Annotated in this window: 47 protein-coding genes, 2 tRNA genes and 1 other RNA gene (1 of these 50 running past the window's edge); 30 read left to right on the forward strand and 20 right to left on the reverse strand. The window is 51.9% G+C overall.

What is annotated here, in order from left to right:
- Positions 1 to 864, reverse strand: partial view of a mechanosensitive ion channel family protein gene (locus tag AC4ED1_RS10990; RefSeq protein ID WP_490938507.1) — the 5' portion only. Its footprint begins 21 nt before the window's first position; 864 of the gene's 885 nt are visible here — the first part of the coding sequence; the start codon lies at positions 862 to 864; its stop codon lies off the left edge, out of view.
- Positions 865 to 879: 15 nt separating this feature from the next.
- Positions 880 to 1,419: a CvpA family protein gene (locus tag AC4ED1_RS10995; RefSeq protein WP_490938509.1), complete on the reverse strand. Its 540-nt coding sequence runs from the start codon at positions 1,417 to 1,419 to the stop codon at positions 880 to 882.
- Positions 1,420 to 1,562: 143 nt separating this feature from the next.
- On the opposite strand from AC4ED1_RS10995, the gene yyaC reads away from it, so the two are divergent.
- Together yyaC and AC4ED1_RS11005 are read left to right on the forward strand one after the other, a co-directional pair.
- Positions 1,563 to 2,153, forward strand: a complete 591-nt coding sequence (gene yyaC / locus AC4ED1_RS11000; RefSeq protein WP_490938511.1) for a spore protease YyaC — start codon at positions 1,563 to 1,565, stop codon at positions 2,151 to 2,153.
- Positions 2,154 to 2,176: 23 nt separating this feature from the next.
- Positions 2,177 to 2,437, forward strand: a complete 261-nt coding sequence (locus tag AC4ED1_RS11005) for a YkuS family protein (RefSeq protein WP_490938513.1) — start codon at positions 2,177 to 2,179, stop codon at positions 2,435 to 2,437.
- Positions 2,438 to 2,480: 43 nt separating this feature from the next.
- Here AC4ED1_RS11005 and AC4ED1_RS11010 read toward each other — a convergent pair whose 3' ends face one another.
- From AC4ED1_RS11010 to rpmH, 14 genes are all read right to left on the reverse strand, one after another.
- Positions 2,481 to 2,999: a DUF4446 family protein gene (locus AC4ED1_RS11010; RefSeq protein WP_490938515.1), complete on the reverse strand. Its 519-nt coding sequence runs from the start codon at positions 2,997 to 2,999 to the stop codon at positions 2,481 to 2,483.
- A 91-nt stretch (positions 3,000 to 3,090) separates the two neighbouring features.
- Positions 3,091 to 3,777, reverse strand: coding sequence for a DUF554 domain-containing protein (locus AC4ED1_RS11015; protein ID WP_490938517.1), 687 nt, complete (start codon positions 3,775 to 3,777; stop codon positions 3,091 to 3,093).
- A gap of 13 nt (positions 3,778 to 3,790) precedes the next feature.
- Complete coding sequence (locus AC4ED1_RS11020) at positions 3,791 to 4,927, reverse strand: aminotransferase class V-fold PLP-dependent enzyme (RefSeq protein WP_490938519.1); 1,137 nt, start codon at positions 4,925 to 4,927, stop codon at positions 3,791 to 3,793.
- Positions 4,928 to 5,069: 142 nt separating this feature from the next.
- Positions 5,070 to 5,906 (reverse strand): ParB/RepB/Spo0J family partition protein, encoded by an 837-nt coding sequence (locus AC4ED1_RS11025; protein ID WP_490938521.1) that lies wholly within the window; start codon positions 5,904 to 5,906, stop codon positions 5,070 to 5,072.
- Positions 5,903 to 6,661, reverse strand: a complete 759-nt coding sequence (locus AC4ED1_RS11030; RefSeq protein WP_490938523.1) for a ParA family protein — start codon at positions 6,659 to 6,661, stop codon at positions 5,903 to 5,905. The genes AC4ED1_RS11025 and AC4ED1_RS11030 overlap by 4 nt, the downstream gene beginning before the upstream one ends.
- A gap of 151 nt (positions 6,662 to 6,812) precedes the next feature.
- Positions 6,813 to 7,637 carry a nucleoid occlusion protein gene (gene noc, locus AC4ED1_RS11035; RefSeq protein ID WP_490938525.1) on the reverse strand — a complete coding sequence of 275 codons (825 nt, stop codon included), beginning with the start codon at positions 7,635 to 7,637 and terminating at the stop codon, positions 6,813 to 6,815.
- A 103-nt stretch (positions 7,638 to 7,740) separates the two neighbouring features.
- Positions 7,741 to 8,469 (reverse strand): 16S rRNA (guanine(527)-N(7))-methyltransferase RsmG, encoded by a 729-nt coding sequence (gene rsmG, locus AC4ED1_RS11040; RefSeq protein WP_490938527.1) that lies wholly within the window; start codon positions 8,467 to 8,469, stop codon positions 7,741 to 7,743.
- Positions 8,466 to 10,355 (reverse strand): tRNA uridine-5-carboxymethylaminomethyl(34) synthesis enzyme MnmG, encoded by a 1,890-nt coding sequence (gene mnmG / locus AC4ED1_RS11045; protein WP_490938529.1) that lies wholly within the window; start codon positions 10,353 to 10,355, stop codon positions 8,466 to 8,468. The genes rsmG and mnmG overlap by 4 nt, the downstream gene beginning before the upstream one ends.
- Before the next feature lie 14 nt (positions 10,356 to 10,369).
- Positions 10,370 to 11,749, reverse strand: a complete 1,380-nt coding sequence (mnmE, locus tag AC4ED1_RS11050) for a tRNA uridine-5-carboxymethylaminomethyl(34) synthesis GTPase MnmE (RefSeq protein ID WP_490938531.1) — start codon at positions 11,747 to 11,749, stop codon at positions 10,370 to 10,372.
- A gap of 138 nt (positions 11,750 to 11,887) precedes the next feature.
- Positions 11,888 to 12,562 carry an RNA-binding cell elongation regulator Jag/EloR gene (gene jag, locus AC4ED1_RS11055; protein WP_490938533.1) on the reverse strand — a complete coding sequence of 225 codons (675 nt, stop codon included), beginning with the start codon at positions 12,560 to 12,562 and terminating at the stop codon, positions 11,888 to 11,890.
- On the reverse strand, positions 12,559 to 13,293 hold the full coding sequence (locus AC4ED1_RS11060; RefSeq protein ID WP_490938535.1) for a YidC/Oxa1 family membrane protein insertase: 735 nt from the start codon (positions 13,291 to 13,293) through the stop codon (positions 12,559 to 12,561). Before AC4ED1_RS11060 ends, jag begins: the two co-directional genes overlap by 4 nt.
- Positions 13,290 to 13,541: a membrane protein insertion efficiency factor YidD gene (gene yidD, locus AC4ED1_RS11065; RefSeq protein WP_490938537.1), complete on the reverse strand. Its 252-nt coding sequence runs from the start codon at positions 13,539 to 13,541 to the stop codon at positions 13,290 to 13,292. The genes AC4ED1_RS11060 and yidD overlap by 4 nt, the downstream gene beginning before the upstream one ends.
- The gene (gene rnpA / locus AC4ED1_RS11070) at positions 13,538 to 13,906 is read right to left on the reverse strand and encodes a ribonuclease P protein component (protein WP_490938539.1); all 369 of its coding nucleotides are present in this window, start codon (positions 13,904 to 13,906) and stop codon (positions 13,538 to 13,540) included. Before rnpA ends, yidD begins: the two co-directional genes overlap by 4 nt.
- A gap of 81 nt (positions 13,907 to 13,987) precedes the next feature.
- Positions 13,988 to 14,125 (reverse strand): 50S ribosomal protein L34, encoded by a 138-nt coding sequence (rpmH, locus tag AC4ED1_RS11075; RefSeq protein WP_490938601.1) that lies wholly within the window; start codon positions 14,123 to 14,125, stop codon positions 13,988 to 13,990.
- A gap of 568 nt (positions 14,126 to 14,693) precedes the next feature.
- Between rpmH and dnaA the strand changes: the two genes are divergently transcribed.
- The 6 genes from dnaA to gyrA all read left to right on the forward strand — a co-directional run bounded on the left by dnaA (position 14,694) and on the right by gyrA (position 23,385).
- The gene (gene dnaA / locus AC4ED1_RS11080; RefSeq protein WP_490938541.1) at positions 14,694 to 16,061 is read left to right on the forward strand and encodes a chromosomal replication initiator protein DnaA; all 1,368 of its coding nucleotides are present in this window, start codon (positions 14,694 to 14,696) and stop codon (positions 16,059 to 16,061) included.
- 198 nt (positions 16,062 to 16,259) lie between these two features.
- Positions 16,260 to 17,396 (forward strand): DNA polymerase III subunit beta, encoded by a 1,137-nt coding sequence (gene dnaN / locus AC4ED1_RS11085; protein ID WP_490938543.1) that lies wholly within the window; start codon positions 16,260 to 16,262, stop codon positions 17,394 to 17,396.
- Positions 17,397 to 17,413: 17 nt separating this feature from the next.
- The gene (gene recF / locus AC4ED1_RS11090; RefSeq protein ID WP_490938545.1) at positions 17,414 to 18,526 is read left to right on the forward strand and encodes a DNA replication/repair protein RecF; all 1,113 of its coding nucleotides are present in this window, start codon (positions 17,414 to 17,416) and stop codon (positions 18,524 to 18,526) included.
- Between the two features lie 44 nt (positions 18,527 to 18,570).
- Positions 18,571 to 18,828 carry an extracellular matrix regulator RemB gene (gene remB, locus AC4ED1_RS11095; protein ID WP_490938547.1) on the forward strand — a complete coding sequence of 86 codons (258 nt, stop codon included), beginning with the start codon at positions 18,571 to 18,573 and terminating at the stop codon, positions 18,826 to 18,828.
- A 113-nt stretch (positions 18,829 to 18,941) separates the two neighbouring features.
- On the forward strand, positions 18,942 to 20,843 hold the full coding sequence (gyrB, locus tag AC4ED1_RS11100; RefSeq protein ID WP_490938549.1) for a DNA topoisomerase (ATP-hydrolyzing) subunit B: 1,902 nt from the start codon (positions 18,942 to 18,944) through the stop codon (positions 20,841 to 20,843).
- An 85-nt stretch (positions 20,844 to 20,928) separates the two neighbouring features.
- Complete coding sequence (gene gyrA, locus AC4ED1_RS11105) at positions 20,929 to 23,385, forward strand: DNA gyrase subunit A (RefSeq protein ID WP_490938551.1); 2,457 nt, start codon at positions 20,929 to 20,931, stop codon at positions 23,383 to 23,385.
- A 6-nt stretch (positions 23,386 to 23,391) separates the two neighbouring features.
- On the opposite strand, the gene AC4ED1_RS11110 is transcribed toward gyrA, so the two are convergent.
- Together AC4ED1_RS11110 and AC4ED1_RS11115 are read right to left on the reverse strand one after the other, a co-directional pair.
- Positions 23,392 to 24,321: a prenyltransferase gene (locus tag AC4ED1_RS11110; RefSeq protein WP_490938553.1), complete on the reverse strand. Its 930-nt coding sequence runs from the start codon at positions 24,319 to 24,321 to the stop codon at positions 23,392 to 23,394.
- On the reverse strand, positions 24,302 to 25,237 hold the full coding sequence (locus AC4ED1_RS11115) for a polyprenyl synthetase family protein (protein WP_490938555.1): 936 nt from the start codon (positions 25,235 to 25,237) through the stop codon (positions 24,302 to 24,304). Before AC4ED1_RS11115 ends, AC4ED1_RS11110 begins: the two co-directional genes overlap by 20 nt.
- Positions 25,238 to 25,426: 189 nt before the next feature.
- On the opposite strand from AC4ED1_RS11115, the gene guaB reads away from it, so the two are divergent.
- The 8 genes from guaB to AC4ED1_RS11155 all read left to right on the forward strand — a co-directional run bounded on the left by guaB (position 25,427) and on the right by AC4ED1_RS11155 (position 31,992).
- Positions 25,427 to 26,884, forward strand: coding sequence for an IMP dehydrogenase (guaB, locus tag AC4ED1_RS11120; protein WP_490938557.1), 1,458 nt, complete (start codon positions 25,427 to 25,429; stop codon positions 26,882 to 26,884).
- A 145-nt stretch (positions 26,885 to 27,029) separates the two neighbouring features.
- Positions 27,030 to 28,223, forward strand: coding sequence for a D-alanyl-D-alanine carboxypeptidase family protein (locus tag AC4ED1_RS11125; RefSeq protein ID WP_490938559.1), 1,194 nt, complete (start codon positions 27,030 to 27,032; stop codon positions 28,221 to 28,223).
- Between the two features lie 18 nt (positions 28,224 to 28,241).
- Positions 28,242 to 28,391: a DUF2621 family protein gene (locus tag AC4ED1_RS11130; RefSeq protein WP_490938561.1), complete on the forward strand. Its 150-nt coding sequence runs from the start codon at positions 28,242 to 28,244 to the stop codon at positions 28,389 to 28,391.
- 137 nt (positions 28,392 to 28,528) lie between these two features.
- Complete coding sequence (gene pdxS / locus AC4ED1_RS11135) at positions 28,529 to 29,410, forward strand: pyridoxal 5'-phosphate synthase lyase subunit PdxS (RefSeq protein ID WP_490938563.1); 882 nt, start codon at positions 28,529 to 28,531, stop codon at positions 29,408 to 29,410.
- 14 nt (positions 29,411 to 29,424) lie between these two features.
- Positions 29,425 to 30,000, forward strand: coding sequence for a pyridoxal 5'-phosphate synthase glutaminase subunit PdxT (gene pdxT, locus AC4ED1_RS11140; protein ID WP_490938565.1), 576 nt, complete (start codon positions 29,425 to 29,427; stop codon positions 29,998 to 30,000).
- A 121-nt stretch (positions 30,001 to 30,121) separates the two neighbouring features.
- On the forward strand, positions 30,122 to 31,438 hold the full coding sequence (gene serS, locus AC4ED1_RS11145) for a serine--tRNA ligase (RefSeq protein WP_490938567.1): 1,317 nt from the start codon (positions 30,122 to 30,124) through the stop codon (positions 31,436 to 31,438).
- A gap of 121 nt (positions 31,439 to 31,559) precedes the next feature.
- Positions 31,560 to 31,826, forward strand: a complete 267-nt coding sequence (locus AC4ED1_RS11150; RefSeq protein WP_490938569.1) for a hypothetical protein — start codon at positions 31,560 to 31,562, stop codon at positions 31,824 to 31,826.
- A 72-nt stretch (positions 31,827 to 31,898) separates the two neighbouring features.
- Positions 31,899 to 31,992: transfer RNA gene (locus AC4ED1_RS11155), tRNA-Ser, on the forward strand.
- Positions 31,993 to 32,119: 127 nt separating this feature from the next.
- On the opposite strand, the gene AC4ED1_RS11160 is transcribed toward AC4ED1_RS11155, so the two are convergent.
- Positions 32,120 to 32,359 (reverse strand): helix-turn-helix domain-containing protein, encoded by a 240-nt coding sequence (locus AC4ED1_RS11160; protein ID WP_490938571.1) that lies wholly within the window; start codon positions 32,357 to 32,359, stop codon positions 32,120 to 32,122.
- Positions 32,360 to 32,511: 152 nt separating this feature from the next.
- Between AC4ED1_RS11160 and AC4ED1_RS11165 the strand changes: the two genes are divergently transcribed.
- Positions 32,512 to 32,913 carry a helix-turn-helix domain-containing protein gene (locus AC4ED1_RS11165; protein WP_490938573.1) on the forward strand — a complete coding sequence of 134 codons (402 nt, stop codon included), beginning with the start codon at positions 32,512 to 32,514 and terminating at the stop codon, positions 32,911 to 32,913.
- Positions 32,914 to 32,965: 52 nt separating this feature from the next.
- A tRNA-Arg gene (locus AC4ED1_RS11170) sits at positions 32,966 to 33,044 on the forward strand.
- Here the strand turns inward: AC4ED1_RS11170 and AC4ED1_RS11175 are convergent.
- Positions 33,045 to 33,299: a hypothetical protein gene (locus AC4ED1_RS11175; RefSeq protein ID WP_490938575.1), complete on the reverse strand. Its 255-nt coding sequence runs from the start codon at positions 33,297 to 33,299 to the stop codon at positions 33,045 to 33,047. It abuts the tRNA gene before it with no gap.
- A 120-nt stretch (positions 33,300 to 33,419) separates the two neighbouring features.
- Between AC4ED1_RS11175 and tadA the strand changes: the two genes are divergently transcribed.
- The 12 genes from tadA to AC4ED1_RS11235 form a co-directional block, all read left to right on the forward strand.
- Positions 33,420 to 33,875, forward strand: a complete 456-nt coding sequence (gene tadA / locus AC4ED1_RS11180) for a tRNA adenosine(34) deaminase TadA (RefSeq protein WP_490938577.1) — start codon at positions 33,420 to 33,422, stop codon at positions 33,873 to 33,875.
- Positions 33,876 to 33,877: 2 nt separating this feature from the next.
- Positions 33,878 to 34,043, forward strand: an RNA gene (gene ffs, locus AC4ED1_RS11185) — signal recognition particle sRNA large type.
- A gap of 184 nt (positions 34,044 to 34,227) precedes the next feature.
- The gene (gene dnaX, locus AC4ED1_RS11190; RefSeq protein ID WP_490938579.1) at positions 34,228 to 35,922 is read left to right on the forward strand and encodes a DNA polymerase III subunit gamma/tau; all 1,695 of its coding nucleotides are present in this window, start codon (positions 34,228 to 34,230) and stop codon (positions 35,920 to 35,922) included.
- 11 nt (positions 35,923 to 35,933) lie between these two features.
- Positions 35,934 to 36,239: a YbaB/EbfC family nucleoid-associated protein gene (locus AC4ED1_RS11195; RefSeq protein ID WP_490938581.1), complete on the forward strand. Its 306-nt coding sequence runs from the start codon at positions 35,934 to 35,936 to the stop codon at positions 36,237 to 36,239.
- A gap of 27 nt (positions 36,240 to 36,266) precedes the next feature.
- On the forward strand, positions 36,267 to 36,869 hold the full coding sequence (gene recR, locus AC4ED1_RS11200) for a recombination mediator RecR (protein ID WP_490938603.1): 603 nt from the start codon (positions 36,267 to 36,269) through the stop codon (positions 36,867 to 36,869).
- Between the two features lie 84 nt (positions 36,870 to 36,953).
- Positions 36,954 to 37,847: a YitT family protein gene (locus AC4ED1_RS11205; protein ID WP_490938583.1), complete on the forward strand. Its 894-nt coding sequence runs from the start codon at positions 36,954 to 36,956 to the stop codon at positions 37,845 to 37,847.
- Between the two features lie 90 nt (positions 37,848 to 37,937).
- On the forward strand, positions 37,938 to 38,213 hold the full coding sequence (locus AC4ED1_RS11210) for a DUF2508 family protein (protein ID WP_490938585.1): 276 nt from the start codon (positions 37,938 to 37,940) through the stop codon (positions 38,211 to 38,213).
- Positions 38,214 to 38,497: 284 nt separating this feature from the next.
- Positions 38,498 to 39,505, forward strand: a complete 1,008-nt coding sequence (locus AC4ED1_RS11215) for a 2-oxoacid:acceptor oxidoreductase family protein (RefSeq protein WP_490938587.1) — start codon at positions 38,498 to 38,500, stop codon at positions 39,503 to 39,505.
- A gap of 31 nt (positions 39,506 to 39,536) precedes the next feature.
- Positions 39,537 to 41,837: a transketolase C-terminal domain-containing protein gene (locus AC4ED1_RS11220; protein ID WP_490938589.1), complete on the forward strand. Its 2,301-nt coding sequence runs from the start codon at positions 39,537 to 39,539 to the stop codon at positions 41,835 to 41,837.
- Positions 41,838 to 41,906: 69 nt separating this feature from the next.
- On the forward strand, positions 41,907 to 42,176 hold the full coding sequence (locus AC4ED1_RS11225; RefSeq protein WP_490938591.1) for a pro-sigmaK processing inhibitor BofA family protein: 270 nt from the start codon (positions 41,907 to 41,909) through the stop codon (positions 42,174 to 42,176).
- A gap of 104 nt (positions 42,177 to 42,280) precedes the next feature.
- The gene (locus AC4ED1_RS11230) at positions 42,281 to 42,469 is read left to right on the forward strand and encodes a sigma factor G inhibitor Gin (RefSeq protein WP_490938593.1); all 189 of its coding nucleotides are present in this window, start codon (positions 42,281 to 42,283) and stop codon (positions 42,467 to 42,469) included.
- Between the two features lie 318 nt (positions 42,470 to 42,787).
- Positions 42,788 to 44,607 (forward strand): S-layer homology domain-containing protein (locus AC4ED1_RS11235; RefSeq protein WP_490938595.1); only part of this gene is annotated, 1,820 nt, incomplete at its 3' end.

Genomic DNA, 44,607 nt, shown 5'->3' on the forward strand with positions numbered 1-44,607 from the left:
TTTCCCCGTGTTTGCAGGGAACACGACCTGTTTTGCGTATGGGATCGCGATTCCTTTTTCATCAAATGTTTGCTTGATCCGCTTTCGCAACTCCCTCGCCACGGGAATGTGTTCCGTCGGTTTGCAGTCGGCGATGACCCGGATTTTCACTTCGGTCGGACCGAATTCCTGAACGCCAAGCACCTTCGGATCTCCCACAATGGCGGATATGTCCCGTTTGGCTGCCTCCAGCAGTTCCTTCAGAATTTCGATCACCCGGTCGAGGTTCTCCTCGTAAGATACGCCCACGTCAATGACGGCCAGCGAATTCGCTTTCGAAAAATTAGTCACGTTGGCGATCTGCCCGTTCGGTATAAAATGCATCTCGCCGGTCCACGCGCGGAGCTTTGTGATCCGCAACCCGATCTCTTCCACGGTTCCCCGGAAATTGCCCGTTTGGATTTCATCTCCCACCGCAAACTGGTCTTCAAAAATGATAAAGAAACCTGTGATCATGTCTTTGACCAAACTCTGGGCACCGAAACCGATCGCCAAACCGACAATCCCGGCTCCCGCCAACAGCGTCTTGATCGGAAAATTGACCGCTTCCAGCACCGTCATTGCGACAAAGAAATACACCACGTAACGGAGAATGTTGGTGCTTACCACCGTTAACGTCCGCGTCCGACGCTCGTCCATCCGAACGGCGCGGTTTGAGAACAGGCGGACAAATGCGACGGAACCCACGCGAATGGCGATTTTGGCAACAATCAGCAAGAGGATGATTTTTACGGCTTGGTAAAGGAAAGTGTCCCAAATAGCGGGATCGCTCAGTTTTTGGGTGAACTCGTCGGATATCTGCTTCAGTTGCGTCAGCCACGTCAACCGCCCTCACCTCTCCTACTCCACAATCCAATTCATGACGGACCACACCAGAAATGAATGTCCCAGGCTCCGGTCCAGCGCTTCAAACCCCTGCAGCCACGACAAGAGCCCTAGACATTGTACCACATACGCCGCAAGTACGCTCCCCATCGCCGTTCCAATCAGCGCTCCCGCAATGCGGGATCCGGGTGATCCGCCCGGTTCTTTCAAAACGGTCTGGAACACCTGCAAAATCATCTGAATGCCAATCAAAACCGCCAACGCGCCCACTCCGACGATCAGCATGTGGTACAAATGATCCGCAGCGCCAAACTCGGGTTGGGAGAGCCCCTTCCCGGCAGGGACGGCACGCATGTGATCCCACAGCCATTTTCGAACCGCCCAGGCCCATTCCCCGTCGATCAATATGTCTCGCACAAGCGGGATCGAAAACAGCACAACGGCAATCGCGCTTCCCACACTGACGCAATCGATGAGGGACCGGTACCCCCCGCGCCGCCACCCGATCACTCCGCCCCATGACAATAATCCCACAATCAACAGATCGATCACCATTTCAGGCATCCTCCTGACACAGGTTGCACCATTTGCTGCATCTTGCGACAATACCCCCAGTTTATAAATATTTACAAGTGCACAAGTATAGAACCGCCGCTTTTTCCATAAAATGATAACAATACCCGATTGGGAGGATTTCTATGTCCACTTTTAAGATCGATCATACTTTACCCCATGCGGTCCCTTCACTCCGGAATCACCTGGCCAAGTTGCTCGCCAACCGAGTTTCCGATCAACAGTTGGTGATTGTATGTATCGGAACAGACCGCTCGACGGGAGATTCTTTAGGCCCCCTTGTCGGGAGCCGGCTTCAGACACTTTTGCCGCATAACGAGTGTCCGATTTACGGAACGTTGGATGAACCGGTGCACGCAGTGAATCTGAATGACACCCTGACCCTGATTCGACAGCTCTATGCAAAACCTTATATTATCGCCATCGACGCCTGTTTGGGCCAACTGAATTCCGTCGGGATGATTTCCGTAGGAATTGGTCCGTTAAAACCCGGTTCCGGAGTAAACAAAAATTTGCCGGAAGTCGGCGACATTCACATAACCGGAATCGTGAACGTCGGGGGGTTTATGGAATATTTCGTGCTGCAAAACACCCGTCTTTCCGTGGTGATGAAAATGGCCGAATGCATCGCGCAGCCGCTTGCCGCAACCGTCACTGCCACCGCTGTTCATGTTTCCCCGTATAGAGAGGTTCGGTTGGAATCAAACTATCTTTGATGATTCCAAAAGGAGGATATACGATGGGCCGAATTGCAATCGAACCGAATCTTTCGCCGATTCAAGAGTACCTGTCCCGGCAGGGATATCAAGTGGACATTCTCGACAGCTCGAAAATCAATCAGGGCCAAAACCATTATACCGCAATCGTTATCTCCGGCGCCGACCAAAACCTGATGGGAATCCACAATATCGCACAAAACTGCCCGGTGATCAATGCAAGCGGCCTGACGCCGCAGCAGGTGGAAGAGCGGCTCGAACAACTCCGGAATAAGCAACAATAAGAGATGTGACATTAAAAATCCCCGATCGCCGGGGATTTTTCCATTATCTGTCCATGTTTTTGTTCATGTTTTGAACGGCTATTCTTACCGCTTCTTTTTCTTCCTCGGTCATCTTGTACTCGGACTCTCCGTTTGCAATCGGCTTCGCATAAATCCTTGAATCTTCCCGTCCGTATAAGCTTGAGATGACCACGCCGTTCTTTTCCCGGTTTAAAATCGCGATTGAAAAACTCAGATCGCTTCCGATATCGTCAAACGCGTTGTAGCGAACAATCCCGATCGGCCCGATACTCGTTTGCAAGTCCCGATTGACCTTCGCCTGTGCACTTGCAACTTCTTCCACCTTCCGGTTCAAGGTCTGAAGTTGCTCCGTTTGTTTAAAAATCAATTCCTCCAGGTTGGCCTTATCCACTCCCCGCATAAGTCGCCGATACCGTTTGTGCAGTTGGTTGAGACGCACCGTATTGATGATAAAGAAGAATAGCGCCAAAACCATCAGACCGATAATGATGATGACGATGGTTTCAAGATTGTCCAGAATCCATTGCCGATAGTCGAACATGCGGGATAAACTCCTTCCCAGTCAACAAGTGCATTAACGTCGTTATTTTATCATAACCCGTGCCGCGTTTCCTATGGCTCCGAAGTCCTATCTACAACAAAAACCACTTAATGCTTCCGGCTATAAAAATCGCCGGCAGCAGATTGCCCACATGAATTTTTTTGATTTCCAGAACATTGAGCGAGATTCCCATGATCAAGACGCCGCCGGTTGCAGACATTACGGTGATGACCGGTTGCGACAAAAATTCCCGCAGCCATTCTGCCGATAACGCGATTATCCCTTGATACAATAAAACCGGAATGGCTGACAAAGCTACGCCAAGCCCCATAGTCGACGTAAAAATGACCGAGGAGAATCCGTCAAGCACTGATTTTGTGTAGAGCACGGAGTGATTGAAGTTTAAACCGCTTTCCAGCGCCCCGACGATCGCCATCGCCCCCACGCAGTAGATTAACGATGCAAAAACAAACGCTTCCGCAATTCTCCCTTGTCCCATGCGTGCCATTTTTCGTTCGGCAAACCGCCCAACCGCTTCCAGTTTGCCTTCAATATCCAGCCATTCTCCAATAATCGCTCCGCCTACAAGAGACAGTATGATCCAGAACAGATCATCTCCCGCTTTGAACGCCATTGTCGCACCGATCACAAACACTGACAGTCCCAACCCCTGCAGGATGGTTCGCTTCATTTTCTCCGGAATCCGCTGGAACACGGCTCCAAGTAATGCCCCTGCAACAATCGCTACTGCATTGACCAGTGTTCCCAAAAGCGCCATTTCTTGGCTCCTCTCAGCTTACGATTTCTTTTATTGCTCGAATAAACTCTTCAATATGTTGCTCTGTATTGAAATAACCGAGACTTGCGCGCACCAATCCGTTATCGATTGTGCCTAGCGTCTCATGGGCGAGCGGGGAACAGTGCAAGCCGCTCCGAACCGCGATTTGATAATGTGTGTCAAGAATGAACCCGATTTCGTTTGAATCGTATCCTTCCACCGCAAACGACACAATCGGGCAACGAGGTTTGCCCTTCCCGGGCCCATACAGGGTCAGTCCCTTTATCCCGGCCAGCTCCTCCATTAAAAATTGCGCCAGGTCTTTTTCATGTTTGCGAATCCGGTCCAACCCGGTCGCCTCAATAAAACCGAGCCCCGCTCCAAGTCCGGCAATTCCCACCGTATTGCGGGTTCCGCTTTCATAACGGTCCGGCCGTACCGCCGGTTGTTCGACCAACTCGGAGTAGCCTCCCGTACCCCCGTGCAGAAGAGGCTCCAGTTCCAGTTCCGGGTGAATGTATAATCCTCCGGTTCCCTGCGGACCGTACAAACTTTTATGCCCGGTAAACGCCAGAAGGTCGATCTTCATCTCATCCACGTCGATCGGATAAACGCCCGCTGTCTGCGACGCGTCCACCATGAACTTCACATTGTGCTTGCCGGCAAGTTCACCGATTTTTTCAATTGGGAGAATCTCTCCCGTCAAATTCGAGGCGTGAGTTACAACGATCAGTTTGGTCTTCGGCCCGATCGCTTTTTCCAATTCCGTTAACAGATTGTCATGGTCGGCCGGAATTCTGATATACGTGGTATCGACCCCGCTCTTTCGCAGATATTCCAGCGGACGACGTACCGAATTGTGCTCAAGGCTGGTGGTTATCACATGATCACCCGGCTTCAGAAACCCTTTCAATCCCAAATTTAACGCCTCTGTTGCATTTTGCGTAAACACGATATCGTTTGGGTTCTTGACGTGAAACAAATCAGCCAACCGACTTCTGGTTTGATTGATCTTTTCGGCTGCTTGTACCGCCATCCGGTGCCCGCTTCGTCCCGGATTCGCCCCGTATTCTTGCAGCGCTTCCATCATCGCTTCCGCCACTCCTGGCGGCTTCGGCCACGATGAGGCCGCATTATCCAGATAGATCATGCCGTTCACCTCGCTTTTCGCTTTATCGGTATTATCCACCCCTAAAGTTAAGAGTTTTGAATGTGTTATGTTACCACAGCCGCCTTTTTCTCAACGTATACGTATAAAAGCGGAGAGGAAAATCCTCTCCACCGCCGATGGATCATCCGCCGAGCAAGTTTAAGATTCGTTCCAAGTCATCAAGCGAATAGTATTCGATCTCGATTTTTCCCCGCTTTTTGCCCGAATGAATCTTGACCGCAGTGCCCAAAGAAACCCGGAACTTTTCTTCATATTGTTGGATGATTCGGTTTGACTCCTGTTTTTTCCTTTTTGTTTCACGTGAAACATTTTGTGTCAATCGGTTCACCATCTGTTCAACCGTACGAACGCTTAAGTCATCCTCCATGATTTTCTTGGCGATTGCGATCTGTTGTTGTTGGTCTTCCAATCCAAGAATCGCCCGGGCATGCCCCATTGAAATTGTTCCACGTGAAACAAACTCCCGGATTTCCGGCGGAAGGTTTAACAACCGGAGAAAATTTGCAACATGTGAACGGCTCTGTCCCACCTTTTTGGCCAACTCGTCTTGTGTAAGATCGAATTTTTCCATAATGCTGCTGTAAGCCTCGGCAATTTCAATCGGGTTGAGATCTTCCCGTTGCAGATTCTCGATCAAAGCGATTTCCGTCATCTGCCGGTCGTCAAACTCTTTTACAACGACAGGCACCTCTTCCAGTCCGGCCGACTGGGCGGCCCGCCAGCGCCGTTCTCCGGCGACAATTTCGTAGCCCCGAAAGCTTTTCCTGACAATAATCGGTTGAATGATCCCATGCTCTTTGATCGATTCCGTCAATTCCCGCAGCTTTTCTTCATTGAAATCTCTGCGCGGTTGATACGGGTTCGGACGCAACTCGGTAATCTTCGCGTTTATAACACTATCCTCCGTACCAATTTGAGGCAAGAGCGCTTCCAAACCTTTCCCAAGACGTTTCGTCATAGATTCGACACTTCCTTTGCAAGGTCCATATAAACTTCGGCGCCCCGGGATTTCGGATCGTACGAGATAATCGGTTGTCCGTGGCTTGGAGCTTCACTGAGGCGAACGTTACGGGGAATAATGGTGTTGTACACTTTTTCCCGAAAATATTTTTTCACATCTTCAATCACCTGGATCCCCAAGTTGGTCCTCGCATCCAACATTGTCAGCACAACACCCTCAATTTCCAGTTTGGTGTTCAAATGTTTCTGCACCAAACGGATCGTATTGAGAAGTTGGCTCAAACCTTCGAGGGCGTAATATTCACATTGAATGGGAATCATCACCGAATCGGAAGCGGTCAACGCGTTAACCGTCAAAAGACCAAGTGAAGGAGGACAATCGATAATTATATAGTCATATTTGTTCTTAAGGGGTTGTAACGCCTTCCGAAGCCTTACCTCACGCGAAATCGTCGGAACCAATTCAACTTCGGCACCCGCGAGTTGTATCGTAGCCGGTATGATATGCAACCCATCGATCGCAGTGGGCAAAACGGCTGCAAGAGCATCTGCTTCGTTGATCAGAACATCATAAATGCATGCATTCACATCCGCCTTGTCGATACCCACCCCGCTGGTCGTATTCCCCTGCGGATCGATATCGACCAAAAGCACCCGTTTACCCAATGTGGCCAGGCAGGCACCGAGGTTAACGGCTGTCGTAGTTTTCCCGACTCCGCCTTTTTGATTTGCTACCGCGATAATCCTCGCCAAGAGTTTCACCCCGTAACTTTAATAAAAATTTTGGAAGCAAATTTAGGATGCCACCCTGCCTATTTTCCGACAACCTATATTTTACAAGATAGAGAGATAAAATGAAATCGGAAAAAGAAAAAATCAGGCCAATCAGCCTGACAAGTTCCATTCATGATTTTGGAACCCGGATCACAAATTGGTAATAATCTTCGTGGTCTTCTTCTTCCGTCAGCACCGTCAACCCGGTTTTATGGATCATGTCCAGGGATTGCCGGATCGTATTGATGGCCAAACGCACATCCTTTGAAAAAGACACTTTGCGGGATTTCGGTTTCGGTTGTAATTTGTTCAACAGCTGTTCGATCCTTGTTTCCGTCTGCTTTACATTCAACTGCTTCTCAATGATCTCGGCCAAGACTTTCAATTGCAGTTCGGTTGCAGGCAGCGAAAGCAACGCACGCGCGTGGCGTTCGGTGATCTGCCGGTTCAACAACGAGTCTTGCACTTCTTGCGGCAAATTGAGCAGACGGAGTTTGTTGGCAATCGTCGATTGAGCTTTTCCAAGCCGCTGCGCCAAACTTTCCTGCGTTAACCCGTGCAGTTCCAACAATTGCTGATACGCGACCGCTTCTTCAATCGCCGTCAGCCCTTCCCGCTGCAGGTTTTCGATCAAAGCGACGGAAGCCGCCTGTGTATCGTTAAGCTCCCGCACAATCGCCGGGATATTGGCAAGGCCGAGTTTCTTCGCGGCCCGCCAACGCCGTTCCCCGGCGATCAATTCGTATACAGGGCCGTTTTTTCTTACGACAATCGGCTGAATAATGCCATGCGTCTTAATCGTCTGGCTCAGTTCGTCTATCCGTTCGTCGTCAAAAACGGTCCGCGGCTGAAAGCGATTGGGTTGGATGGAATCGACCGGAATTTGTTTCACTTCTTCGGTGCCGGACGCCTCTTTTTCGTATCCGCCGAACAATCTCGAAATTTGCTCTCTCATCAAAACTTCCCCCACCAATCCGTCTCACGAAAAAATACCCGTATGCCCGTACAATCATACTCGCAGATATTTATTTCGTGATGTTCCCTGAAAGTTCCTGCTTTTACACAAGCGGTTTTTTGGCGGGGGTTCCCGCTTTGCGCGGATAGAGCTTGGGCGTCTGTTTCACCTTTTTTACAACGATAACGGTTCGCGTCCCCTCGATTTCCTCGATTTCAAACTTTCGGATGTCATGAATTTCTCCGCCCAAAAGTTGCAGGGCTTTTGTCGACTCTTTCACTTCCGCCTCGCCATCCGGACCTTTCATCGCGAAAAAATATCCGCCCACTTTCACAAAAGGCAGACACAATTCCAACAACACCGGCAAACGGGCGAGGGCGCGGGCCGTAACCTGTTCGAACGAATCGCGCCACAGCGCGTTGCGGCCGTAATCCTCCGCACGCCCGTGAACAGCCGAGAATTGCGCCAACTCCAATTGTTTGGCCAACTCGTCCAAAAAACCAATCCTTTTTTGCAGCGAATCCAGAACCGTTACCTGCAAACCAGGACAAAGAATCCGGACGGGAACGGATGGAAACCCCGCACCCGCCCCCACATCGAGCAGACGGGAATCGCGGCGAAAATCCGGCACCGTCAGCAGGGTCGCCGAATCGAAAAAATGTTTCCAGTACACACCCGCCCGATCGGTGATCGCGGTCAAATTCATCCGTTCGTTCCAGTCGATCAGCAGCTCGTAATAACGAGTGAAGCGGGCGAGTTCGCCCTCGCCCACTTTGACGCCGGTTGCCTGTTCAATCCTGGCTGCGAATCGCTCAATCAAAGCATCGCTCATGCGCCGGCACTCCTTTTGGACTTGCTTTCCAGCCAGACGAGCAATATCGAAATGTCTGCCGGGGTAACCCCTGAGATGCGGGACGCCTGGCCGATGGAACGCGGCCGGATCTTCGAAAGCTTCTCCTTCGATTCGGAAGAAAGGCCGTTGACCGCGGTATAGTCGATGTCTTCCGGAATCAAGCGTTCTTCCAGCTTCTTTTGTCTTTCGATCTGCTGCATCTGCTTTTCGATATAGCCGGAGTATTTGATTTGGATTTCCACCTGCTCGGCCACTTCCGGATGAACGGGTTCCGGCGGCGGAGCCAGATGTTCGATCGCTTTATAGTCGATTTCCGGACGCTTCAACAATTGGTCCAAAGTGACAGCCTGATCTTTTTCCAACGGTTTGGTCCCTTTTTCAACCAAAAAAGAGTTGATCTCATCCGCCTTAAAGCGAATCGATTTCAGGCGTGACATTTCTTGCTCGATCCCCTCTTTTTTCCGGAGAAAACGTTCAAACCGCCGATTAGACACCAGGCCGATCCGATGTCCAACCTCCATCAATCGCAGATCGGCGTTGTCATTCCGCAAAAGTAGGCGGTATTCCGCGCGGGATGTCAACAGCCGGTAAGGTTCGTTGGTCCCTTTGGTCACAAGATCGTCAATCATCACGCCGATATAAGCCTCCGAACGGCCCAAAATGACAGGCTCCCCATCAAGCACGGAGAGTGCGGCGTTGATACCGGCGATAATCCCCTGGCCGGCGGCTTCTTCGTAACCGGAAGTCCCGTTGATCTGGCCGGCGGTATATAACCCTTTGACCGTTTTGGTTTCAAGCGTCAACTTGAGCTGGGTCGGTAGGATGGCATCGTATTCGATCGCGTAACCGGGACGCATCATTTCCGCATTTTCAAGTCCGGGAATCGTCCGCAACATTTTAAATTGCACATCTTCCGGCAAACTGGTGGAAAAACCCTGCACATACCATTCCGCCGTGTCCTTTCCTTCCGGTTCAAGGAAGATCTGATGCGCCGGACGGTCCGCAAAGCGAACCACCTTATCCTCGATCGACGGACAATAACGGGGACCGGTACCTTCGATGTCGCCGGTGAACATCGGTGCCCGGTGCAAATTTTCCATGATGATCGAATGGGTCGTTTCGTTCGTGTAGGTCAGCCAGCAGGGAACCTGTTCCCGCGGTTTGACATCATCGGAAAACGAAAAATGCAGAGGTTCCGGATCTCCCGGTTGCACGATACATTTGTCAAAATTGATCGTGTTTTTGTTGACGCGCGGCGGCGTCCCCGTCTTGAACCGCGTCAACTGAAACCCCAGATCCAGCAAGGAATCGGTTAATCGCAATGCCGGCATCTGTCCGTTTGGACCGCTTTGATAAGAAACGTCCCCAATGATGACACGCCCCCGCAAATAAGTGCCGGTGGTCAGTACAACCGCTTGCGCGTGGTATTCCGCACCCGTTTTCGTGACTACTCCTTTTATGCGTTCGCCCTCGACCAGCAGTTCCTCGACCAAGCCTTGCCGCAGCGTCAGATTCGGAGTGTGTTCGATCGTATATTTCATCGACAGGCTGTACAGCGCTTTGTCAGCCTGTGCACGCAACGCGTAAACGGCAGGCCCTTTTCCGGTATTTAACAGCCGCATTTGAATGTAAGTTTTGTCGATGTTAGCCGCCATTTCCCCGCCCAGAGCGTCAATTTCACGCACGACGTTTCCTTTGGCCGGTCCGCCGATCGCCGGATTGCAGGGCATATAGGCGACCGTGTCAAGATTGATGCTTAAAAGCAACGTCTTGCAGCCGAGTCTTGCGGCCGCAAGCGCCGCTTCGCAACCCGCGTGACCCGCTCCGATCACGATGACTTGATATTCCCCCGCAAAATATCGCATGAGTGAACCTCCCTCTACTTGCCCAGACAAAATTGCGAGAAAATCTGATCCAGCAGATCTTCCCCCACCGCTTCTCCGATAACCTCACCCAATATCTCCCAAGCGTCGCGGATTTCCACCGCAACCAAATCCGGAGTCGCGCCTGATTCCGCCGATGCGATCGCTTCCTCCAACCGCGTTTTCGCTTTTTCCAAAAGAGCGATGTGACGGGTGTTGGAAACGTAAGCGGCTTCTTTGCCTTCAATACCGCCTGCCAGGAATAACCGTTCCACTTCCGCTTCCAGTTGCTCGATGCCTTGCCCCTGTTTCACGGACATTTCCACAATCGTCGCCGCAGGAGCGGATTTTCGAATCGCTTCGGCATCCATTTTACGCGGCAAATCCACTTTGTTTAAAATGATTATTGTAGGCTTTCCCGTGACTTTCGCCAAAAGCTCTCTGTCAACTTCAGCCAGCTCCCTGCTTGCGTCAAGCACAAACAACACCAAATCCGCTTCCTCCAAAGCGCTGCGGCTGCGCTCGACGCCGATTCGCTCCACTACATCCTCCGTTTCCCGGATACCGGCCGTATCGATGATTTGGAGCGGAATTCCCCGGATGCTGATCTGTTCTTCCAGGATGTCGCGTGTGGTTCCGGGAATATCCGTGACAATCGCCCGGTCGGTTCCGGACAGTGCGTTCAAAAGGGAGGATTTCCCCACATTCGGTTTGCCGACAATAACCGTGCGGATCCCTTCCCGCAGGATGCGCCCGGTCCATGCGCCCGCCAACAAGGAGTCGATCTCTTCCATCATCGCCCTTCCCCGCTCGAGAATATCACAAATCGCCACATCCTCCACATCGTGTTCCGGATAATCGATCGTCACCTCAATATGGGCTAGCAGTTCAAGCATCGTCTTCCGCAATGCGCGGATTTTCTCGCTTAGGCGTCCTTCCACCTGTTTGAACGCGATTTTCATCGACGAATCGGTTTTTGACCGGATCAGATCGATAATCGCTTCCGCTTGCGACAGATCGATTCTTCCGTTCAAGAAAGCGCGCTTGGTGAATTCTCCCGGCTCCGCAAGCCTTGCTCCCGCCGCCAAGACGACTTGGAGAACGCGTTGGACGACGACGATCCCTCCGTGACAGTGGATTTCGACCACATCTTCCATCGTGTAACTGCGGGGTGCTCGCATAAGGGCCACGAGTACCTCATCGACGCGTTCTCCCGTTTTCGGATCCACGATATGTCCGTAATGAAGCGTATGGGTCTGTGCTTCTTCCAGCCTTTTCTTCGAACGAAACACTTGATCCGCAATTCGGATCGAATCGGGTCCGCTGATCCGAATGATTCCCACGCTGCCTTCCCCCAAGGCCGTGGCGATTGCGGCAATGGTATCAAATTGAAACATTGAGAATCCCCCGCAAACGTTATCCATCTCATTGTGCACATTTCATTGTAACATAATGAACAGCCAAGCAAAAAACCGCCGTTCATCAACGGACGGCGGTTGCAAACAAATCCACACGGCGAATCATTTTAAGATGTTTTAATATTTTAAATAGATCATGACTTTACGATTTGGCTCTTCCCCGACGCTGCGGGTTCCGATTCGGGAATGTCCTTGCAGGTACGTGTGAATAATTTTTCGCTCGTGAGCCGGCATCGGTTCCAGTTCGATTTCTTTCCGTTCCCGAAGAACTTGTTTCGCCAGACGGTCGGCCAATCGCTCCAGCGTTTCCTTTCTGCGGGAACGATACTCTTCCGCATCGAGGACAATGCGCAAAAATCTGTCGGAATGCTTGTTCGCAACCAGATTGACGAGATACTGCAGAGCATCCAGCGTTTGTCCCCGCCTGCCGATTAAAATCCCCATCCGGTCGCCTGTGATTTCGAACAGGTATTGGCCGTCTTTTTCCTCACAAACCGAAACCTCCGCGCTCAATCCCATCGACCGGATCACTTCTTTCAAAAACCGTACCGCATTCTCAATCGACTTGGCGGGATCAAGGGACTCTGTTTCCTTCTCCGCTTCCTCCAGAACGGCGGATTCCTTCACAACCGCTTCAATTTCAGCATCCCGTGCCCCAATCAGGCCGAACCATCCCCGCGAAGGCTGCGTCAAGACGCGAATCTCCACCTGGTCTTCCGCAACCCCGAGTTTGTTTAATGCGACTGCGATCGCCTCTTCCACCGTTTTGCCCGTGGCAATCACTTTTTTCATTTGGCGGCGCCTCCCTGGCCGGCTGCCTTTTGGGGTTTCTTCAGGAAATAATACTGGATGATGGTCAGAACGTTGCCAAATGCCCAATACAATGCAAGAGCAGCCGGAAATGTGAAACTGAAGAAGAAAATCATGGCCGGCATCATGTACAGCATTATTTTCTGCTGGGGATCGTTCGGATTCATCATCGTCATGCGAGTCTGGATATAGGTCGTAATCGCGGCCAGTGCCGGCAGAACGTAATGTTCCGGCAATCCCAAAGTCACAATGCCGAGAAACTGGGCTGTTTTGATATGCTCGTTGAACATAATCGCCTGATACAACGCGATCAAAATCGGCATTTGAATCAAAATCGGGAAACATCCGGCCAGCGGGTTGGTACCTTTCTCCTGAAACAGTTTCATCATTTCCTGGTTCATTTTTTGCGGATCGTTCTTGTATTTTTCACGGATTTTTGCCATTTCCGGCTGCAGTTCCTGCATCAGCTTGGAATGTTTCAACTGCTTATACATCAGCGGGAAAATCAGGATACGGATGATGAGCGTGACGATCAGGATCGAAATTCCGTAATCCCCAACTAATTTGGCAAAATAATCGATGCCGTCCGAGATGATGCCGACAAATTTGCCCCAAACACCCGACCGATCGATGGTGCCTCCGGTCTGAGTGCCGCAACCAGTTGCCGTAAGCGTCAGAAAAACCAGCAACGAGAATAATCCGATCTTCTTCAAAAAGAAGCCCCCTCCTCATCGAATTCCCTATTTTTCACTTCCGGAACAGGATCGTACCCACCGGGATGCCAAGGTCCGCATTTGATCAAACGTTTCGCTGACAACCAGCTCCCGCGTAATACTCCGTGTTTTTCTACCGCCTCCAGAGCATAAGCGGAGCAAGTCGGGTAAAAACGGCAAGAAGGCGGTTTCATGGGTGAAATCCATTTCCTGTAAAACCGGATGGCAAACAACGCGACGCGCTTCATCCTTTTTCACTTGTTTCAAAAAGTTTAGTTTTCTTTATGTACCCCGTTTTTACCAATAAGTGTACTAAATTGCCACAGATGCCGTCAAAATCCAAATTGGCAGCCGACGGCCTCGCAATGATCACGAAATCGACAGACAAAGCCGAATCGAGCCCTTGCTGCCGCACCGCTTCCCGTAAGTATCGTTTCACCCGGTTCCGAACCACCGCATTCCCCACTTTTTTGGACACGGAAAAACCAACCCGATAAAACCCCAACTGGTTGGGCGCATGATACAAAACGAGGTATCGGTTGGCGAAAGATCTGCCTTTTTCAAAGACCCGGCGAAAATCGCGATTGTCTTTGAGACGATGCAATTTCTTCATGGTTACCTCTCAGTATAACGAAAAAACCGGTCTTTTAAACGTTTTTAAATCGCAGAAAAAAGACCACAAAAAATTGTGGCCTCATGCTGACAATACCTTTCTCCCTTTGCGACGACGAGCAGCTAAAACTTTGCGGCCGTTTTTCGTGCTCATGCGTTTGCGGAAACCGTGAACTTTTTTCCGCTTGCGCACGTTCGGCTGAAACGTCGGTTTCATAATTTGCCACACCCCCTGTATATCAAAAGAAACCATTTGTTTTGTTTAAAACGGCAAAAGCTCCGACACATACTAGGTAATTATAGACATCTCCTAATGGTACTGTCAAGTTTTTAACACGGATTGCACGCTTGTGGGCAACTTGAAAACAAACAATTTTTTATGCACAAGATTCGACGAATTTTTTATGGTTTTATCCACAATCCACAGGAATGTGGATGCCGCGCCCTGAAAATTGTCCGTTTTGTGGATAAGGCCAGAAAACCCCATTGCAGACTCGGGGTTGTTTTTGTTATCATAATTTTGTCATCGCAGTGGATAACCTTCGTTTATTCCCAGGGTTGTCCACAAGTTGTGGATAATATTGTGAATACTTATCCTCATGTTGTATTGAATTGTCCACATTTCCTCATAAAGAAGTCAACAAATTCCGTCCAAAATTACGAATTTGCGACAAAATTCGCCCGTCAGCATCATCCACAGTTGTGTTAAAAAATTTTTTTCTGTGGATTTTTTTTCTTCTTTGGGATCCATTTGTCATCGTTTGATTGTTCGGGAGGTAATCGGATTCATGGATCGGCAAGCCGGCGAACTTTGGCAAAAAGCACTCTCTTTGTTGGAACAAACTTTATCGAAGCCAAGTTTTGAAACTTGGTTCAAAGCGACCAAACCAATCTCGCTTGAAGGTAACACCTTGGTTGTCAGCGTGCCCAACGATTTTTCCCGCGACTGGCTGGAATCGAGATATGTCGGGATCATTAACGAAACCCTTTCCGCCATTACGCGTTCACAAATGGGAGTTAAACTTGTGATTCCCCAAATAGCGGAAGAGCAGTTCGGAGCCGCAGACAAAGATTTGCACCGGCCCAAAGAAACCAACGGACGTGCGGAAAAGGACCTCACGGACGAATATGTCCCCTCCGCCTTGAATCCGAAATATACGTTTGAAACCTTCGTGATCGGCGCCGGCAACCGGTTTGCCCACGCCGCGGCCCTGGCGGTTGCGGAAGCGCCGGCAAAAGCGTACAACCCTTTTTTTATCTACGGCGGTGTCGGTTTGGGAAAAACACACCTCATGCATGCAATCGGCCATTATGTGTTGGAACACAACCCGTCCGCCAAGGTGGTGTATATCTCTTCCGAAAAATTCACGAACGAATTCATCAACGCCATCCAGTACAACCGAACGGAAGATTTTCGCAACAAGTACCGGAACATCGACGTGTTGCTGATTGATGATATTCAATTCCTTGCGGGAAAAGAACAGACCCAGGAAGAATTCTTCCACACGTTTAACACTTTGCACGAAGAAAGCAAGCAGATTATCATATCGAGCGACCGGCCGCCCAAGGACATTCCCACTCTGGAAGACCGACTTCGCTCCCGTTTCGAATGGGGATTGATCACCGACATTCAACCGCCGGATCTGGAGACACGGGTCGCGATTCTTCGCAAAAAAGCAAAAGCCGACGGGTTCAACATTCCAAACGATGTGATCATGTACATCGCGAACAAGATCGACACCAACATCCGGGAACTGGAAGGGGCTTTGATCCGGGTCGTCGCCTATTCTTCCCTGATCAACCACGATTTGAACGCTGACCTGGCCGCCGAAGCTTTAAAAGACATCATTTCCGATTCGCGCCCGAAGATGGTCACGATCAGCGACATCCAGAGGGTGGTCGGGGAGCATTTCGACCTTCGGATCGAGGATTTCAAGGCGAAGAAACGGACGAAAGCCGTCGCCTTCCCGCGGCAAATCGCCATGTACCTCGCAAGGGAATTGACCGATTTTTCGCTGCCAAAAATCGGGAATGAATTCGGAGGCCGGGATCACACCACGGTGATTCACGCCCACGAGAAAATCTCAAAAGAGCTGGAAAACAATTTTTCTTTGCGGCAGACCATTGAAGCGTTGAAAGAAAAAATCAAACCGTAAATGTTAAAACTGTGGATACCGGGAACCCGTTTGTCTACAATTTGTCCACATCGACAAAATCAGACAAAGCATGAATTCACAGAAGTTATCCACAAATTCACAACGCTTATTACTGTTATGACTGCTTTAAATTACGTATCACTAATAAATATCTATGAACGGTTTTCAATTTGTATGACCCGACGAGGAGGATTTTCCGTGAAAGTTTCCGTTGAACGCGGCACACTTCTTTCTGCGATTCAAAACGTGCAGAGGGCCGTGTCAAGCAAAACGACCATTCCCGTACTGACCGGCATCAAGATCACTGCCGAAAAAAACTTGCTCAAAATGACGGCAACTGATTTGGAAACGGGAATTGAAACCTGCCTTCCAACCCACATAGAGGAGCAGCAGGTTGCTCAGATTATGGAAGAAGGGGCTATCGTTCTGTCGGCTCGTTACTTGTCCGAGATTGTGCGCAAGTTGCCGGAATCCACTGTCGAGATGGAAGTCAAACAAAATTATCTGACCGTAATCCGTTCCGGCCCCTCCGAATTTAACCTGCACGGCATACATGCCGATGAATTTCCGCGGCTGCCGCAAATTGCGGGCAATCAAACGTTCAGCATTCCGGCTGTTGTCATGAAAGAAATGATCCGGCAAGCCGTTCCCGCAGTCTCTACGGAAGAGATCCGGCCGGTTCTTACCGGTGTTGAGACGGCATTAAAAGACGGCCAACTCCGGTTTGTGGCGACCGACAGCCACCGGTTGGCCCAGCGTACTGCCGCGGTGGAAGCGCCTGCCGGTCTGACCTTTGGGAATGTCATCGTCCCCGGCAAAAGCCTGTCGGAATTGGGGCGAATGTTGCCGGATAACGACAGTCTGGTTGATGTTGTCATTGCGGACAACCAGATTCTTTTCAAATTCGAAAATACCCGGTTTTATTCCCGTTTGATCGAAGGACAATATCCGGACACTTCCCGCATCATTCCGACAACGTTCAAAACCGGAATCCGGTTGGGGACAAAGGCGCTCCTGAACGCGGTTGAACGCGCGGCCTTGATCGCCCGCGACAATGACAACAACGTGGTGCGATTCAACATGAAACCCGGTTTTTGTGAACTCTCCTCAAACTCGCCCGATGTGGGAAAAGTGACGGAAATGTTGCAGCCAGCGGAGTTTAGGGGGGAAGAGCTACTGATCGCGTTTAACTCGAAATATTTGCTTGACGCTTTGCGCGTTGTCGAGAGTGAAGAAGTCACGATAGAATTTACAGGTTCGATGAGTCCGTTCCTGATCAGGCAACCCGAGAATCCGGATTACTTGCATCTCATCCTTCCGGTGCGAATTTATTAAACCGAGAGTCGACCGGTATGATTTTGCAAAAATTGGAGTTGCGGGATTTCCGGAATTATGAGTCACTTTCCTTGTCACTGTCGCCTCAGGTTACGATCTTTGTCGGGCAAAACGCGCAGGGAAAAACGAATGTGCTGGAAAGCGTTCTCATGCTGGCGCTGGCCAAATCGCACCGTGCCGGCCGGGATGCGGAGATGATTCGCTGGGGAGCGGAATTTGCTTCCGTTTCGGGAGAAGTCGTCAGGAACCAGCGTACTTATGCCCTTGATTTGAAGATTTGGCAGCGTGGCAAGAAAGTTCGGGTCAACGGCGTTGAAAAACGAAAAATCAGCGATTTCATAGGGCATTTGAATGTCGTCCTGTTTGCGCCCGAGGATTTGCTGCTGGCAAAAGGAGGGCCGCAGGCGAGAAGGCGGTTTCTTGACATGGAATTGGGGCAAATCAGTCCCCAATATCTGTACAATCTTTCGCAATATCAAAAAGTGCTGCAGCAAAGAAACAATCTTTTAAGGGACGGCGAGCGGATTGACCACAACTTCCTGGGAACACTGGCCGTCTGGGACGAACAATTGATCGAATACGGCGCGAAAATCATCCGCAAACGGCTGGAGTTTGTCGACAGACTGCAAGGGGTTTCCCGGGAGATTCACAAGCGGATTACGTCCGGTACGGAAGAATTGAGCTTGCGGTACAAGTGCTCGTTTGCGGAAAATGAAATTGAGTCGGCAGCAGTGACAGACAGTTTTCGGCGGCAATTGGCTCTGCGGCAGAAGGACGATTTTCGCCGGGGAGCCACTTCCGTCGGTCCTCATCGCGATGACATCGAGGTTCGCATCGACGGAAAGGATGTGCAGACCTACGGTTCACAGGGTCAACAGCGAACGGCGGCGCTTTCGATCAAGCTAGCCGAAATCGAGCTGATCCGCCGCGAGGTCGGCGAATACCCGGTTCTTTTGCTGGACGACGTGCTGTCGGAACTCGATGCGATGAGGCAGCTTCATTTGCTTGACAGCATGGGGGAACGCGTTCAAACGTTGATTACGACTACCATGACATACGGGCTGGAAGATTTGATGCGGGAAAAAGCGGTTGTGTACCGCGTGAAACAAGGTGCGATCAGCCAATTGTAACGGCCAATTCCAGACGGATTTTTTCCGGAAAGGCAGGTGTTGAAATGTTTATTCATCTCGGCGGCGACGTGATGGTTCCCAGCAAAGAAGTGATTGCGATTTTTGATTTGAAGATGAAGGACACGGCCGAAAGCACAAAGGAATTTCTGAGTGTGGCGGAAGAAGAGGGGTTTGTGGTGGTGATCGACGAATCCGAAAGCAAATCCTTTGTCGTGACAAACCGCAAAGTGTTTTTTTCGCCGATTTCTTCCCTCACTCTGAAAAAACGTGCAGGCTTCATTACGGAACTTGACGAAAAATAGGATAGGGCAACGGCACGCGGTTTGCGTGCTTTATTATGTTCTCCCGATTTTTGCTTTGGCATCGGTGGTATGGTAGAATTTACAAGGTATGATAAGGAATCGGAGGGACCTGGATGACGCAGGAGACGCACGTATATGACGAGTCCCAGATACAGGTGTTGGAAGGCCTTGAAGCCGTTCGCAAACGGCCCGGCATGTATATCGGATCCACGAGTGTCCGGGGGCTGCACCATCTGGTTTGGGAGATCGTCGACAACAGTATCGACGAAGCCCTCGCAGGGCGATGCGATACGATTGACGTCACGATTCATCCTGACAACAGTGTGACGGTTCGGGATAACGGCAGCGGCATACCGGTCGGGATCCATCCGCAGATGGGGATCCCAACGGTCGAAGTGGTATTGACGGTTCTCCACGCCGGCGGCAAATTCGGCGGGGAAGGATATAAAGTGTCGGGGGGACTCCACGGTGTGGGCTCCTCGGTTGTAAACGCGCTTTCGGAATGGTTGGTCGTGGAAGTCAGGCGCGAAGGGAAAATCCACCGGCAGCGCTTTGAGAGAGGGAAGACGGTAACTCCTTTGGAAGTGATCGGCACTACGGACGAGACCGGCACCACCGTTACGTTCAAACCGGACCCGGAGATTTTTACCGAAACGACGGAGTTTTCCTATGACACATTGCAGTCCCGGCTGCGGGAACTCGCTTTTTTGAACGGCGGGATTACGATCACTTTGACCGACGAGCGCCACGGCAAAGCGCAAACGTTCCGGTACAAAGGCGGCGTTGTTTCGTTTGTCGAGTATCTCAATCAAAATCGGGAAGTACTGCATGACCCGATCTTGGTGTCGGGCGAGAAAGACGGGATTATTGCCGAAATCGCGCTGCAGTACAACGATGGTTACGCGAGCAGCATTTTCTCTTTTGCCAACAATATCAACACCCACGAGGGCGGCACCCACGAAGCGGGTTTCAAAAGCGCCCTGACCCGTGTAATCAACGAGTACGGAAAACGGATGAATCTGATCAAAGACGATACGAAACTCGACGGGGAAGATGTACAGGAAGGCATCACCGCCGTCATATCCGTCAAAATTCCGAATCCGCAGTTTGAAGGGCAAACGAAGACAAAACTCGGCAACTCTGAGGTTCGCGGGATCGTCCAGACGCTGTTTGGCGATAAGTTTGCCGATTTTCTCAACGAAAATCCGGCTGTTGCCAAAAGGATCGTGGAAAAAGCGCTGATGGCCGCGCGGGCGAAGGAAGCCGCGCGGAAGGCACGCGATTTGACCCGCCGCAAGAACGCTTTGGAGGTCGGTTCACTCCCCGGAAAATTGGCGGATTGCACGTCGCGCGACGCTTCCGTTTCGGAGATCTACATCGTGGAAGGGGACTCCGCGGGAGGTTCTGCAAAGCAGGGACGGGACAGCAAGTTCCAGGCGATTTTGCCGTTGCGGGGGAAAATCATCAACGTTGAAAAAGCGCGTTTGGACAAAATCCTGTCCAATACGGAGATTCGCGCGATTATCACCGCGATCGGCACGGGGATCGGACAGGATTTTGACATTTCGAAGGCCCGGTACCACAAAATCGTGATCATGACGGATGCAGATGTCGACGGCTCCCATATCCGGATCCTGCTGTTAACTTTCTTTTATCGATATATGAAACCTTTAATCGATGCTGGGTACGTCTATATTGCGCAGCCTCCGCTCTACAAAGTGACGAAGGGAAAGCAGGTCGTCTATGCATACAACGATGCGGATCTGGAACGGGTCCTGGCGGAATGGGGGCGTACCGGCGTTGGCATCCAGCGGTACAAGGGTCTTGGCGAGATGAATCCGGAGCAGTTGTGGGAGACCACGATGGACCCGGAAAACCGTACATTGCTGCAGGTGTCGATGGAAGATGCGGCGGAAGCCGATCTGATTTTTGACAAACTGATGGGGGATCGGGTCGAGCCACGCAGGGAATTTATCGAGGAACACGCCAAATTTGTGCGCAATCTGGACATATAAGACAACCTCACAAAGTAAAGCGGAGACTTTGAAGCAACACCGAACACTTTGAGAGGGACCTGTAAGCAACCTTGGAGGGAATGGAATGCCGGAAACTGGCAAAGTTTTACCGATCGATCTGAGTACTGAGCTACGCAATTCCTTTTTGGATTACGCGATGAGCGTGATTGTCAGCCGCGCGATTCCCGATGTCCGGGACGGATTGAAGCCCGTACATCGCCGGATTTTGTATGCGATGTATGAGGCGGGAAATACACCGGACAAGCCTTATAAAAAATCTGCCCGTATTGTCGGTGATGTGCTTGGTAAATACCATCCGCACGGAGATGCGGCTGTTTATGATTCACTCGTTCGTATGGCGCAAGATTTTTCCACCCGTTATCTGCTTGTCGACGGACACGGAAACTTCGGTTCGATTGACGGGGATGCGGCAGCCGCTATGCGATATACGGAATCCCGCATGTCGCATGTCGCGATGGAGCTGTTGCGAGATATCAATAAAGAAACGGTGGATTTTGGTCCCAATTACGACGGCAGCGAAAAAGAACCGCTCGTACTGCCTTCCCGTTTTCCCAACCTGCTGGTAAACGGTTCATCCGGCATTGCGGTCGGCATGGCCACCAACATCCCACCGCATAACCTGCGGGAAGTGATCGACGGTGTCCTGATGTTAATCGACAATCCGAACGCAACGGTTTCCGATTTGATGACGGTTGTCAAAGGGCCGGATTTTCCGACCGGCGCTTTGATCCTTGGACGCGATGGAATCCGCAAGGCTTACGAAACGGGCCGGGGTTCGATCGTCATGCGGTCCGTTACGGAGATTGAAGAGACGAGAAACGGAAAAGCGCAAATCATCGTCAGGGAAATTCCCTATCAGGTCAACAAGGCGCGTCTGGTGGAGCGGATCGCGGAACTCGTCCGGGACAAACAAATTGACGGAATCACCGATCTGCGCGATGAATCCAACCGTAACGGAATTCGTATTGTCATCGAACTGCGCCGCGATGTGAAGCCGCAGGTCGTGTTGAATAACCTGTTCAAGCACACGCCGCTGCAATCGACTTTCGGCGTCAATATGTTGGCGCTCGTGAACGGCGAACCAAAACTTCTGAATCTGCGCGACACCCTCTATCATTATCTGGAACACCAAAAGGTCGTCATACGCCGCCGGACGCAATTTGATTTGAACAAGGCGGAAGCACGCGCTCACATCCTGGAAGGGCTGCGGATCGCTCTCGATCACATCGACGAAGTGATTGCGCTGATCCGTTCTTCGGCGACGGATGAGGAAGCGCGGACCGGTTTGATGGGCAAGTTCGGGTTGTCGCCGGAACAAGCTCAAGCGATACTTGACATGCGCTTGCGCCGGTTGACCGGATTGGAACGGGACAAAATCGAAAACGAATACGACGAACTGGTGAAATTGATCGCCCGTCTGAAAGAGATTCTCGAAGACGAGGCCAAACTGATGGGGGTAATTCGGGAAGAAATCACAGAGATCAAGGAGCGCTTTGGCGATGGGCGCCGTTCGCAAATTGTGGCGGCGGAAGGGGAAATCGACGTCGAAGACCTGATCCCACAGGAAGATGTAGTGGTGACCATTACACATGCCGGGTATGTGAAGCGCTTGCCCGCTTCTACCTACAAAAGCCAGCGCCGTGGCGGCCGGGGTGTGACCGCGATGGGAACCAAGGAAGAGGATTTCGTCGAACATCTTTTCATTACCTCTTCTCACAATTACATCCTTTTCTTTACGAACAAAGGGAAAGTGTATCGTCTGAAAGCGTATGAGGTTCCCGAATTCGGGCGGGCGGCGAAAGGAACTCCGATCATCAACCTGCTGAACATCGAGCAGGGCGAGATCGTTTCCGCCGTGATCCCCGTAAAGGAATTTACCGACGGGCAATATTTGTTTATGGCGACCCGTCAGGGAATCGTCAAAAAAACTTCTCTCCACGAATTCGCCAATATTCGCAAAGGCGGCCTGATTGCACTTCACATCCGGGACGACGATGAATTGATCGGCGTGCGTTTGACTGACGGCAATCGGGAAATTATCATGGGTACGCGCAACGGAATGTCAATTCGTTTCAAAGAAATGGATGTACGGCCGATGGGCCGCTCCGCAACAGGGGTGAAGGGGATCACACTGGCGGAAGGCGATGTCGTGATTGACATGGACATCCTTGAGCCCGGTTGGGATGTTCTTGCCGTAACTTCCCGCGGATACGGCAAACGGACCAGCGAACAGGATTACCGTCTGCAATCCCGGGGCGGCAAGGGGATTAAGACGTTAAACGTTACGGAAAAAAACGGTCATGTCGTTGGACTCAAAGTCGTGACGCCCGATGAGGATCTGATGATCATCACCAACTCCGGAGTGGTAATCCGCCTCCGGATTAAGGAAATTTCGGAACAGGGCCGCTACACGCAGGGCGTAAAGCTGATTTCTTTGAAAGAGGATGAGGAAGTGTCCACCGTTGCCCGCGTCGTCAAGAGCGAAGACGGTGAAGAAAACGAGACCGGGGACACGGAATAACCAACCTTAATACGTCATCACTTCAAAACTGAAAAGAATCAGCGTATGCAAAATGGTAACCGCGATCATTTTCACCTGATTGATTGTAATGTTGTTTATGTTGTAAGGATTTGTGCTCCAGGCGGCGACCGCTCCCAGCAGGGAGCAGAAGACGGACAACAGGAACATCCGATGTACGCCCAATGTGGCGACAATACTTACAAAGGCGGCAAGCAGAAAATAAGCGGCTGCAATGTATGGAGTTGCCGCCTTCCCCCAACGGTCCGCGACAAAGGCGACAGTGGTGAGTTTTTGCGGTTCCGCCTGCAAATCGGAATCGATGTCGCTCAGGTGATGCTGCATCAACCAGGCCACGCAAAGCAGGGAATGGATCACGGATGCCCATACCACCGGTTTTGAGATGGAGCCCGTCAGCTCATAATAGGTGCCCAATGTGCAGGCCACCATAGCCGGGAATGCCGCCATCCATTCGCCGAGCAAAGGATAATAGGCCAACCGGAAGGGAGCGTTGGTGTAAGCGATCGCCGACCACATGCCGATCAATACAAACACCCAAACGTAATCAGAGGTCAGCATGCTTAGATATTTGCCGAGACCGGCAGCCGCAAGGAGTCCGCACAACCCGATGAGTATAAGTTGCCTTTCCGAAAAATAGCCTTTGCGGATCACTTTGCTGCCCCCGGACAAGATTCCGGGGGAGCGTTGGTCCGTGCCTGACAGCCAATCGGTACGGTCGTTGAAAGCGTGGGCGACGATTCCCTGCAAGAGAAGAGCGCCGGCAAACAATATTGCGATCACGGTCCAGCGAAGGAACATGAATCCCTGCAGATCGTGGGCCGCAAACCCTACCGACAAAAGGATTGCGCAAAAACTCCATGACAGAACCGGCACGATTCGGATCAGGAGAACCATGCCTTTAATCGAGCGAAGGAGCATTCGGATTCGCCTCCTGAAGTTGTTCAATCCGCTTCTTGACTTTGAGCGCGATGCGGATCAGTCCGTTCTTCGCCTCGGAACCCGGGAGCACCGACAGGCGGTTGACCGATTTTTGTATGTAGTGTGCTGCAAGTTGCCGCGTATATGCAAGCGATTCGTCAGACAAAGGGATTTTCCAATACGCGCATCCCGGCGGCGGAGAGGGAGTGCGCCGGAACTCGTAAAGATAAGGAAGCGTAAAAATCCCCCGGGAAATGTCTTGCATAACAGGCTTGCCGATTCTTTCCGGGGTCTCCGCAATATCGATCAGATCATCCGCCAACTGATACGCCATCCCGAGGTAATACCCGTAACCGGTGAGGGCGTTTGTGACATGCAAAGGAGCATCGTTCGCCAGACAGTTGATTTTGCAGCAGGCGGATATAAAACGGGCGGTTTTGTGGCAGATGCGGTTCAGATATTCTTCCTCCGTCACACTGGGATCGAATTGTTGGTCGGTTTGCAGGAATTCCCCGGCAACGAGGCTTTGAACGGTATCCGCAAACGCACGGATGACGGGCGGATATGAACTGATCACTCCCAACATTTTGCCAAAAAAATAATCGCCGACAAGCACAGCGGCACCTTCTCCCCACAGGCTGTGAATCGTCGCTTGCTGCCGGCGGACGGGTGCCTGATCGACGATATCGTCATGGATAAGCGACGCCATGTGCAGCAGTTCGACTGCCACCGCGAGATCGACGGAACGTTTTGCGGGAGCCGACACGATGTCTCCACATAACAAAACCAGCAGAGGACGGGTGCCTTTTCCCCTGGTCTGCAAAAAATGGTCGACCATCGGACTGAGGGATGGACTATTTGTGGCGAGCACCCGGCGCAGTTCGGTTTCAACTTTGGCCATTAACGGATGATCCAATGTTTTGCAACCCCTTACGAACTGTAGAATATGTATTTTTCCCCTTGCCGACGAAGGTAGCGGTTTGCAGTCTGACACCCTTCAGTTCCGCTTCAGTTTGACCGGTTGACCAGTCCAAACCCCTTTGCTAAACTAGCCATAATATCTACGGGTAACAGGGAAACTATGCAAGAATGGGGGAATCGCGACATGTGGGAACACAAGTTTGAAAAAGAAGGTCTGACGTTTGACGATGTGCTGTTGATCCCGCAAAAATCGGAAGTGTTGCCGCGGGAAGTCGACGTAACCAGCCGCATCACCAACAAAATCCGCTTGAATACGCCGATCGTGTCGGCCGGCATGGACACGGTCACGGAAGCCAAGATGGCGATCGCGATGGCACGGGAAGGCGGCATCGGCATCATCCACAAGAGCATGTCGATTGCGGAACAGGCGGAAGAGGTGGACAAAGTCAAGCGGTCGGAGTCAGGTGTCATTACCGACCCAATTTTTCTGAAGCCTGACGACCACGTGTACGATGCGGAAGCTTTGATGGCGAAATACCGGATTTCCGGTGTACCGATTGTCGACGGGGAAAGGCGTTTGGTCGGCATCATCACCAACCGGGATTTGCGGTTTGAACAGAATTTCCAGCGGAAAATCGGGGAAGTGATGACCAAAGAAAATCTGGTTACCGCTCCCGTCGGTACGACATTGGAACAGGCAAAGGAGATTCTGCAGCACCACAAGGTGGAAAAGCTTCCGCTTGTCGACGAAAACTACGTTCTCCGCGGTTTGATCACGATCAAAGACATTGAAAAAGCAAAGCGCTACCCAAATGCGGCCAAAGACGAACACGGGAGGTTGCTGTGCGGAGCCGCCGTCGGCGTCGCCCGCGACACGTATGATCGGACGGAGGCTTTGGTTCAGGCGGGAGTGGATCTGATTGTGGTGGATACCGCGCATGGCCATTCCAAAGGCGTTTTGGATACCGTGCGGGAACTTCGGAAACGGTTCCCGGAACTGCAGATCGTGGCGGGCAATGTGGCGACGGGAGAAGCGACACGGGACTTGATAGAAGCCGGGGCGGATGCGGTTAAAGTCGGAATCGGTCCGGGATCGATTTGTACGACGCGGGTTGTCGCGGGGATCGGAGTCCCACAAATTACCGCCATCTACGACTGCGCCACCGTCGCCCGCGAATACAACATCCCGATTATCGCGGACGGAGGAATCAAATATTCGGGAGATATCGTAAAAGCCATTGCGGCCGGTGCCGATGTGGTGATGATCGGGTCCCTCCTTGCCGGAACGGAAGAAAGCCCGGGCGAAATGGAGATTTTCCAGGGCCGTTCTTTCAAGGTCTATCGGGGAATGGGGTCAATTGGCGCGATGAAAGACGGTTCCGGCGACCGCTATTTCCAGGAGGGCGAGAAAAAACTCGTGCCGGAAGGGATTGAAGGACGAGTTCCGTACCGGGGAGCGGTTGCGGAGACCCTTTACCAACTGGTGGGCGGTCTGCGTGCCGGTATGGGATATTGCGGAGTCCGAACGGTTGAGGAATTGCAAAACAATACGAGATTCATTCGAATTACGGCCGCCGGATTGCGGGAAAGCCATCCGCACGATGTGCAGATCACAAAAGAAGCGCCCAACTACAGCGTATAAAAGCGCATAAAAACAATGGTTTGGTCCCGCGATGCTGCGGGATCTTTTTGCTTGCCAATTGGATGGACAGGGATTTCTCCCCGTCTTTTTCATGTTTGTCCGGCTGTGGTATAATCGATTGGGATATGCAGGAGAGGAGACCGTCATGAAGGAAAAGCGAAATTTGAAAAACAGGATTCTCAGTTTGGCAGTCGCTGTGTCGGTAGCCGTTTCTGTTCTGATTCCCGCATCCAACACAGCGGCGGCGGATGGTCCCGCCATCGAAGCTCCCGTTGCCCTGCTGATGGATGTCAAATCGGGGCAGGTGTTATACGAGAAAAATGCTAACGAAAAACGCTATCCGGCGAGTACAACCAAGATCATGACGATGCTGCTTGCAATGGAAGCGGTGCAAACCGGTCAGAAGAAAATGACCGATCTGGTGCCCGTTCCGCTGGAAGCTTACAACATTGAAGGATCGAGCGTTTGGCTGGATCCGAAAGAGAAGTTTACGCTGCAGGAAATGATCAAGTTTATCGCGGTTCCGTCCGGCAATGACGCCTCGATGGCGACTGCAATTTTCATCTCCGGCAGCGAGCAGGCTTTTGTTCGGAAAATGAATGAAAAAGTGGCCCAGCTTGGAATGAAAGGCACCCATTTCGTCAACTCGAACGGGCTGCATCATCCCGATCATTACACGACAGCCGCGGATCTTGCCATCGTATCGCGGGAATTGATCACCAAATACCCGCAAATTCTCGAGTACACCAAAATCAAAGATTTTGAAATCCGGGGCGGGCAGAACAAAATTGAAAACACAAACCACCTGATCGGCAAATACGAGGGCATGGACGGTCTGAAAACCGGATTTACGGACGAAGCCGGCAATTGTCTTGTCAGCACGGCGGAACGGGGCGGTTTTCGCTTGCTGGGGATCATCATGGGCGCCCAAACCGATCTTCAGCGCCAGACGGATACCGTTAAGCTGCTTGACTACGGCTTCAACAACTTCAAATCGGTGCGCGTTGTCGAAAAGGACAAGCCGTTGGCGGAAAAAGCGATCATCGCCAACGCCAAGAACAAAGAAGTGGAAGTGGCTCCTGCCGAAGATTTGTATCTTGCACTGAAAAACGGAGACGAACAGGGAATTGAAACAAAATTTGCCTGGGATCAGGTGCAGGCTCCTTTTGCGAAAGGACAGGTCGTTGGGCAAATGCAAAAGGTGAAAAACGGACAGGTGTTGGGGTCGGTCAATTTGGTGGCGACGCAGGATGTGGAAAAAGGAAGCTGGATTCGGCTCTTGTTCCGCAAACTTTTTGACAGCATCGCCGGCAGCGTGCAGGGGTTGTTTAAAAAATAACGGAACAGGTGAAGGTTGATGGGTTCGGGAATCAGTGCCGCATGGTGGCTGGCGTTAAATACAATTTTGATCGTCGTGATTTTAACGGGCGGATTCTTTATGTTCCGCGCGTTTCTCCGCAGAATGAAACAGGAGGAGGGTCTTGACGACAAAGAAAACCGGGAGTAGCCCCGGTTTTTAAAAATATCCCGACTAATCTGAACGATTTTTATTACATTGATGGGTGAATGCAGGTTGTCCTTCGACACAGGGTACGCTAAAATAGAAAAGATCCAATTTTACGGTTACAGAGGAGTGGGGTCGTGATGGAAGTAGGGACTTCCCGAGTTAAACGTGGGATGGCTGAGATGCAAAAGGGCGGCGTCATTATGGACGTCATTAACGCGGAACAAGCAAAGATCGCCGAAGAGGCCGGAGCGGTGGCCGTTATGGCGCTGGAGCGCGTGCCTGCGGATATTCGCGCGGCAGGCGGGGTTGCCCGCATGGCGGATCCCACAGTCATAGAAGAAGTCATGAAAGCCGTTTCCATTCCGGTCATGGCAAAAGCACGCATCGGACACTATGTCGAAGCGAAAGTGCTTGAAGCGCTGGGTGTCGACTACATCGACGAGTCCGAAGTTTTGACGCCGGCGGATGACAAGTTCCATATCAACAAAAAAGAGTTCACCGTTCCGTTTGTATGCGGCGCCCGCGACCTTGGGGAAGCGCTCCGGCGGATCGCGGAAGGCGCTTCGATGATCCGCACCAAGGGCGAGCCGGGAACGGGCAACATTGTGGAAGCGGTTAAGCATCAGCGCACGATGCAGGCGCAGATCCGCAAAGTACAAAACATGTCGGAAGACGAACTTGTGTTTGAAGCGAAGAATTTGGGCGCACCGCTGGAGCTTCTGCTGGAAGTGAAGCGGCTCGGCAAACTCCCGGTCGTCAATTTTGCAGCGGGTGGAGTGGCGACTCCAGCGGATGCGGCTTTGATGATGCATCTCGGATCGGATGGCGTGTTTGTCGGCTCCGGCATCTTCAAATCGGAGAATCCGGAAAAATACGCAAAAGCGATTGTACAGGCCACCACTCATTATCAGGACTACAAGTTGATCGCTGAACTCTCCAAAAACCTCGGCACCGCGATGAAAGGGATCGAATTGTCGACTCTGGCGGCTAACGAGCGGATGGCGGAACGCGGCTGGTAGGAGGCCGGTTCGACATGAAAATCGGTGTATTGGCCTTGCAAGGGGCGGTCGCGGAACACATCCAGAGTTTGCAGCAGGCGGGGGCTGATGAAGTCGTTGCCGTAAAGCGCAAGGAAGAACTGGAAGGGATTGACGGACTGGTTCTTCCGGGCGGAGAGAGCACGACGATTGGCAAGCTGATGAACCAGTACGGGTTGACGGAACCGATCCGGGAAATGGCCCAGGCCGGCACTCCGATGTTTGGCACTTGCGCGGGGTTGATTCTGTTGGCCAACCGCATTCATGGCCAGGATTGGGCGCATCTTGGCGTCATGGACGTCCTTGTGGACCGCAATTCCTTCGGCCGGCAACGGGAAAGTTTTGAAACCGATCTCAAGATCAAAGGGATCGAAGGCGCCCCTTACCGGGCTGTGTTCATCCGGGCGCCGCACATTATGGAAGTGGGCGATGGCGTAGAAGTGCTGGCGACTTATCAGGATCGGATTGTGGCAGCCAGACAGGGGCATCTGTTGGGGGCGTCTTTTCATCCGGAATTGACGGACGACATCCGCCTTCATCGGTTTTTTCTCGAGATCGTGCGCGAAAGGTGATAGCGGTTCGGCGGAAGGCTGTCGATTTGATCCGTTGGCACCGCGGGAGATACGGCTCTCGCCCCGGACGATGTCTGGCGGCGGGGGCTTTTTGCATTTTTCGAGAAGGGGATGATTTGTGATGTTGGATGCTCGCATTCTGCGAAACGATCCGGATCGGGTTCGGGAATCGCAAAGAAAAAGGGGCGAACCGGTGGAGGTCGTCGATGAGTTTTTGCGCCTTGACACCCGCCGGCGCGAACTGCTGGCGGAAGCGGAAGCTCTGAAAGCCAAGCGCAACGCTGTGTCGAAAGAAGTGGCAAGACTTAAGAAAGAGGGTTCAGCCGACTTATCTGCCTCGATAACGGTTCAAAATCCGGATGTCGAACGGCTGATTGACGAGATGCGCCGGGTGGGAGACCGCATCAAGGAATTGGACGACGAGCTGCGGGTTGTTGACGAGAAACTGCAATACGTGCAACTGACCATCCCAAACATTCCGCATGAGAGCGTCCCCGTTGGAGAGTCGGAAGACGACAATGTGGAAGTGAAAAAATGGGGCGAAATCCGGCAATTTGATTTTGAGCCGAAACCGCACTGGGAAGTGGCGGCCCAACTTGGCATCCTTGACTTTGAAGCGGGCAGCAAAGTGACGGGTGCGCGGTTCGTGTTCTACAAAGGCCTCGGAGCACGCCTTGAACGGGCGTTGATTAACTTCATGCTCGATATTCATACTGTGGAACACGGATATGTCGAAGTGCTGCCGCCCTTTATCGTGAACCGGGCAAGCATGACCGGAACGGGCAATTTGCCGAAGTTTGAGGAAGACGCTTTTAAACTGGTGGATACCGAGTACTTTTTGGTTCCAACGGCGGAAGTTCCCGTCACCAACTTGCACCGGGACGAGATTCTGCAGGCGGCTGACCTGCCGCGTTATTATGTCGCGTATACGCCTTGTTTCCGATCGGAAGCCGGAGCGGCCGGCCGCGATACGCGCGGTTTGATCCGCATGCACCAGTTCAACAAAGTGGAGATGGTCAAATTTACCCTCCCCGAAAATTCCTATGAAGAGTGGATGAAGCTGGTCCACAACGCTGAGGCGATCCTGCAGCGCTTAAACCTTTCTTACCGCGTGCTTGACATGTGTACGGCGGATCTGGGGTTCGGTCCTGCGAAAAAATACGATCTTGAAGTATGGCTGCCCGCAGCCAATCAGTACCGGGAAATCTCCAGTTGCTCCAACTTTGAAGATTTCCAGGCTCGCCGCGCGAACGTCCGGTTCCGTCGCGATGCGAAAGCAAAGCCGGAATTCGTACATACGATTAACGGATCGGGTCTTGCGGTCGGCCGGACGGTGGCGGCGATTCTTGAGAATTATCAGCAAAAAGACGGTAGTGTCGAGATTCCGGCAGCACTTGTACCTTATATGGGCGGCGTAACCAAAATTGGGCGCCCATAAATCGGGACGGTAACGGAAAAAGCAGGTGGGCTTTGAAAAGCCGCCTGTTTTTTGTCAAGATCGAATTGGAACATGAATTCATGTATAATAGGAAATATCCGCCGGGGAAGGAGCCGATACAATGGGAAGTCTCGCGGGCTTGCTTGCGTTCATCGTCTGCGTGATCGTTCAGTTTTTTGCTTTGCGTCGAGCCGCGTTTGGCCGATCAATGTTCATCACCTTTGCGATGTTTGTCGTCGGATTCATGATCAGCCTATCGCCGTACGAAGTCTCGCAGGTCATTGCAAAAGTGTTTTACGCGTTGGCGTGGATGTTCTTATTGTTCGTGACATGGTATTCCATCGTTCGCCGGTATCGCATGAAAAAGTTGACAGATTCCAAACCTTGATTTCTGCGCGGACAAAATGTAAAATGGGAAAGTGCCATGCAAAAATTCGATAGCTGTCGACAAGTCAATTACGGAGTGATGGCCGAGTAGGTCGAAGGCGCTCGCCTGCTAAGCGAGTATACGGGGATAACCCGTATCGAGGGTTCGAATCCCTCTCACTCCGCCAGATTTACTATCGGCGTGAAGGACGGGAACACGGAGGTTCGGCAAATTTGAAACCAGCCAATTGGCTGGTTTTTATGTTGGGTTGGAATCTTTGTTGCCTGATGACATTTTGTTCGGACATCCTCGGATCACCTCTTTGGCCTGGGAGTCGGCGAAGGGTTGGAAATTCCCATGAATATGTCGGGAAACAGATCCCGGGCAGGCACACCGTAGTAACGTTCCAGTTTCAACATCGTTTCGCGTCCAGGTTTGGACTGTCCTCCTTCCAGCTTTCGGAGATAGATCGTCGAGATTCCGATATCACTGGCAACCTGTTCCTGTGTCAAATTCCGGGATGTGCGTTCTTTAGCCAATCGTTCTCTTCTCACACTTCCACCCCACTGATACAAAATGTACCTGGATAACTTTAAGATACATGATACATTTTGTATCGTCAACCGAAATTCGATACATTTTGAATTTTTGTTTTCAACAGATACAATTTGTAACTATAATAGAAAGAGAAGCGGGAGGTGGGAGTATGCTGGGCAAACGTCTGTCCATGTTACGAGGTACCCAAACACAACAGGAAGTTGCCGATGCAATTGGTATATCGCGAGCGAGATACGCCCACTATGAGAGCGGCAGAAACGAACCTGACATCGAAACGTTGATTCGCCTGGCGGACTATTACCGGGTGCAGGTGGATTTTCTGCTCGGCCGCTCCGAAATGTTTAAGGAAGAGAAAGAGGCATACAAAGTGCAATTGCTGGAAGATGCCCAGGAAATTGCAAAATTGTTCAAGCAAGATCCGGAAAGCCACAAGTTTTGGCTTACATACAAAAATGCCACTCCCAGGCAACGGAAGGATTTTATTCGCACCTGGAAGGTGATGATGGAGTTGGAGAAAAAAGAAAAAGTGAACCGGAGGGAGAAAAGGTAAACTCTACGGGTTGATTCACGATTCCGGAATCCATATAATATGTAATACATACGCACCCGTAGCTCAGGTGGATAGAGCGGTGGTTTCCTAAACCGCGTCTTGGGGGGGTTCGAATCCCTCCGGGTGCACCATTACTTCCTCGTAACCATGCGGGTTCCCGGGTTGCTCGGGGATCCGCGCTTATTGTCGGTGGGGTGTTTTTTTTGATCCGCCGCGGCCCGTTTTTTCTTTGCCGCGTCGGTACGCGGTTCAATCGCGACAAAACGCGGGCAGTACACGACTTCGACATACGCCGGTTGTTTGCAGGAAAGTTCCCTGCATAGCTTGCAGCGGGCGGCACAATCATAAACGAGTTCCAGTTGTTCCGTTTCCAGTACCCGGTGCATATCGTCACCCTCCTATTCCAGGATTACACGCATATTTCTTGCTTGCGGGGGCGAAATCCTCTTTTCAGTGCTATGGCAATTTAAATCCTGTCGTTTGAAGGGTTAGGGTGGTGACCGGAATTGGAACACGAGATCTTCATGCGGGAAGCGCTTGCGGAAGCGAAAAAAGCGGCGGAGTGGGGAGAAGTGCCGATTGGCGCCGTGGTGGTGCGCAACGGACAGATCATTGGTCGCGGGCATAACATGCGGGAAACATGGAAGGATCCCACCGCCCATGCGGAAATGCTGGCGCTTCGCGAGGCGAGCCGGACCCTGGGCGGATGGCGGCTTGCGGGGTGCAAGCTGTACGTTACGCTGGAACCCTGTCCGATGTGCGCCGGAGCAATTCTGTTGTCACGCGTTGACGAGGTGGTGTTTGGCGCCAAAGAACCAAAATTCGGGGCTGCCGGTTCGATCGTCAATCTGATCGAAACGGACCGGTTCAATCACCGACCACAACTTACCTCTGGCATCCTGGCGGAGGAGTGTGGTATGATACTGAAGGAGTTTTTTCGGGAACGCCGCAAAACGAAATAATTTTGTGAAGAACAACATGTGAATCCGCCATGTCCGAGAACCATTAACTCAGGCCGGGTCCTGTGCGACGAAAACTCCTGAACCGTGTCAGGTCCTGACGGAAGCAGCACTAAGGGAATCTTTTCGTGTGCCGCAGGGGTGCCTGGCCTGAGCTAATGGCTTTCACAAACGTTGCCGTCCGGGTGAACGGATGGCCCGTATGGGCTGAGCGGTCGATGCGAACAGGTTGGCATGGCGATTGGAAACCGTCCTTACACAAGAAGGGCGGTTTTTTCGTTTCAAGTTTTATTTCCTTTTGTTCGCGAGTCCGTATATGGTAATCTATAGATAGTATGCTCATAGGAGGGGTCGCATGTCGTACATTGCCTTGTACCGGGAATGGCGTCCGCAATCCTTTTCAGAAATGGTCGGGCAAGAGCACGTGACCCGAACGCTGCAGAATGCGCTTCGCACAAAGCGGTTCGCGCATGCGTACCTGTTCTCCGGTCCGAGAGGGACGGGGAAAACCAGTGCGGCGAAAATTTTTGCAAAAGCGATCAATTGCGAGCACGGTCCCACGGATGAGCCCTGCAACGAATGTGCGGCCTGTCGCGGAATCACCGCAGGCTCCATTATGGACGTCGTGGAAATCGACGCCGCTTCCAACCGCGGGGTCGATGAAATCCGCGATCTGAGGGAGCAGGTGAAATATGCGCCTACGGAAATCCGTTATAAAGTATATATTGTCGATGAAGTTCACATGCTGACCACGGAAGCGTTCAACGCCTTGTTAAAAACATTGGAAGAGCCGCCTCTGCATGTAGTGTTTATATTGGCGACAACCGAACCGCACAAGCTTCCGGCCACCATTGTTTCGCGCTGCCAGCGGTTTGATTTCCGGAGGATTTCCGGCCGTCAGACCGTGGAGCGGTTGCGGTATATCGCAAACCAAAAACAGATTGCGGTGGATGACGATGCGTTGTGGATGGTCGCTCGCGCCGCTGAAGGCGGCATGCGGGACGCGCTGTCGATTTTTGACCAGGTGATCTCGTTTGGCGGAGACAAAGTCACGGCGGACTCGATTGTCGCTTTGGTCGGTGGAGTCCGGGGCGATGTCCTGGCCGAGCTGGCACGTTCGATTGCCGGCAAAGAGGTTCAGCAAGTTCTCCGGATCGCGGGAAATCTGATCGAAGACGGAAAAGACCCCGGGCAGATCCTGCACGATCTCACGATATATTTTCGGGATCTCCTAATGTACAAAACCGTTCCGGGTCTGGAGGAAATCCAGGATCGGGTTCTGTATGACAAGGCGTTTCCGCAAACGGCCGACTTGTTCAGCGAATCCCGGTTGATTTCGATGATTGACCAGATGACCGCCACCGCGCAAGAAATGAAGTGGCACAACCAGGGGCGGCTTTTGTTGGAAATGCTGCTGGTGAGGCTTTGCAAAACGGAACCGGCCGATGTGAAAGACCTGATCCGCCGGATCGAGGAACTGGAGCGCAAGCTTGCGGAAGGAACGTTCCCGCTGCCGTCCGCAACCAAACAACCGGCCGCGCCCGGCAATGCAAACGCCGGATCGGCTCCCGCACCGCGACGGAGCGAATCTGTTGAAAAACCGCCCGCCCGCCCGGCGTTGCCGGAAACCAAGCCCGCTGCAACCTCCCGTTCATTGAACAAGCTGCTGCAAAATTCCGATCAGGTGCTGTTCCAGCAGATCGCGAAGGGATGGAATCAAATCCTTGACGAAGTGAAACGGCGAAAAATCACCGCCCAGGCCTGGCTGTTGGACGGAGAACCGGTAGCTGCCGGCGCCGGACATGTAATTGTCGCGTTTAAGAATCAAATTCATCGCGATACGGTGATGAAACCGATTCACAAATCGGTGATTGACGAGGTTCTGTCGGAGTACTTGGGCGAGCCGTCTTCCCTGATGGCGGTGCTGCAATCCGAGTGGCAAAACTACAAACAACAAAGTACGGCAGAATTGGCAAGTGCGTCGGAAGACGATCTTGTCGACGAAGTGATCGGCTTGTTTGGCCGAGAACTCGTGGAAATTGAAGATTAGGGGTGAACCGGATGAAAAACATGAACCAATTGATGAAACAGGCAAAGAAAATGCAGGAGCAGCTCATGAAAGCGCAGGAGGCGCTTGGCGAAAAAACGGTGGAAGGAACGGCGGGAGGCGGTGCCGTAAAAGCTGTTGTCACCGGGCATAAGGTCTTGAAGTCGATCACGATTCAACCGGAAGTGGTGGATTCGGAAGATGTCGAGATGCTGCAGGACCTGATTCTGGCCGCCGTCAACGATGCCATGAAAAAAGCGGACGAACTGACACAAAACGAACTGGGCCATTTTACGAAAGGATTCAACCTTCCATTCTAGAATCGCAGGTAGAGGAGAAACAGCATGTTGTACTATCCGCAGCCGATTGCCGATCTGATCGACGGATTTATGCTTCTTCCCGGAATCGGCCCGAAAACCGCGCAACGTCTCGCTTTTCACGTGCTGAATATGAAAGAGGAAGACGTCATGCAATTTGCCAAAGCGCTGGTCAACGCCAAGCGGCACCTTCATTATTGTTCGCAATGCTGCAACATTACGGATGTGGACCCTTGCCGGATTTGCAGCGACGAGTCACGGGACAAAGAGCTCTTGTGCGTCGTGCAGGACGCCAAGGATGTCGTCGCAATGGAAAAAACGAGGGAATTTAACGGCCTGTATCACGTGCTGCACGGGGCGATTTCCCCGATGGAAGGAATCGGGCCGGACCAAATCCGGATTCCGGAATTGCTCCGCCGGCTGCAGGACACGGACGTGAACGTAAATGAGGTGATTCTGGCCACCAATCCCAATGTCGAAGGGGAGGCCACGGCGATGTATATCTCCCGTCTGTTGAAACCCGCGGGGATCAAGATCACCCGCATTGCACACGGGTTGCCGGTTGGCGGCGACTTGGAGTACGCCGATGAAGTGACGCTCTCCAAGGCGTTGGAAGGCCGCCGCGAAATCTAGCTTGTTCCGCTATAAACGTTGATGGGGAGAGGCTGAAAATCACCGTTTGTTGCAAAAGCGGTGATTTTTTGAAGGAGGAAGAAAATGGACGGATTCAAAGCGGAACCCAAAAGAATTCCGCAATCGAAAGCCAAGACCTTAACCAGAATTTTAAAAAGGATTCTGTTCATTTTCGTTGGAGCTGTTTTCGTTTCGGTGGGACTTGAAATTTTTCTGATCCCAAACCGCATTATCGACGGCGGAATCGTCGGGATCTCTATCATTCTTTCGCACTTGTCGGGGGCGGCAATCGGTCTTTTTCTGTTCTTTCTCAATTTGCCGTTTTTGCTGATCGGTTATAAACAAATCGGAAAGACGTTTGCTTTATCCACGTTGTTCGGGGTAACTGTCATGTCGGTCGGAACGCAGCTTTTGCACCCGGTGCCAAGTTTGACGGAAGATCCGCTGCTCGCTGCCGTATTTGGAGGCATCATTTTGGGAATGGGCGTCGGAATGGTGATCCGTTACGGAGGATCTTTGGACGGCACCGAGATCGTGGCGATCATGGTGAACAAGAAAACCCCCTTTTCCGTTGGCGAAACCGTGATGTTTTTCAATATCTTCATCCTTGGAAGCGCCGGGTTCGTGTTCGGCTGGGATCGGGCGATGTATTCGCTGATCGCGTATTATATCGCGTTTAAGATGATCGATCTTACCATCGAAGGTTTCCAGGAATCCAAATCGGTTTGGATCATAAGCGAAAACTACAGAGAAATCGGGGAAACGATTCTTGCCCGTTTGGGACGCGGCGTAACATACTTGAACGGCGAAGGCGGATACACCGGGGATGACAAAAAAGTCGTTTTCTGCGTGATCACCCGCCTCGAAGAAGCGAAGCTGAAATCCATTGTCGAAGAGGTAGACCCGTCCGCGTTTCTTGCGATCGGCACGATCGCGGAAGTGAGAGGCGGACAGTTTAAAAAGCGCAACATTCATTAACGGGTATGGCCGTAAAATCGGTGGCATATTTTTGCCCGAGCCCGCTTATACTCTACTGTCACGGTGTTCATAGAGTGGTAGGTGAAAAGGATGAGCGGGAATACGTTTTGGAACAAGTGGAAGACTTGGCTGGATGCGGACGGCCAGCGGGAACCCACGGAAGAGGAAAAGTTTTTTACGGAACTGCGGGAGGCGCATAAAGAATGGGTGCTGGCCCGGCAGAGAATCGATTTGCTGACCGATCCCGAACTGATTGACCATGCGATTTACGTGTTGGAAGCGGCTGAGAAAAAATACAGTTTCTACTTGCGGAGGGCTCGGGAAAAGGGATATCGAATCGACATTCCATATCCGCGAGCGATGTGAGGGACGCGTGCCGGCGCGTCTTTTTTGTTGGCGTCTGCACCTATTGAAAAAATTTTCTAGTATCCCGCAAACTCCTGTTGTAATAATTTTTTATAGCTGTTATACTTATAAAAAACAGATCAATCAGTCGATCCAGCCGACGTAAAACGCTATTTTTAAAGGGTTTTGTCGATCTGTACCAAAACAGAACCAGACAGTTATCATCTGTTATAGAATCTGTAGCAATCGAATCCGAGGGTTGTTTTGATTCCGGAAACAGCATCGGCATCAAGGAGGGGTTAGAAGTGTTGACACAAACAAAACTGACCAAAAAGAACGAATTGGGATTGTTTGAGATTCGACTGGAATCGATCGGGGGTTTGGGAGCTAATCTTGCCGGCAAGATGCTGGCGGAAGCCGGGGTCGTCAATCTCGGGCTGAACGGGTCCAATTTTTCCTCTTACGGTTCGGAGAAAAAAGGGTCGCCCGTGAAAGCCTTTATCCGGTTTTCCGATCCGGACACCAACATGCGCGCAGCCTCTCCGATTGAAGAACCGCATGTGGTGGGCGTGTTCCACGAAGCTTTGCTGAAAACCCAAAACTGCATTTCCGGCTTGCAGGCAGACGGGATTCTGGTGGTGAACACGACAAAAACCCCCGACGAAATCCGGGAACTGTCCGGTCTTGAGACGGGAACCGTCGTCTGTGTCGATGCGCTTGGCATCGCGGTTGAAGAGAAAACCCGCGTCAATACGGCAATGTTGGGAGCGCTGTGCCGGGAAGTCGATTTTCTCGATCCGGAAGCGGTCAAGGCGATCATCCGGGACACGTTTGCGAAAAAATATCCGGCGCTGGTGGAATCAAACCTCCGCACGTTTGACCGCGGCTATACGGAAATTACGGTCAAAAAATACGAACCGCAGCCGGGCGCAAAACCGCAACCTTTTGTTCGTCCTTTGCCGGTGCTCGGCTATGAAACCCAACCGATGGGCGGGACCATCACAAATCCCGGCAACTCGATCCTGAAAGACCTCAGCGCTTCGCGGCAGGGATTTTTGCCGGCGTTTAACCGGGAAGTCTGCATTCACTGCGCGGCTTGCGATCAGGTTTGCCCCGATTTTTGCTTCGTTTGGGCGCCGGAAGTCGACAAAAAAGGCAACGTGCACCAGTTCCTGCAAGGAATCGACTATCAATACTGCAAAGGATGCCAGAAGTGTGTGGAAGCATGTCCGACGGAAGCGCTGACGACGCTGCGTGAAGTCGACAATTATGCGGCAAAACACCAAGTGAAACACAAGTTTAACATTGCCTGATTCAAGCGGAGAGGGATAAGGAGGGTTTCTCATGGCTTTGAAAGAGAAGGATCTGCAAACACACCCGGCCCCGACAACTGCCGGTGTCGATCAAGTCGTCGATTTTCGTTCCGGAAACGAAATGGCGGCCCGAGCGGCTGCCCAAATCAATTATCATATCATGGGGTATTTCCCCATCACCCCTTCCACCGAAATCGCCGAATATCTCGATGAGATGAAAACGGAAGGCGAGCACGACATCGTGCTGATTGCGGCTGACGGCGAGCACGGTTCGGCCGGGATTTGTTACGGGGCGGCCACTGCCGGCGGGCGCGTGTTTAACGCTACTTCCGCAAACGGATTTTTGTACATGCTGGAACAATTGCCGGTGCAATCGGGAACCCGTTTTCCGATGGTGCTGAATCTGGTAACCCGTTCCGTGTCCGGGCCGCTTGACATCCGCGGCGACCATTCGGATTTGTATTACGCTTTGAACGTGGGATGGCCGATTCTGTTGGCGAAAGACCCGCAGGCGGTCTATGACATGAACATTATGGCTTTACGCGTCGCGGAACATGCCGAAGTCCGCTTGCCGGTGATCGTCGCTTCGGACGGGTTCTTCACTTCCCACCAAAAGCGCCGCGTTCAGTATTTCGGCAACCGGGAAATCGTGCAAAATTTTGTCGGCCCCACTCCGAAAGGCTATGTCGATTCTTTGGATACATCGAATCCTGTAACGATCGGCCCGTACATGAACGATCCCGACTTTATCAACAACAAGTATCAGCAGTCGGTCGCCATGTACAACGCGGAAAGGGTATTCCTCGAAGTGGCGGAAGAATACGCGAAAATCTCCGGCCGCAAATACGGTCTGCTTGACCTGTACCGGATGGATGACGCGGAAGTGGCGGTGTTTCTGCTCAATTCCGCAAGCGACACGGCGAAGGATGTGGCCGACAAGCTCCGCAAACAGGGAGTGAAAGCTGGCGTGATTGCGCCGAATATCATCCGGCCGTTCCCGAAACAGGCGATTCAGGAAGCGTTGAAAAACGTCAGGGTGGTTTTGGTCGGCGAGCGGGCAGACTCATACGGCGGGCATGGCGCAAACCTGACGCATGAAGTGAAAGCCGCTCTGCAGGAAATCAAGGCGGATACGCTCGTTCTTTCCCGCGTGTACGGCCTTGGCGGAAAAGATTTCTACGCGGACGACGCGGAAGCGTTTTTCCAAATGTGCATGGACGCCATGAACGGCAAAGACGTCAAGTTGTTCGATTACTTTGGCCATACGCCCGGCAAGGCGGAACTGGCTCCGAAGCGGGTCTTGAAGCCGCTGACGAAAGAGGAAACCACCGGTTTTGTGACAGTGACAAAGGATGAACAAACAGGCGAACTGAAAGTCAAGATCCCGCCGCTGCGCGCATTGACGGCAAAAGCGAAGAGGATTGCTCCGGGTCACGGCGCATGCCCCGGCTGCGGAATCTTCCCCGGTCTCGAAACCTTCTTCAAGGGAATCGAGGGAGATGTGGTGGTTCTCTATCATACCGGCTGCGCGATGGTCGTCACAACAGGGTATCCGTATTCTTCGCACAAAGTGACGTATATCCACAACCTGTTCCAAAACGGCGCCGCAACGCTTTCCGGTGTGGTCGAAATGTTCTGGGAGCGCAAACGCCGCGGCGAACTGGAAGTGAGCGACGATATCACGTTTATCATGATTACCGGCGACGGCGGCATGGATATCGGGATGGGTCCCTCCATCGGCGCGGCTCTCCGCAACCATAAAATGATCATTCTGGAATACGACAACGAGGGCTATATGAACACCGGCGCCCAGTTGTCCTATTCGACCCCGCTGGGGCACATGACGTCCACGTCCAATGTCGGCGGCAAACAGGGCGGGAAACCGTTCCATCACAAAGATACGCCGCAAATCATGGCGGCCACCAATATCCCGTATGTGTTCACAGGCACGGAGGCGTTCCCGCAGGACCTGATCAAGAAAGCGGCGAAGGCTCAATGGTACGCGAAAAACGAAGGGATGGCCTACGGCAAAATCCTGATCTCCTGTCCGCTCAACTGGAAAGCGGCCGACGAAGCCGGCAACAGGATCGTCGCCAACGCCGTGAACACCTGCTTCTTCCCGTTGTATGAAGTGGAGCACGGGGTTACGAAAATCACCTATGACCCGGAGGAAAAAGGAAAACGCGTTCCCGTGTCGGAATGGCTGAAAATGATGGGCAAAACGAAACATCTGCTGCGTCCCGAATACGCGGAATCCCTCAAAGCGTTTGAAGACGAAGTGGAACGCCGCTGGCGGCGCTTGAAAGCGAAACACGAAAACCCGTATCTGTAAAACCCGAAAAAAGCGGTCATAGCTTGTCTGAATCCGTCATAGGATGGAGTAGGACAAGGAGGGGGAAGGATGAGCACGCTTCAAATCGCGGGATGGGCCTTGGGCGGATTGGCGGCGGTTTATCTGTTGTTCCGGGTGATTGGCCAGCAGGGCGCCCTGCTGGCCGGCATCGGCAAAGCCCTTTTGTTTGGGGTGATCGGATTGTATCTGTTGAATCTGGCGGGGCAATACATTCAACTTCATATCCCGATCAATCCGCTGACGGCGTTGTTGGCAGGATTGCTCGGCGTACCGGGGCTGGCGGCTTTGATAGCGATCCAGTTGTGGATCTTGGCCTGACCGCCTTCACCCACTGGCCGGCTTTTTCATAGGATAGGGTATAAAAACCGGAAAATTTGCCCTACACTGATGCTAGATGAAAGAGTCGGAAAGTGGTGATGCTGGTGAGCGAGACTCAACATGCGCCCGTTTGTATCGTGTGCAGACAACCGAAAACGGAGGGCATCCGGATCCGGGAGCAGTTTATTTGCGTTTCGTGTGAACGGGAGATCGTGCAGACCGATGTCGGGGATGCGAAATACCCTTTTTATATAGAGCGCATGAAGCGGATCTGGCTGGACCGGATTTCGTAGGAACATGGCAGCCGGAATGCCTCTCCGATTCGGCACTGAACCGAACACAACCCAGTCGACAGGAGAAGACAAGAGAGTGGACAATCACTCTCTTTTTTGCGTACGGAAACCATGCACCCCAATAAATTTTACGAATATTTTACCAAAGTATCTATTGACCAATTGTTCACCGACAAGTAAAATTTTACAAAGAAATTTATTTCTACCCATTCTGACATAATTTGCAGGAATTTGTCACCTGCGCTTGGGGGTGGTAAGGAAAATCGACCGGGGTGTGCATAAGACGCCGAAAATTTTATGCGAGTGGGGGAGGATTTTATGAGGAAAATCAGCAAAGCATTGGCTGCCACATTGGCGCTGTCCACTTCATTGGCGCCGACTGCGGTACTGGCATCGTCCGCGAACGAAGCAGCCACTGTTGCAGAAAAAAATACGGGGGGGGGGTATTTTAACGACCTGAATCTTGCGGGTGCCTGGGCGCAGGAAGCGATTGTAAAAGCAAAACTGCTCGGATTGGTCAGCGGTGACCCGGACGGCAAATTCCGCCCGTTGGACACTGTCACCCGGCAGGAAGTGGCGGCGATTTTGACAAGAGTCCTCAAACTGAACCTCGAACCAACCACATCTTCATTCTCCGATGTTTCTTCTGCCGACTGGGGCTTCCAGGCGATTGAAGCCGTACATAAAGCGGGGCTGATGTTCGGTTACGAAGACGGTTCCTTCCATCCAAACGACCAAATTACCCGTGAAGAATTGGCGGCTGTTCTCGTTCGGGCAGTCAAAGGCGACGCCAGAGGGAAGGGCGCCAACCTGACCGTGGCTGACAAGGATAGGATCAGCGATTGGGCGAAAGACGTTGTGCAGGCTGCAATTGAATTGGGATTGATGAAAGGGGATGGGACAAACTTCAACCCCCTAAACAAGGTGCAGCGTCAGGAAATTGCGGCTGTGGCGGTCAGACTGGCGGAAAAAGTGGGGGCATATGCCGTAATTGAAAGCGTGGCGGACAATGCCGTTACCATCAACGGGACAACGTATCAAGTGGCGGATCGCGTGAAAGGAATTTTGAATCAAAAGAACGCTGCAATCCTTAAAAACGCAAAAATCAAGTTTGAAGCCGAGAATCGCGTTCTTGCCAAAATCGCCTACCTGGAGCTTACAACCGGCGGAACACCGGCTGCCGCGGGCAGCCAGGAATTCAGCGGAAATCTGGCTCTGGACGGAAACAACGGCACGATTGACGGGGACGTAAAGGTCAGCGCCAACTATGTCACGCTCAAGAACTTAACCGTTGCCGGAAACTTTGAGATCGGGAAAGAACTGCAAAACGATTTCTATTCCAACAACCTGAAAGTTGCAGGCAAGACCGTAATCAAGGGCGGCGACCCGAATACGATTGTATTCGAAAACGCCGCTCTGGGAGATGTTGCGATCAGTAAGGAAGATGTACGTGTAGAACTAAAAGGAAATACCGCTATTGGAGAGATTACGGTCACGTCAAATTCGACTATTACGGCGGATGCGGGCATTACCATCCCGAAAGTGACCGTGCAGGGGGAAACTGGCAAGGTAGAGCTGAACGCGAAAATTGAAAAGCTCGAAGTGGCAAACAAGGACGTCAAGCTGGACATCAAGACCGGAAGCAAAATTGAGAACCTTGTCCTTCCCCAAGGCGTAAAAGCAAACGATATCATTCAAAACTACGATCAGGTCAAAAATCAGATTGCAAAAGTGGACGGCACCCCGACAACCACATCCACAACCACGACCGGAGGTGGCGGAGGCGGTGGCGGCGGATCAAGCACGCCGACCAAATACGCCGTAACCGTAGCCTCAGTAGTAGGCGGGACAGCTGGTGTAACCGCAGACAAAACAACTGCGGCAGCAGGCGAGACCGTAACCGTAACCATTGCCAATATCGAAGCCGGCAAACAGTTTAAATCCATCACGGTAAAGGGTGCGGATAACCAGGCAGTCGCCACAACAGAAGTAACACCAGGTGCGACATACACCTTTACCATGCCTGCCAAAGCAGTGACGGTAACGGTGGAAGTAGAGCCGACTGACAGCACACCGCAGAACAGCAGCATCAATCCGACCGCGGCTACCTTCGACAAGTACACACCGGCCGATGTAAC

This window comes from Effusibacillus sp. SKA8, from assembly GCF_058273125.1.

What these genes read in the sequence shown, in the direction of transcription:
- AC4ED1_RS10995 (WP_490938509.1), bottom strand. Translation starts at nt 1,419, where the DNA reads ATGGTGATCGATCTGTTGATTGTGGGATTATTGTCATGGGGCGGAGTG.
- yyaC (WP_490938511.1), top strand. Translation starts at nt 1,563, where the DNA reads ATGTCCACTTTTAAGATCGATCATACTTTACCCCATGCGGTCCCTTCA.
- AC4ED1_RS11005 (WP_490938513.1), top strand. Translation starts at nt 2,177, where the DNA reads ATGGGCCGAATTGCAATCGAACCGAATCTTTCGCCGATTCAAGAGTAC.
- AC4ED1_RS11010 (WP_490938515.1), bottom strand. Translation starts at nt 2,999, where the DNA reads ATGTTCGACTATCGGCAATGGATTCTGGACAATCTTGAAACCATCGTC.
- AC4ED1_RS11015 (WP_490938517.1), bottom strand. Translation starts at nt 3,777, where the DNA reads ATGGCGCTTTTGGGAACACTGGTCAATGCAGTAGCGATTGTTGCAGGG.
- AC4ED1_RS11020 (WP_490938519.1), bottom strand. Translation starts at nt 4,927, where the DNA reads ATGATCTATCTGGATAATGCGGCCTCATCGTGGCCGAAGCCGCCAGGA.
- AC4ED1_RS11025 (WP_490938521.1), bottom strand. Translation starts at nt 5,906, where the DNA reads ATGACGAAACGTCTTGGGAAAGGTTTGGAAGCGCTCTTGCCTCAAATT.
- noc (WP_490938525.1), bottom strand. Translation starts at nt 7,637, where the DNA reads ATGAGAGAGCAAATTTCGAGATTGTTCGGCGGATACGAAAAAGAGGCG.
- rsmG (WP_490938527.1), bottom strand. Translation starts at nt 8,469, where the DNA reads ATGAGCGATGCTTTGATTGAGCGATTCGCAGCCAGGATTGAACAGGCA.
- mnmG (WP_490938529.1), bottom strand. Translation starts at nt 10,355, where the DNA reads ATGCGATATTTTGCGGGGGAATATCAAGTCATCGTGATCGGAGCGGGT.
- mnmE (WP_490938531.1), bottom strand. Translation starts at nt 11,749, where the DNA reads ATGTTTCAATTTGATACCATTGCCGCAATCGCCACGGCCTTGGGGGAA.
- jag (WP_490938533.1), bottom strand. Translation starts at nt 12,562, where the DNA reads ATGAAAAAAGTGATTGCCACGGGCAAAACGGTGGAAGAGGCGATCGCA.
- yidD (WP_490938537.1), bottom strand. Translation starts at nt 13,541, where the DNA reads ATGAAGCGCGTCGCGTTGTTTGCCATCCGGTTTTACAGGAAATGGATT.
- rnpA (WP_490938539.1), bottom strand. Translation starts at nt 13,906, where the DNA reads ATGAAGAAATTGCATCGTCTCAAAGACAATCGCGATTTTCGCCGGGTC.
- dnaA (WP_490938541.1), top strand. Translation starts at nt 14,694, where the DNA reads ATGGATCGGCAAGCCGGCGAACTTTGGCAAAAAGCACTCTCTTTGTTG.
- recF (WP_490938545.1), top strand. Translation starts at nt 17,414, where the DNA reads ATGATTTTGCAAAAATTGGAGTTGCGGGATTTCCGGAATTATGAGTCA.
- remB (WP_490938547.1), top strand. Translation starts at nt 18,571, where the DNA reads ATGTTTATTCATCTCGGCGGCGACGTGATGGTTCCCAGCAAAGAAGTG.
- gyrB (WP_490938549.1), top strand. Translation starts at nt 18,942, where the DNA reads ATGACGCAGGAGACGCACGTATATGACGAGTCCCAGATACAGGTGTTG.
- gyrA (WP_490938551.1), top strand. Translation starts at nt 20,929, where the DNA reads ATGCCGGAAACTGGCAAAGTTTTACCGATCGATCTGAGTACTGAGCTA.
- AC4ED1_RS11110 (WP_490938553.1), bottom strand. Translation starts at nt 24,321, where the DNA reads ATGCTCCTTCGCTCGATTAAAGGCATGGTTCTCCTGATCCGAATCGTG.
- guaB (WP_490938557.1), top strand. Translation starts at nt 25,427, where the DNA reads ATGTGGGAACACAAGTTTGAAAAAGAAGGTCTGACGTTTGACGATGTG.
- AC4ED1_RS11125 (WP_490938559.1), top strand. Translation starts at nt 27,030, where the DNA reads ATGAAGGAAAAGCGAAATTTGAAAAACAGGATTCTCAGTTTGGCAGTC.
- AC4ED1_RS11130 (WP_490938561.1), top strand. Translation starts at nt 28,242, where the DNA reads ATGGGTTCGGGAATCAGTGCCGCATGGTGGCTGGCGTTAAATACAATT.
- pdxS (WP_490938563.1), top strand. Translation starts at nt 28,529, where the DNA reads ATGGAAGTAGGGACTTCCCGAGTTAAACGTGGGATGGCTGAGATGCAA.
- pdxT (WP_490938565.1), top strand. Translation starts at nt 29,425, where the DNA reads ATGAAAATCGGTGTATTGGCCTTGCAAGGGGCGGTCGCGGAACACATC.
- serS (WP_490938567.1), top strand. Translation starts at nt 30,122, where the DNA reads ATGTTGGATGCTCGCATTCTGCGAAACGATCCGGATCGGGTTCGGGAA.
- AC4ED1_RS11150 (WP_490938569.1), top strand. Translation starts at nt 31,560, where the DNA reads ATGGGAAGTCTCGCGGGCTTGCTTGCGTTCATCGTCTGCGTGATCGTT.
- AC4ED1_RS11165 (WP_490938573.1), top strand. Translation starts at nt 32,512, where the DNA reads ATGCTGGGCAAACGTCTGTCCATGTTACGAGGTACCCAAACACAACAG.
- AC4ED1_RS11175 (WP_490938575.1), bottom strand. Translation starts at nt 33,299, where the DNA reads ATGCACCGGGTACTGGAAACGGAACAACTGGAACTCGTTTATGATTGT.
- dnaX (WP_490938579.1), top strand. Translation starts at nt 34,228, where the DNA reads ATGTCGTACATTGCCTTGTACCGGGAATGGCGTCCGCAATCCTTTTCA.
- AC4ED1_RS11195 (WP_490938581.1), top strand. Translation starts at nt 35,934, where the DNA reads ATGAAAAACATGAACCAATTGATGAAACAGGCAAAGAAAATGCAGGAG.
- AC4ED1_RS11205 (WP_490938583.1), top strand. Translation starts at nt 36,954, where the DNA reads ATGGACGGATTCAAAGCGGAACCCAAAAGAATTCCGCAATCGAAAGCC.
- AC4ED1_RS11210 (WP_490938585.1), top strand. Translation starts at nt 37,938, where the DNA reads ATGAGCGGGAATACGTTTTGGAACAAGTGGAAGACTTGGCTGGATGCG.
- AC4ED1_RS11220 (WP_490938589.1), top strand. Translation starts at nt 39,537, where the DNA reads ATGGCTTTGAAAGAGAAGGATCTGCAAACACACCCGGCCCCGACAACT.
- AC4ED1_RS11225 (WP_490938591.1), top strand. Translation starts at nt 41,907, where the DNA reads ATGAGCACGCTTCAAATCGCGGGATGGGCCTTGGGCGGATTGGCGGCG.